Annotated in this window: 65 protein-coding genes and 4 pseudogenes; 15 read left to right on the plus strand and 54 right to left on the minus strand. The window is 72.2% G+C overall.

Going from position 1 to position 54,493, the window contains the following annotated elements; genetic code table 11:
- Nucleotides 1-186, minus strand: a pseudogene (locus ACIOGZ_RS03025) (hypothetical protein); the annotation flags it as partial.
- 31 nt (nucleotides 187-217) lie between these two features.
- On the opposite strand from ACIOGZ_RS03025, the gene ACIOGZ_RS03030 reads away from it, so the two are divergent.
- The 4 genes from ACIOGZ_RS03030 to ACIOGZ_RS03045 are packed head-to-tail and all read left to right on the plus strand — an operon-like array spanning nucleotide 218 to nucleotide 3,086.
- Nucleotides 218-454, plus strand: a complete 237-nt coding sequence (locus ACIOGZ_RS03030) for a hypothetical protein (RefSeq protein WP_400984596.1) — start codon at nucleotides 218-220, stop codon at nucleotides 452-454.
- Complete coding sequence (locus ACIOGZ_RS03035) at nucleotides 451-675, plus strand: hypothetical protein (protein WP_400473492.1); 225 nt, start codon at nucleotides 451-453, stop codon at nucleotides 673-675. Before ACIOGZ_RS03030 ends, ACIOGZ_RS03035 begins: the two co-directional genes overlap by 4 nt.
- A 34-nt stretch (nucleotides 676-709) precedes the next feature.
- On the plus strand, nucleotides 710-1,363 hold the full coding sequence (locus tag ACIOGZ_RS03040; protein ID WP_400473493.1) for a plasmid mobilization protein: 654 nt from the start codon (nucleotides 710-712) through the stop codon (nucleotides 1,361-1,363).
- Nucleotides 1,344-3,086: a relaxase/mobilization nuclease domain-containing protein gene (locus ACIOGZ_RS03045; RefSeq protein ID WP_400473494.1), complete on the plus strand. Its 1,743-nt coding sequence runs from the start codon at nucleotides 1,344-1,346 to the stop codon at nucleotides 3,084-3,086. The genes ACIOGZ_RS03040 and ACIOGZ_RS03045 overlap by 20 nt, the downstream gene beginning before the upstream one ends.
- 100 nt (nucleotides 3,087-3,186) lie before the next feature.
- Here the strand turns inward: ACIOGZ_RS03045 and ACIOGZ_RS03050 are convergent, their stop codons facing one another.
- A complete protein-coding gene (locus ACIOGZ_RS03050; protein WP_400984600.1) occupies nucleotides 3,187-3,480 on the minus strand; it encodes a hypothetical protein in 294 nt (97 codons plus the stop codon).
- 172 nt (nucleotides 3,481-3,652) lie between these two features.
- Complete coding sequence (locus ACIOGZ_RS03055; RefSeq protein ID WP_400473496.1) at nucleotides 3,653-4,123, minus strand: hypothetical protein; 471 nt, start codon at nucleotides 4,121-4,123, stop codon at nucleotides 3,653-3,655.
- Nucleotides 4,124-4,407: 284 nt separating this feature from the next.
- Between ACIOGZ_RS03055 and ACIOGZ_RS03060 the strand changes: the two genes are divergently transcribed.
- From ACIOGZ_RS03060 to ACIOGZ_RS03085, 6 genes are all read left to right on the plus strand, one after another.
- Nucleotides 4,408-5,211 carry a hypothetical protein gene (locus ACIOGZ_RS03060; RefSeq protein ID WP_400473497.1) on the plus strand — a complete coding sequence of 268 codons (804 nt, stop codon included), beginning with the start codon at nucleotides 4,408-4,410 and terminating at the stop codon, nucleotides 5,209-5,211.
- A gap of 112 nt (nucleotides 5,212-5,323) precedes the next feature.
- On the plus strand, nucleotides 5,324-6,619 hold the full coding sequence (locus ACIOGZ_RS03065; protein WP_400473498.1) for an MFS transporter: 1,296 nt from the start codon (nucleotides 5,324-5,326) through the stop codon (nucleotides 6,617-6,619).
- A 45-nt stretch (nucleotides 6,620-6,664) separates the two neighbouring features.
- On the plus strand, nucleotides 6,665-7,933 hold the full coding sequence (locus ACIOGZ_RS03070) for an acetyl-CoA carboxylase biotin carboxylase subunit family protein (RefSeq protein WP_400984605.1): 1,269 nt from the start codon (nucleotides 6,665-6,667) through the stop codon (nucleotides 7,931-7,933).
- A 127-nt stretch (nucleotides 7,934-8,060) separates the two neighbouring features.
- Nucleotides 8,061-9,044: a hypothetical protein gene (locus ACIOGZ_RS03075; protein ID WP_400473500.1), complete on the plus strand. Its 984-nt coding sequence runs from the start codon at nucleotides 8,061-8,063 to the stop codon at nucleotides 9,042-9,044.
- Nucleotides 9,045-9,154: 110 nt separating this feature from the next.
- A complete protein-coding gene (locus ACIOGZ_RS03080) occupies nucleotides 9,155-9,553 on the plus strand; it encodes a hypothetical protein (protein WP_400473501.1) in 399 nt (132 codons plus the stop codon).
- A gap of 209 nt (nucleotides 9,554-9,762) precedes the next feature.
- The gene (locus tag ACIOGZ_RS03085; protein WP_400984609.1) at nucleotides 9,763-9,951 is read left to right on the plus strand and encodes a hypothetical protein; all 189 of its coding nucleotides are present in this window, start codon (nucleotides 9,763-9,765) and stop codon (nucleotides 9,949-9,951) included.
- Between the two features lie 46 nt (nucleotides 9,952-9,997).
- Here the strand turns inward: ACIOGZ_RS03085 and ACIOGZ_RS03090 are convergent, their stop codons facing one another.
- Nucleotides 9,998-10,279, minus strand: coding sequence for an FAD-dependent monooxygenase (locus tag ACIOGZ_RS03090; RefSeq protein ID WP_400473503.1), 282 nt, complete (start codon nucleotides 10,277-10,279; stop codon nucleotides 9,998-10,000).
- Nucleotides 10,280-11,376: 1,097 nt separating this feature from the next.
- On the opposite strand from ACIOGZ_RS03090, the gene ACIOGZ_RS03095 reads away from it, so the two are divergent.
- Both ACIOGZ_RS03095 and ACIOGZ_RS03100 read left to right on the plus strand, forming a co-directional pair.
- A complete protein-coding gene (locus tag ACIOGZ_RS03095) occupies nucleotides 11,377-11,616 on the plus strand; it encodes a DUF397 domain-containing protein (protein WP_400473504.1) in 240 nt (79 codons plus the stop codon).
- A 138-nt stretch (nucleotides 11,617-11,754) separates the two neighbouring features.
- A complete protein-coding gene (locus tag ACIOGZ_RS03100; protein ID WP_400473505.1) occupies nucleotides 11,755-12,852 on the plus strand; it encodes a helix-turn-helix transcriptional regulator in 1,098 nt (365 codons plus the stop codon).
- Here the strand turns inward: ACIOGZ_RS03100 and ACIOGZ_RS03105 are convergent.
- From ACIOGZ_RS03105 to ACIOGZ_RS03120, 4 genes are all read right to left on the minus strand, one after another.
- On the minus strand, nucleotides 12,849-13,667 hold the full coding sequence (locus ACIOGZ_RS03105) for an SAM-dependent methyltransferase (protein ID WP_400473506.1): 819 nt from the start codon (nucleotides 13,665-13,667) through the stop codon (nucleotides 12,849-12,851). The two genes, ACIOGZ_RS03100 and ACIOGZ_RS03105, sit on opposite strands and share 4 nt — an antisense overlap.
- Before the next feature lie 197 nt (nucleotides 13,668-13,864).
- Entirely contained in the window at nucleotides 13,865-14,287 is a 423-nt protein-coding gene (locus tag ACIOGZ_RS03110; protein ID WP_400473507.1) for a hypothetical protein, read from the minus strand.
- A gap of 197 nt (nucleotides 14,288-14,484) precedes the next feature.
- The gene (locus ACIOGZ_RS03115; protein WP_400473508.1) at nucleotides 14,485-14,631 is read right to left on the minus strand and encodes a hypothetical protein; all 147 of its coding nucleotides are present in this window, start codon (nucleotides 14,629-14,631) and stop codon (nucleotides 14,485-14,487) included.
- A gap of 381 nt (nucleotides 14,632-15,012) precedes the next feature.
- Entirely contained in the window at nucleotides 15,013-15,336 is a 324-nt protein-coding gene (locus ACIOGZ_RS03120) for a hypothetical protein (protein WP_400473509.1), read from the minus strand.
- A gap of 419 nt (nucleotides 15,337-15,755) precedes the next feature.
- On the opposite strand from ACIOGZ_RS03120, the pseudogene ACIOGZ_RS03125 reads away from it, so the two are divergent.
- Together ACIOGZ_RS03125 and ACIOGZ_RS03130 are read left to right on the plus strand one after the other, a co-directional pair.
- Nucleotides 15,756-15,842, plus strand: a pseudogene (locus ACIOGZ_RS03125) (hypothetical protein); the annotation flags it as partial.
- A gap of 255 nt (nucleotides 15,843-16,097) precedes the next feature.
- Nucleotides 16,098-16,412, plus strand: coding sequence for a hypothetical protein (locus ACIOGZ_RS03130; RefSeq protein ID WP_400473581.1), 315 nt, complete (start codon nucleotides 16,098-16,100; stop codon nucleotides 16,410-16,412).
- Nucleotides 16,413-17,040: 628 nt separating this feature from the next.
- On the opposite strand, the gene ACIOGZ_RS03135 is transcribed toward ACIOGZ_RS03130, so the two are convergent.
- The 9 genes from ACIOGZ_RS03135 to ACIOGZ_RS03175 form a co-directional block, all read right to left on the minus strand.
- The gene (locus ACIOGZ_RS03135; protein ID WP_400473510.1) at nucleotides 17,041-17,409 is read right to left on the minus strand and encodes a hypothetical protein; all 369 of its coding nucleotides are present in this window, start codon (nucleotides 17,407-17,409) and stop codon (nucleotides 17,041-17,043) included.
- Complete coding sequence (locus ACIOGZ_RS03140; protein WP_400473511.1) at nucleotides 17,406-17,822, minus strand: hypothetical protein; 417 nt, start codon at nucleotides 17,820-17,822, stop codon at nucleotides 17,406-17,408. Before ACIOGZ_RS03140 ends, ACIOGZ_RS03135 begins: the two co-directional genes overlap by 4 nt.
- 428 nt (nucleotides 17,823-18,250) lie before the next feature.
- Nucleotides 18,251-18,619 carry a DUF317 domain-containing protein gene (locus ACIOGZ_RS03145; protein ID WP_400473512.1) on the minus strand — a complete coding sequence of 123 codons (369 nt, stop codon included), beginning with the start codon at nucleotides 18,617-18,619 and terminating at the stop codon, nucleotides 18,251-18,253.
- A gap of 232 nt (nucleotides 18,620-18,851) precedes the next feature.
- On the minus strand, nucleotides 18,852-20,651 hold the full coding sequence (locus tag ACIOGZ_RS03150; RefSeq protein ID WP_400473513.1) for a hypothetical protein: 1,800 nt from the start codon (nucleotides 20,649-20,651) through the stop codon (nucleotides 18,852-18,854).
- Entirely contained in the window at nucleotides 20,648-21,739 is a 1,092-nt protein-coding gene (locus tag ACIOGZ_RS03155; RefSeq protein WP_400473575.1) for an AAA family ATPase, read from the minus strand. Before ACIOGZ_RS03155 ends, ACIOGZ_RS03150 begins: the two co-directional genes overlap by 4 nt.
- Before the next feature lie 190 nt (nucleotides 21,740-21,929).
- On the minus strand, nucleotides 21,930-22,151 hold the full coding sequence (locus ACIOGZ_RS03160) for a hypothetical protein (protein WP_400473514.1): 222 nt from the start codon (nucleotides 22,149-22,151) through the stop codon (nucleotides 21,930-21,932).
- A 280-nt stretch (nucleotides 22,152-22,431) separates the two neighbouring features.
- Entirely contained in the window at nucleotides 22,432-23,289 is an 858-nt protein-coding gene (locus tag ACIOGZ_RS03165) for a hypothetical protein (protein WP_400473515.1), read from the minus strand.
- A gap of 21 nt (nucleotides 23,290-23,310) precedes the next feature.
- Complete coding sequence (locus ACIOGZ_RS03170; protein WP_400473516.1) at nucleotides 23,311-24,783, minus strand: hypothetical protein; 1,473 nt, start codon at nucleotides 24,781-24,783, stop codon at nucleotides 23,311-23,313.
- Between the two features lie 199 nt (nucleotides 24,784-24,982).
- A complete protein-coding gene (locus tag ACIOGZ_RS03175; RefSeq protein ID WP_400473517.1) occupies nucleotides 24,983-25,780 on the minus strand; it encodes a hypothetical protein in 798 nt (265 codons plus the stop codon).
- Between the two features lie 80 nt (nucleotides 25,781-25,860).
- On the opposite strand from ACIOGZ_RS03175, the gene ACIOGZ_RS03180 reads away from it, so the two are divergent.
- Entirely contained in the window at nucleotides 25,861-26,031 is a 171-nt protein-coding gene (locus tag ACIOGZ_RS03180; RefSeq protein ID WP_400473518.1) for a hypothetical protein, read from the plus strand.
- 455 nt (nucleotides 26,032-26,486) lie between these two features.
- On the opposite strand, the gene ACIOGZ_RS03185 is transcribed toward ACIOGZ_RS03180, so the two are convergent.
- The 37 genes and pseudogenes from ACIOGZ_RS03185 to ACIOGZ_RS03365 all read right to left on the minus strand — a co-directional run bounded on the left by ACIOGZ_RS03185 (nucleotide 26,487) and on the right by ACIOGZ_RS03365 (nucleotide 54,487).
- Entirely contained in the window at nucleotides 26,487-27,149 is a 663-nt protein-coding gene (locus ACIOGZ_RS03185; RefSeq protein ID WP_400473519.1) for a hypothetical protein, read from the minus strand.
- A gap of 154 nt (nucleotides 27,150-27,303) precedes the next feature.
- Nucleotides 27,304-27,894 (minus strand): hypothetical protein, encoded by a 591-nt coding sequence (locus tag ACIOGZ_RS03190; RefSeq protein WP_400473520.1) that lies wholly within the window; start codon nucleotides 27,892-27,894, stop codon nucleotides 27,304-27,306.
- Nucleotides 27,895-28,106: 212 nt separating this feature from the next.
- Nucleotides 28,107-28,406, minus strand: a complete 300-nt coding sequence (locus ACIOGZ_RS03195) for a hypothetical protein (protein WP_400984618.1) — start codon at nucleotides 28,404-28,406, stop codon at nucleotides 28,107-28,109.
- 109 nt (nucleotides 28,407-28,515) lie between these two features.
- Complete coding sequence (locus ACIOGZ_RS03200) at nucleotides 28,516-29,187, minus strand: hypothetical protein (RefSeq protein WP_400473522.1); 672 nt, start codon at nucleotides 29,185-29,187, stop codon at nucleotides 28,516-28,518.
- Between the two features lie 143 nt (nucleotides 29,188-29,330).
- Nucleotides 29,331-30,062: a hypothetical protein gene (locus tag ACIOGZ_RS03205; protein ID WP_400473523.1), complete on the minus strand. Its 732-nt coding sequence runs from the start codon at nucleotides 30,060-30,062 to the stop codon at nucleotides 29,331-29,333.
- An 8-nt stretch (nucleotides 30,063-30,070) separates the two neighbouring features.
- Entirely contained in the window at nucleotides 30,071-30,631 is a 561-nt protein-coding gene (locus ACIOGZ_RS03210; RefSeq protein ID WP_400473524.1) for a hypothetical protein, read from the minus strand.
- Between the two features lie 107 nt (nucleotides 30,632-30,738).
- Nucleotides 30,739-31,065: pseudogene (locus tag ACIOGZ_RS03215) on the minus strand (DUF4259 domain-containing protein); the annotation flags it as partial.
- A gap of 41 nt (nucleotides 31,066-31,106) precedes the next feature.
- Nucleotides 31,107-31,895: a hypothetical protein gene (locus ACIOGZ_RS03220; protein WP_400473525.1), complete on the minus strand. Its 789-nt coding sequence runs from the start codon at nucleotides 31,893-31,895 to the stop codon at nucleotides 31,107-31,109.
- A 41-nt stretch (nucleotides 31,896-31,936) separates the two neighbouring features.
- Nucleotides 31,937-32,641 carry an HAD family hydrolase gene (locus ACIOGZ_RS03225; RefSeq protein WP_400473526.1) on the minus strand — a complete coding sequence of 235 codons (705 nt, stop codon included), beginning with the start codon at nucleotides 32,639-32,641 and terminating at the stop codon, nucleotides 31,937-31,939.
- A gap of 24 nt (nucleotides 32,642-32,665) precedes the next feature.
- On the minus strand, nucleotides 32,666-33,859 hold the full coding sequence (locus ACIOGZ_RS03230) for an MFS transporter (protein ID WP_400473527.1): 1,194 nt from the start codon (nucleotides 33,857-33,859) through the stop codon (nucleotides 32,666-32,668).
- On the minus strand, nucleotides 33,853-34,320 hold the full coding sequence (locus ACIOGZ_RS03235) for a hypothetical protein (RefSeq protein WP_400984623.1): 468 nt from the start codon (nucleotides 34,318-34,320) through the stop codon (nucleotides 33,853-33,855). The genes ACIOGZ_RS03230 and ACIOGZ_RS03235 overlap by 7 nt, the downstream gene beginning before the upstream one ends.
- Nucleotides 34,321-34,371: 51 nt before the next feature.
- Nucleotides 34,372-35,247, minus strand: a complete 876-nt coding sequence (locus ACIOGZ_RS03240) for a winged helix-turn-helix transcriptional regulator (protein WP_400473529.1) — start codon at nucleotides 35,245-35,247, stop codon at nucleotides 34,372-34,374.
- 45 nt (nucleotides 35,248-35,292) lie between these two features.
- Nucleotides 35,293-35,781: a hypothetical protein gene (locus ACIOGZ_RS03245; RefSeq protein WP_400473530.1), complete on the minus strand. Its 489-nt coding sequence runs from the start codon at nucleotides 35,779-35,781 to the stop codon at nucleotides 35,293-35,295.
- Nucleotides 35,778-36,521, minus strand: coding sequence for a hypothetical protein (locus ACIOGZ_RS03250; RefSeq protein WP_400984625.1), 744 nt, complete (start codon nucleotides 36,519-36,521; stop codon nucleotides 35,778-35,780). The genes ACIOGZ_RS03245 and ACIOGZ_RS03250 overlap by 4 nt, the downstream gene beginning before the upstream one ends.
- Nucleotides 36,522-36,533: 12 nt before the next feature.
- Complete coding sequence (locus ACIOGZ_RS03255; protein WP_400473532.1) at nucleotides 36,534-37,112, minus strand: DUF4913 domain-containing protein; 579 nt, start codon at nucleotides 37,110-37,112, stop codon at nucleotides 36,534-36,536.
- A gap of 96 nt (nucleotides 37,113-37,208) precedes the next feature.
- Nucleotides 37,209-37,373, minus strand: coding sequence for a hypothetical protein (locus ACIOGZ_RS03260; RefSeq protein ID WP_400473533.1), 165 nt, complete (start codon nucleotides 37,371-37,373; stop codon nucleotides 37,209-37,211).
- A gap of 549 nt (nucleotides 37,374-37,922) precedes the next feature.
- Nucleotides 37,923-38,273 (minus strand): annotated as a pseudogene (locus tag ACIOGZ_RS03265) (DNA cytosine methyltransferase); the annotation flags it as partial.
- Nucleotides 38,260-38,451, minus strand: a complete 192-nt coding sequence (locus ACIOGZ_RS03270; protein ID WP_400473534.1) for a hypothetical protein — start codon at nucleotides 38,449-38,451, stop codon at nucleotides 38,260-38,262. The gene ACIOGZ_RS03270 and the pseudogene ACIOGZ_RS03265, both read right to left, overlap by 14 nt.
- A 113-nt stretch (nucleotides 38,452-38,564) precedes the next feature.
- Nucleotides 38,565-39,056 (minus strand): hypothetical protein, encoded by a 492-nt coding sequence (locus ACIOGZ_RS03275; RefSeq protein ID WP_400473535.1) that lies wholly within the window; start codon nucleotides 39,054-39,056, stop codon nucleotides 38,565-38,567.
- A 152-nt stretch (nucleotides 39,057-39,208) separates the two neighbouring features.
- Nucleotides 39,209-39,853 carry a hypothetical protein gene (locus tag ACIOGZ_RS03280; protein WP_400473536.1) on the minus strand — a complete coding sequence of 215 codons (645 nt, stop codon included), beginning with the start codon at nucleotides 39,851-39,853 and terminating at the stop codon, nucleotides 39,209-39,211.
- The gene (locus ACIOGZ_RS03285; protein WP_400473537.1) at nucleotides 39,850-40,443 is read right to left on the minus strand and encodes a hypothetical protein; all 594 of its coding nucleotides are present in this window, start codon (nucleotides 40,441-40,443) and stop codon (nucleotides 39,850-39,852) included. Before ACIOGZ_RS03285 ends, ACIOGZ_RS03280 begins: the two co-directional genes overlap by 4 nt.
- Complete coding sequence (locus tag ACIOGZ_RS03290; RefSeq protein WP_400473538.1) at nucleotides 40,440-41,015, minus strand: hypothetical protein; 576 nt, start codon at nucleotides 41,013-41,015, stop codon at nucleotides 40,440-40,442. Before ACIOGZ_RS03290 ends, ACIOGZ_RS03285 begins: the two co-directional genes overlap by 4 nt.
- A gap of 46 nt (nucleotides 41,016-41,061) precedes the next feature.
- On the minus strand, nucleotides 41,062-42,234 hold the full coding sequence (locus ACIOGZ_RS03295; RefSeq protein ID WP_400473539.1) for a DnaB-like helicase N-terminal domain-containing protein: 1,173 nt from the start codon (nucleotides 42,232-42,234) through the stop codon (nucleotides 41,062-41,064).
- Entirely contained in the window at nucleotides 42,231-42,404 is a 174-nt protein-coding gene (locus ACIOGZ_RS03300; protein WP_400473540.1) for a hypothetical protein, read from the minus strand. Before ACIOGZ_RS03300 ends, ACIOGZ_RS03295 begins: the two co-directional genes overlap by 4 nt.
- 188 nt (nucleotides 42,405-42,592) lie before the next feature.
- Complete coding sequence (locus ACIOGZ_RS03305; RefSeq protein WP_400473576.1) at nucleotides 42,593-43,426, minus strand: hypothetical protein; 834 nt, start codon at nucleotides 43,424-43,426, stop codon at nucleotides 42,593-42,595.
- Nucleotides 43,427-43,488: 62 nt separating this feature from the next.
- Nucleotides 43,489-45,252, minus strand: coding sequence for a type IV secretory system conjugative DNA transfer family protein (locus ACIOGZ_RS03310; RefSeq protein ID WP_400473577.1), 1,764 nt, complete (start codon nucleotides 45,250-45,252; stop codon nucleotides 43,489-43,491).
- Nucleotides 45,253-45,530: 278 nt separating this feature from the next.
- Nucleotides 45,531-46,343 carry a hypothetical protein gene (locus ACIOGZ_RS03315; RefSeq protein WP_400473541.1) on the minus strand — a complete coding sequence of 271 codons (813 nt, stop codon included), beginning with the start codon at nucleotides 46,341-46,343 and terminating at the stop codon, nucleotides 45,531-45,533.
- The gene (locus tag ACIOGZ_RS03320; RefSeq protein ID WP_400473542.1) at nucleotides 46,276-47,139 is read right to left on the minus strand and encodes a DUF317 domain-containing protein; all 864 of its coding nucleotides are present in this window, start codon (nucleotides 47,137-47,139) and stop codon (nucleotides 46,276-46,278) included. The genes ACIOGZ_RS03315 and ACIOGZ_RS03320 overlap by 68 nt, the downstream gene beginning before the upstream one ends.
- 12 nt (nucleotides 47,140-47,151) lie before the next feature.
- Nucleotides 47,152-47,607: a hypothetical protein gene (locus tag ACIOGZ_RS03325; RefSeq protein WP_400473543.1), complete on the minus strand. Its 456-nt coding sequence runs from the start codon at nucleotides 47,605-47,607 to the stop codon at nucleotides 47,152-47,154.
- Nucleotides 47,608-47,624: 17 nt separating this feature from the next.
- Nucleotides 47,625-48,008 carry a hypothetical protein gene (locus ACIOGZ_RS03330; RefSeq protein ID WP_400473544.1) on the minus strand — a complete coding sequence of 128 codons (384 nt, stop codon included), beginning with the start codon at nucleotides 48,006-48,008 and terminating at the stop codon, nucleotides 47,625-47,627.
- Between the two features lie 282 nt (nucleotides 48,009-48,290).
- Nucleotides 48,291-48,581, minus strand: a complete 291-nt coding sequence (locus tag ACIOGZ_RS03335) for a hypothetical protein (RefSeq protein WP_400473545.1) — start codon at nucleotides 48,579-48,581, stop codon at nucleotides 48,291-48,293.
- Between the two features lie 138 nt (nucleotides 48,582-48,719).
- The gene (locus ACIOGZ_RS03340; RefSeq protein ID WP_400473546.1) at nucleotides 48,720-48,977 is read right to left on the minus strand and encodes a hypothetical protein; all 258 of its coding nucleotides are present in this window, start codon (nucleotides 48,975-48,977) and stop codon (nucleotides 48,720-48,722) included.
- Between the two features lie 253 nt (nucleotides 48,978-49,230).
- Nucleotides 49,231-50,565: a hypothetical protein gene (locus tag ACIOGZ_RS03345; protein WP_400473547.1), complete on the minus strand. Its 1,335-nt coding sequence runs from the start codon at nucleotides 50,563-50,565 to the stop codon at nucleotides 49,231-49,233.
- Nucleotides 50,566-50,867: 302 nt separating this feature from the next.
- Nucleotides 50,868-51,614: a hypothetical protein gene (locus ACIOGZ_RS03350; protein ID WP_400984636.1), complete on the minus strand. Its 747-nt coding sequence runs from the start codon at nucleotides 51,612-51,614 to the stop codon at nucleotides 50,868-50,870.
- 26 nt (nucleotides 51,615-51,640) lie between these two features.
- Nucleotides 51,641-52,054 (minus strand): hypothetical protein, encoded by a 414-nt coding sequence (locus ACIOGZ_RS03355; protein WP_400473549.1) that lies wholly within the window; start codon nucleotides 52,052-52,054, stop codon nucleotides 51,641-51,643.
- Nucleotides 52,055-52,103: 49 nt separating this feature from the next.
- Nucleotides 52,104-52,691 carry a hypothetical protein gene (locus ACIOGZ_RS03360; RefSeq protein WP_400473550.1) on the minus strand — a complete coding sequence of 196 codons (588 nt, stop codon included), beginning with the start codon at nucleotides 52,689-52,691 and terminating at the stop codon, nucleotides 52,104-52,106.
- A 311-nt stretch (nucleotides 52,692-53,002) separates the two neighbouring features.
- Entirely contained in the window at nucleotides 53,003-54,487 is a 1,485-nt protein-coding gene (locus ACIOGZ_RS03365) for a VirB4 family type IV secretion system protein (protein ID WP_400984864.1), read from the minus strand.
- Between the last annotated feature and the right edge of the window lie 6 nt (nucleotides 54,488-54,493).

Below are 54,493 nucleotides of genomic sequence, written 5' to 3' on the forward strand. Positions count from 1 at the left end.
TCCGTCCGGTCCGGTGCCCTCGGCGGGTCCGTCCGGTCCGGTGCCCTCGGCGGGTCCGTCCGGTCCGGTGCCCTCGGCGGGTCCGTCCGGTCCGGTGCCCTCGGCGGGTCCGTCCGGTCCGGTGTCCTCGGCGGGTCCGTCCGGTCCGGTGCCCTCGGCGGGTCCGTCCGGTCCGGTGCCGCCCACCGGACGAAAGCGATTTCCGCTGGAGGCACTTGTGCCGGTCGCCAGGCAGGCCGCCGCGAAAGCCGGCCGCGTGAACCGGGACGTCGTCGCGGACGGCCTCCGGGAACAGGGCTACTCGATCAGCAACGAGCGCATGGGGAAGCTGCTGCTGATGATCGACGACGCGAAACCTCCACCGAAACCCGCGACCGACACCGCACACTCTCCGCATCTCGCCGCCCAGCGGCCCACTCCCACGCCCAACTCCTTTCCAAGGAAGCGCTCATGACCAGCACCAAGTCGAAGACCGCCACCCCGGACGCCCTGATGCAGCTCCTCCTGGAGCAGCGGCTCGTCCGCTCCGCTAAGGCCGCCAGCGACGGCAGCTGGCTGGTCCGCCGGACCGTCGGCGGCCCGAAGATCGTCCTGGAAAGCCCGGTCGAGGCCATGGACTACGGGCTCGGCGTGCTCCTCGACGCAAAGCTCGAACTGGAGGGCGCGGTCGCCTGAGTAGGCCAAGTGCCTTGCCCATGACCGCAGTTATGTGGCTGGCGGCTTGGCCCCTACGGCGCAGCAAGCTATCGCCAAAGCCGGGCTTACGCCCGACTTTGGCACTTGCCCTCGCCCCGGTGGGGGCGAGGGAGGACCGAGGACGAGTCGAGCGGGGGCGCTCGACTCGTCCTCGGCCACCGGCACCAGGGGGTGCCGGCAGGAGAATGAGGAGAAGAAGATCGAGACGCCGAGCGCTGCCGCCGAGCCGTCCGCCGCCGAACCGACCAGCGACGCACCCCTTGTACGTCGACCGCGCCGCCGCCACCGTAATCCCCAGAGTCGCACTCGCAAGCTGACTGTGCGTCTCAATGAAGACGAAGAAGCCGAGATCGCCGCCGCTGCCGCCAGCCGCGCTGTGACCGTTGGTCGCTTCATCGCGACCAGTGCCATCAGCGCCGCCCGCGGTCACAGCGCCGCCGCCGATCCGCAAGACCGCCTCGATCGCGCGGTCGACGAACTCGTCATCAGCCGAGCGCAGCTCGCCCGCGTCGGCAACAACCTGAACCAGTTGACGTTTGGGTTCCATGCCGCCGGCTACGTTCAGCCAGCAGAGCTGGCGCTCACCCTCGGTGCCGTCCGCAAGGCCGTGGTGGTCGTTGACGACACCGCCGCGAAACTGGTCAACGGTGGCCCGCTTGGTCCCTGACGTCAGCCGCGGCAACAAGACCTACGGGTTGTTGGCCTACCTCTACGGCCCCGGCCGGCGCGACGAGCACTTCGACCCCCACCTGGTGGCGAGTTGGGATGGCTTCGCGCCGGACCCGGGCCGCGACCCGAACGCCACCCTCAAGCAACTGGAGCAGGTCCTTGACCTGCGGGTCAACCAGCGCGGCCGACGGCGCCTGAAGAACCACGTCTGGCACTGCCCGGTGAGCCTGGACCCGGACGAGCGGCTGCTCTCCGACGAGGAGTGGGGCGAAGTTGCCCGCCGCGTCGTCGCCGCTGCCGGCATCGCCGAACCCGGCGACCCGGACGGCTGCCGCTGGATCGCGGTACGCCACGACCCCCGCCACATCCACATCATGGCCACCATCGTGCGCGGCGACCTGCGCGGTGCCCGCCTCCACAACGACGCCCAGCGTGCGCAGGACGAATGCCGAGAGATCGAGAAGGAGCTCGGCCTGCGCCAGCTCAACCCGGGAGACAAGACGGCAGCCAAGCGGCCCACCAGCGCGGAAGGACACAAGGCGGAGCGCCTCGGCCGCCCGGAACCCATGCGCCTGCAGCTCGGGGACCGGGTCCGCCAGGCCGTCGCCGGCGCTGCCGACGTAGCCGAGTTCCTCGGCCGCCTCGAAGCGGCCGGCCTGCTGGTGCGGCGCAAGGTCGGCCCGTCCGGCGACGTGCTCGGGTACTCCGTTGCCCACCCGGACGACCGCAACGCCCAAGGCGAGCCGATCTTTTTCAGCGGTTCGAAGTTGGCGCCGGACCTCTCCCTTCCGCGCATCCGCAAGCGGCTGGGCGGCGGTGTCCGGGCCGACGTCGCGATCGAGGCCCAGGTGGGCGACCCGGGGGCCGGTACGGCGCGAGCGCCGGGCTCCAAGGCCGCCCGGGCCCGCCGAGAGGCCGCCGCCGCGGTCGGCGACGCCACCCGCAGGATCGAGGAAGGGCCCGACGAAGACGCGGCGGCGCAGCTGGTCGGCGCCATCGAGATCATCGACGTCCTTGCCGTGCGCGCCCCGGCCGACACCAGGGCCCAACTCCTAGCGGCAGCACGGTCCTTCGAGCGGGCATCCCGCTCCCACGTCCGTGCCGAGCGGGCAGACAACCGGGCCGTCCGCACGGCGGCTCGCCAGCTGCTCAGCAGCGGCTATGCCGGGAACCGCGGTGAGGACGGCGGCACGGTCGCCATGCTGCTGTCGGCCCTGATCCTGCTGGCCATTGCCTCCGCCCGGTGGCACTCCGCTCGCTCGCATGCCCAGCAGGCTGCCGCTGCGAGTGCCGCGGCCGAGCAGCTCCGGGCGGCGTACGCCACGGTGGCCGCCCGCCCGATGGCCGCCATGGCCGCACAAGGCCGTTCCCTGCCGTCGCCTGTCCGCGAACGCCAGGACGCGGTCATCCGCGCCAAGCTGCCCGAGGCCCAGGTCGCCAGGCACGGCGGAACCGACTGGGACGCGCTCGCGGCCACCCTCGCCGAAGCGGAGGCGGCCGGCCACGACCCGGCCGCGCTCCTCGAGCAAGCCCGGGACCGCCGCGAGTTGGATACTGCGGAGTCCGTCACCGCCGTCATGGTCTGGCGCGTTCGCCGGATCGCGAAGCTGTCGGCCGCGCCCTCGGCTGAGCCCGGAAAGGCCGGCGCCCGTCCCAAGTCCGCAGGGCCTGCTGCCTCCGCGCCCGTGCCGCAGCGCCGGGGCCGGCCCAGCCGGAGCTGACCTTCCGGGGTCCTCTCGTGCACCCGCACGAGAGGACCCCGCCGCTGGCCGGTCGAGGCCGGAGTCTCGGCGGCTCGTTACCAGTCCTCTTCCAAGCTGCTCAGTCGCCGTAGCTGTCCGGGCTGTCCCCGTCCGGGAAGTTGAGGGTGTCCGGGCCGTCTCCGTCGGGGAACATGAAGGCGGAGAGAAATGGCTCGGCGCAGTAGCACTCGCCGCCACTGCAGTCCCGCGTCCCAGCGCAGCGGCCCAAATTGGGGAGTGGAGGCTGGGGCGGGAGCGGGGCAGGCCGTTGGACCCGGATCACGGCCGGGACCACCTCGCCGTCCACCCAGACTCCGCCCGCCAGCAGCTCGTAGCTGTCGGCTTCGCCCACGCTGTCGTTTTCGATCGTCATGGTCTACCTCCTGAGATCCGCCGACCGGCAGGTCGGCACCAATGCTTGCCGAAGGTGAAAGGGGACAAGGAAGGGGCCGACACCCTCCATTCGCTGTTCCAGGCAACCGAAGGCACGGTCGGCGAGCGCAGTTCCTGGTCGGCGGCGCCAAGACGGAACCGCGGTCGAGTGCTCAGAGCCGTACAAGCAGCACTGCCGAGATGATCAACGCCGTCCGGTGGAGGGCCTGATCGGCCAAGTACAGGCCATTGAGGCCAGCCGAGCGAAGGTCCGCGAACTGCGGTGAACCGAGCCGGCGGAGGATCCAGCGTACGGGCCACCGGCGGTCCAAGATCGCGTGAGTGGCGAACGACCAGGCCAGCGCCGTTGTCGAACCGAGCGCGGTCGCAGGGAGCGGCACGGCGATCCTGATCGCACCGTACAGGCCGACGAGGACCAGGTGGTAGCTCAGGCAGTGCGAGAGGCAGGCCCCCCAGCCACGGCGAGGACTCACGCCGGCGGCGACCTCCTCGTCGCTCGGGGCTGCCTTCCGTGCCGCCTGCCGGTCGGTTTGGCCCAGCACATGGTCGGCCAGCACATGGCCAACGCCGAGCACCACCATGACCGCGCCGAACCCTGCCAGGAGGTTCTGACTGGTGTCCATCGAGTTCTCCTTCTGTGATGGTGCCGAGCGGGATTCGCCCGGCACCGGAAATGCGTGAAGGGGGCCAGCACTTCGGTGCTGGCCCCCTTCACGCGGAGGTGGGAATGAGGGCTTGCCGTGCGGCGGCAAGCGGCCACAGCGGATGTGGCGGCGGGGCATAGCACAAGTTCGGCTCGCTACAGCGAGCCCGCTGGCCGGGACTCTGGTGATCCGCCCGCCGACGGATGCGATCGATGCTTCGTCGGCGGGCGTGCCAGTGCCCGACCGCAGCAGGAGGACCCGCCGTGCACACCGACCAGGTCACCGTCCTGATCACCGAGACCGGCGACGAGGTGAACGCCCACGTCAAGGGGCCGCTCACACCCCGGACGTACGAGACCGGCGACCCCTCGCGGTGCTACCGCGGCATCATCGACCCCCTGGAGAGCTACGGCCTGGAGTGCGTCGTCGACTACGGCGCGAGCGACTACGTGATCGCCGTCCTGCTGGCGGACGGCAGCCACCTCACGATCTCCCCGCCGGAGGACTGCGGCGACTACCGGCCCGGACCGCCCCGCAGCTGGCTCGTCACCCGTGACCACCCAGACAACCCGGACCTGTTCGAAGTCGCCTACGACAGCGAACCGCACGGCCCGCACGCCGCGAACGGCGGCAGCGTGGTGGGACTGCTGGCCGGGGTGTACGGGTTCCTGGACCGCATCGACCCGGGCTGGCGCAGGGCGGAGGCCACGCTGCTGCGAGCGGAGGCGCTGCTCCGGCAGGCCGGCTTCGTCAAGAACTTTTCAACGGAGCACACTTCGTACCGGCTGCCCGCCACCCTCGCCGAGTCGGCGCAGCGCCGGGCCGCCGTGGCCCGTGCTGTGGACGCACTGCGCGCCGAGGGGTACGGCGTCACCCGCACGACTCGCTCTCCCGGCCGTCTGCCCGCCGCCGGGAAACCGGTCGTCCTCGGAGCCCCGACCGCCGCGGTGCGGCACGAGGCCGCCCTCACGAGCACACCGTCCGCCGGGCCCGTCGGCGAACAGCGCGCAGCCCCAGCCGGACCGGCCCCCGCCGCCGCAGCCCCGCCCGGTGTCCACCGCCGCTGACCGTCTCCACCGCTACCGCCCGATCCGCACGGGCGGGCAGCAGCTACACCGACCCGCACAACGCCCAAGCCGGAGAGCCCTCTTGCCACTCTCGATCACGCAGCCCGCGGTCATGGAGCCGTCCCACCGTGTCCCGCGCCGTCCCCGGCAGAGCGACCGGGACTGGCTGCTGCGCTGCTACGTGCTGCGCGGCGCCGACGCCGTGGCGGGATCGGTGATCACCTACGCCGTACCGCTGCTGGTCCTCACCCTCACCCACTCGGTGATGTGGACCGGGCTGGCCTTCCTGCTGGAGTGGATGCCCAGGTTGTCGACCGTCGTGCTCGGCGGGGCGATGGTCGAACGCCACAGCCCGCAGACCGCCGTCCTGGCGACCAGCCTGGCGCGCGGTGTCGCCGCCCTGCTCACCCTGGTGGGGATGAGCCTCGGGCTGGGCGTGGTGGCCGTGCTCGCCTTCGGCGTCGTTGCCGGCATGCTGGCCGAAGGCAGCTTCCTGGCGGTCGAATCCCTCGGCGCCGAGGCGAGCCGACGCGCCGGCACCCAGATCCACCGGGTGCAGTCCAGGTACACCGCCATCGACCGCAGCGCCGCACTGCTCGGTCCGCTGCTCGGCGGCGTCCTCCTTTTCGCCGGGCCGGCCCTCCTGCTGACCACCGTCGCGGTCCTGTCTACCGTCACCATCACCATGGCCCTGGTCATGCACACCCAGCGTGCCCGCCCGCGCCTGGTCACCAGGGTCCACCGCGAACGAGCCCGCGACGCGCTCGCGGGCGGAGTCGACACCCTTGTGCGCACCCCCGCGCTCGCCTGGCTGATCGGCACGCTCGCCGCGGCGAACTTCGTCCTCGGTGTCCTGCAGGTCTCCACCCCGATCACCGTCGCCCAGGACCTGCACCGCAGCACCGCCGCCACCGGCCTGGTGTGGAGCGTCGCGGCCGGCACCTCCCTGCTGGCCGCCCTGGCCGCGAAGCCCGCCATCGACCGCTTCGGCCTGTTCCGCGTGATCCTGACCTCCTGCGTCGTCGCCTGCACCGCCGCCGGCGCCGCCGCCATCGCCCCGACCCTGACCACCTACACCTCTGCGGTGGCCACCGTGATGGCCGCCGAAGGCGCGGCCACCGTCGCCCTGCGCACCGCCCGCGCCCGGCTGATCCCCGCCCGACGCTTCTCCGCGACGCTGGCCACCTGTGTCCTGCTCGTCCTGATCCCGCTGCCGCTGGCCGGCCTGCTGGTCTTCGCCGTTCCGGCGGCCAACGTGAGGGCATTGCTGTTCGCCACCGCCGTGGCGACCACGGTCGCCACGGCCCTCTGCCTGGTCGGCCTCCACGGCCACCGGCACTCCTACGAGCACCCGGGCGCCGAACCCGCCGCGAAGACGGGCGAGGAACTCCTGGCCCAGGCCGGCTGACCAGCCAACCCCAACTCCCTTCCACCACTTGGAGAACAGCACCACATGACGACGACCGCCGCCCTTCCGGACGACGCCCGCGACGACGGGGTGCTCCTGGTCCTCGGCACCGGCGACCAGACGTTCAGCTCGTACTGCCTGGCCTCCGCCTCCAGGCACAGCCCGCTGGTCCTGGTGAGCGACGCCGAGCCGACCTGGCAGCAGCCCCATCTGCGCGACCACGAGGTCGCCGACCTCGGCGACCTCGAAGAGCTGCGGTGGGCGGTCGCCCGCCTCGCCGAGCGCCACGAGATCAAGGGCGTGGTGACCTGGGACGAGCACGCCCTCGTTGCCGCCGCGCACATCGCCACCGACCTCGCGGTGCCCGGCCAGTCCTCGGCGACCGCGACAGCCTGCCGCAACAAGGCCGCCTCCCGGGCGGTCTGGGCGTCCGAAGGCGTGCCGTCCGCCCAGTCGATCCGGGTCACCTCCCTGGTGACCGCCACCACTGCGGCCCGCCGCATCGGCCTGCCCGTGGTCCTCAAGCCGGCCTCCCACACCGGCGGCATCGGCGTCGTCAAGGTCGACCACCTCGACGAGCTGCCGGCCGCGTTCACTTACGCCAGCGCCCGCGCGAAGGGCCAGCGCCAGGAGGGCAGCGGCATCCTCGTCGAGGAGTACCTGGACGGCCCCGAGATCGCGGTGGAGTGCGTGACCTCCCACGGCATCACCACCGCCGTCGCCGTCACCCGTACCGAACTCGGTACCGGACCGCACTTCCAGGCGGTCCGCCACGTCGTCGCCGCCAGCGACCCGCTCCTTGTCGAAGTCGCGCCGATCGCCGAGGCGGCGCTGGATGCCCTCGGCGTCAACTGCGGCATCTCCCACGTCGAGATGCGCCTGACCACCACCGGCCCCAAGCTGATCGAGGTCAACGCCCGCCTGGGCGGAGACTTGGTGGGCCACCTGGTCCGCCTTGCCACCGGCATCGACCTCGCCGCCGCCGCGGTCGACATCGCCCTGGGTCGTGAACCCGACCTCACCCCCACCCGGGCAGCCGCCGCCGGCATCCGCCTGCTCCATCCGGCCACCTCCGGAACCGTCCGCACCGCGCACCCGCGCCCCGAACTCGGCACCCCCGACTGGCTGGAACGCCTCGTGTGGGAACTGCGGCCCGGCCAGCAGACCCTGCTGCCCCCGCAGGGCGATCCCGGCACCGCCCGCCTGGGACACCTGGTGGTCACCGGTACCGACGCCGCCCAGGTGCACGAGCACCTCGCCCACGCCGAGGGTCTGGTCGACATCGCCGTCGACCCCGGGCCGGCCAGCGGCTGACCCCGGCCGCCGGCGGGCCCGGTGCGCTGCTCACACCGGGCCCGCCGAGACCATAAACCGCCCACCCCGGCCCGACAACACCCCGCGCGCCGACGGGCCGGACCGAGAGAACCCAGGACCAGGACCCGTGGACCTCCACTCCTACGCCACCGCCCTCGCCACACACTTGCCCGGCACCTGGGCGGTCGAGCACCACCAAGACCTCGACCCGGACACGGCCGACATCATCGCCCTGCTCGCCATCGGCCCCACGATCGAGTTCGCCGACTTCCGGGTCGCCGCCGTCCTCACCAGCCCAAACCGGCCGATCGGCCTACTCGTCACCGAGAACCCGCACTCCACCGCGCACGCCTTCACGATCCGGTCGATCGCCCCGGCCGGCGCCAGCTCCTACGCGAACCACGCAGGCGGCGAGAAGCTCGAACTCCCTGGGCTGGGGGATCCGGCAGCCGCCGCAGCCGAGATCGAACGCGTCCTGCTGCCCCGCCACGACCAGCTCCTCGCCGACGACCGCCTCGCCGTGTTGGAGGACGCCCTACGGGGAGCCCAACAGGCGGTCGACCACTGGGATGCGATCTCCGACGGCCTGAGCGACGAGCAGGGCTGGCCACTGGACGACCAGCTCTACGGAGACGGCGTCGTGCGGCGTGACGCCGACGCCCTCCGCCATATCGAACACGTTCTCGAACATGCTCTGCCGCACGCCGACGCTCTCCTGCAGGACGGCTGGGCCGCCCAGGCCGCTCTTCCGCCAGGGCCGGCCGCCGACCGGGCCAGCTGGCAGCTGGGCGAGCTGCAGACCGCCTTCGTGAGCGCCGCCGAGATCCTCCACCGATGGAAGGGCATCCTGGCCCGGACCGCCACGGTCGACGGCTACAAGGAGGCGCTCGAAGAACGCAACGCCGAAGCGTGGCACGACGTGCACACCTGGCTCATCCACGGGCCGGCCCTCACTGCGCTACTCCGAAGCACTGCCGAACCTGGGGGCGCGATCCGAAGCGCTGCTGCGCAGGCTCGTTCCCTTCGGCGGGTCGCCGGTGGCCCGCCGGGCCAAGCCGAGCCCGGTCCCGGCCCGACGTCCGTCAAGCAGGCGCCGGAACAGCGACGATGATGAACCGTCCGACATCCCGGATGGTCACACCTGGATAACGGAATCCGGTTTCGGGAATAAAATCGGGCATTTGGTTGTTATACCGGCCACTTCTGATGAAAGGGCTGTACTTGTCGGATCTGCCGAGACGTCGTGACGACCACGAGCCGACGTTCCTCCCGCCGCTCGCCGATGCTGACCTCCACATCCCCGACTTCCCGATGGTTGTTCCGGAGCCCGAGCCCGGAAAGCCCGTCATCCGGGCAGTGCCGCACGCCGACGAGCTGAACCCGCGCGGAACCGTGATCACCTGCGAGCACTGCAAGGCCCGCCGCGACTGGATGCTCCTGAACGTTCGCGAGCAGGTGTTCGTCCGCTGCCGCTGCTCGCATGAGTGGCTGGAGCGGGACCTGACGGTCGACTACTTCGACCAGTACTTCTCCCATCCGGAGAAGGTGTGGGACAACTTCGAGGTCGCCATGACCTCGACCGGCTACGACGGCGCCTTCGCGGGGATCTATCTCAACTAATGAGCGGTATTGCAGTGGATGCAACATAAGCCGCATCTCGCGAAGGGCTCTGACCTGTGGTTTTCCGAGGGGATCAGCGTCGGGCTGATCCCCTCGGGCGGGCTCCACCTTGGGTGCGTAATCAGATGCAACGATGTTGCGTTGGATGCAACATGAGTCGAGCGGTTGATTTTCCGGGTGCCGCCCAGCTGGTGCTGGCTGGTGGCGCCGTGCATCTGGACCCTGAGCCAGCGGTCTTCGAGTCGATGCTGGACGGCTGGGTGCTGCAGCAGAAGGCCCGCTTCCTGGACTGGGAGCAGGCGATCAAGCCCCGGTTGAGGCTTATTCGCCGGTTCGCGGAGTTCACCAACGAGGCGGCGGTCACGGTCCGCATGGTCCCACGGGTGACGCTCCGGTAGGAGCGGTTTTGCCCGGAGCGGGAGAGGTTCGCGCCACGTTGGTCATCTACACCAGCAGCGCCACCGCAAGGTCCGCTACCAGTGCGGTGTTGGCGCCGATGCCCAGGGCGGGGCTCATGGCGTGGACCGCGTCGCCCGTGACCGTGACGTTCGACGGCTCCCAGGCGTCGACGGGCACACAGCTGCGGCACTTGAGGGCCTGCACGGTGGCGGTGTCCCACGGCCGGACGGTCTCGACCAGGGCCGGGTGCCAGGCGGCGACGCGCTCCAGCACGTGCGCCTTGAGCTTCTCGGGCCCGGCGGTGAACAGTTCGCCGTCGGGGAGCATCCCGTCGGCGAGGGAGTTGAAGATGCTCAGAGCGTAGTCGGCGGTGGCCTCGCGGCCGGAAGGAGGCGTCCTGCTCGGCGATCAGCGGCGAGGTCGGGTCGGTGCGCTCCAGCGGGCCCAGGGTCAGCCCGGTGAAGTCTGCGGCGTAGGCCAGCGAGACGGTGTTGAACAACTGCGGGGGCAGCTTGGCCTTCGCAGCGTCGGTGAGATGGATCTTCGCGGCGATGTGCCGGGAACCGAGGTCGGCGGCTTCGACTCGGGGCAGGCACTGGGCGCTACGTCGGCACCACGTCGATCAGCGGCACGTGTTCCTGGTGACGACCGCATAGCGGGCCCCGTGGCGTCCCTGAGCCCGGCGGCAGTAGCTGCCGGGAACGTACGGCCGCCTCGGGCAGCAGCGGTAGGCGGAACCGGTGGCCGGCGCGGCGGTCCTCTGCCGTTCACCCAGCGGGAGAGGCCCGGGGGCGAGCAATCCAGGGGAAGGAGGAGCGCCGCCCGCCCCGGGCGTCCGCACTGGCCCCGTACTGCGCAGTGCCGCGGTTCGCGACAGGCGAAGACGGCCGCCCCAGGGATCCGGCGCCGGCGCGAGTCCCGTGACAGCAGCCCTCCGGAAGAGCGCCACTGGTAGCAAGGGGTCAGGGCCGGCAAGCGGGTGGCGACGCCGAGCACCGTGAAGCACTGCATCACCACGCCGGCGAGGGCGAGAGGCCCGTGCAGAACAGTCGGCGCCTGCTGTGGACCGCTGTGGTCGACCGGGAGGCAGAAGGGCGGTTCGTCACCGCAGGCCGTACCGAACGGTCTCCGCTATGTCGGGCGGGCGCGCACCCGTGGGCCCCGGTGCCGGCGCTGGCCTGGCCAGCCCGGTCCGAACACGTGCCGTCCTTCCGGAAAGTTCGCAGCATGCGGGCGAATTTAAAAAGATAATCGCCATTCAAATCCCCCGTTCGGCCGGTGCGGTGTTCGAAAATAAATGGCTAGCATTCATGGCTCATGGGGTGCTGCAATTGCAGCACCCCAGGCCGCCCGAGGGATGTCCGAGACAATCCCCGATCACACCCGAAGGCTGCCGGTCAAGTACGTCGAATGCGGGAGGTCACATGCAGGACTTCACCAATGGAATGTCGGCCGCGCTGATCGAGGATGTCGCCTGGATCAAGGCCCAGGCCAGCTACGGAGACGGCGGCGAGTGCGTCGAACTCGCCGGACTGCCGACCGGCGACGTGGCCATCCGCAACTCCCGCGACCCGGAGGGTGCCACCCTCATCGCCACGCGCGGTGAGATCCGGGCGTTCCTCGACGGCGCCAAGCGGAACGAGTTCGACCACTTGATCGCCTAAAGGAAAATCCAAGGTCAGATAAGTCAGATTAGCTTCATATTCTGACCGGGGTACTTCCGTGTGACGGCACGCGGGCGCGGCATGTGGGAGTATGTAGGCCATTGGTGTCAGGCCACCCGAATCGCCTACGGAGTCCGCGTGTCGTCCATTTCCGAATCCGCCGAATTGCCCGCCGGTGAGCGCCCTGCCGGCAGCGGCACGCCCCAAGGCGAGGATCCACTCCAGCCCGCAGAAGGCTCTGGCGGCCACAGTCTCGCCGCCGTCCTGTCGCTGAACCCTCGTGCCGACATGACGGCGCCGCCGGTGCAGGACACACCCACGGCGGACCGGGTGGTCTTGGGAGAACGCCTGCGCCGGGCCCGCGACCGGCGGGGCCTGTCCCAGGAGCGGGCGGCCGCGCACGGCAAGATCCTGCTGCCGGAATCCAAGTTGTCGTACTCGACGCTGTCGCGCATCGAGTCCGCCAAGACGCCGGTCTCCAAGGAGATCGTCACCGCCCTTTCCGAGGTCTACGGGCTCGACGCCAGGGAACTGCGGGAGCTGCTGGACCTGGTCGAGCGGGGCCGACGACTCGAATGGTTCGAGACCCCGGAGTGGGAAGGCGCGGTCGCCCCGCACTGCAGTACCTACCTGGGGCTGGAGCCGGTCGCCCGGGAGCTGCGCACCTTCCAGACCACGATCATTCCCGGGCTTCTGCAGACGCCGGGCTACGCTCGCGGCATCGTCGCCGGCCACCACCTGGCCGTCGACGAGGAGCGCGCTAAGCACAGGGTCCGCGCCAGGATGGAGCGGCAGCGGCGCTTCTTCGCTTCGCCGCCCGCGCGGACGGTCCTCGTGATCAATGAGCTCGCGCTGCAGCTGACGATCGGCAGCTCCACCGTCATGGCGGCGCAGGTGCGTCACTTGCTGCACGTGGCGGACATGCCGAACGTGAAGGTGCGCGTCGTGCCGCTCGACCAGACCATCGCGACGCCCGTCAGCGGCCTCACCCACCTGATGTTCCAGCCCGAGGGACCGCCCGAGATGGTCTACATCGAAGGCCTGAGCTCGTCCACCTACCACCCGGCCGACACCGGGGAGCCCAGCGCGCGCAAGAAGGTGCGCAAAGGCAAGAATGCCAGCGCGGACATGGAGTCCTACGTTCAGTTGGGGCTGAAGATCAGCCAGGGCGCGGCCCACCGGCGGCGCAGCATGGACATCCTGGCGCGGGCGTTGAAGCGGTTCGAGGGGCGCTAGTCGGCCGGCCGGGGGTACGGGATGCGGGCGAGGCCCCCGTACTGCTGCCACTGGCTGGAGCGCAGGGCCCGCTGAAGGGCCGAGTCGGGGCGCCAGTCGGCGACGTCAACCAGCCCGGGCTCTTCGAGGGCCAGGCCGTCGAAGTAGGTGTCGACCTCCCAGCGCTCCCGTACCCGGCCCCAGAGTTCGCCGGTCTGCTCGGCCATGATCCTGGTGACGTCGCCGCGGAGCTGCGGGTCGTCGCTGACGACATGGCTGATGGCCACGAAGCTGCCCGGGGGCAGCCGTTCGACGATGCGTCGTACGACGCTGCGTGGCCGGGCGGAGTCCGGCAGGCACTCCAACGAGGCGACGAACAGGACGGCGGTCGGCTCGTCCGGGCGCAGCAGTTCCTTGACAGCCGGGTGCTCGAAGACGCCTTCGGTGTCCGTCATGTCCGCGTTGAGCATGGCGGTTCGGTCGTTCTCGTCCAGAGATTCGCGGCCGTAGGCGATCGCGATGGGGTCGTTGTCGACATAGACGACGCGCGACCTCGGGTCGACGGCCTGGACGATCTGGTGGACGTTGAGCGTCATCGGCTGACCTGAGCCGCAGTCGAGGAACTGGCGGATGCCGTACTCGGCGGCCAGAGCTCGCACCGCGCGGTGCAGGAACGAGCGGTTGGCGAGTGCGAGTGCGTCTGCGTCCGGTACCCGCTCGCGCAGGCACTCGGCGGCGGCGCGGTCGGCGTCGAAATTCAGGCTCCCGCCCGCCAGTACGTCGTAGATGCGTGCCGAGCTGGGCACGGTGACGTCGATCTCACGTTTGGACCCCACAACGCCCCTCGCTCCTGGCAACCATCGCAGGCCGCACGGCTGTTGAGCGCCCATTGTAAAGATCGCATGACTGAAAGCGCCACGGGTCTGATGGTGCGTCACCCAAAGGGGGTGGCGCGCAGCGTGGCGCTGGACAGTTCTGTGCGCCGTCACCCGCCCGCGCACAACGTGTGGCGGGCGGGTGACGGCGATGTCGCTCAGGTCCTGGGCGGCCTCCCTTCCATGTGGGAGGGCGCCCCGGCGGCGATCAGCCGGTCGGCGCTGCGAAGCCCCGCCCTCACCGCGCCGGGGTCCGTGCCCATCAGGCGGGCCGCGTCGGAGGCCGACAGGCCCAGCCCGTGGTGGAGGAGGGCGGCATCGGCCAGGGGGTCCGGCAGGTGGCGGTGCAGCACGTCGACCGGCCCCTGCCGCGGCGCGGTGGCGTCGGGGCGTGGGCGGTGTGCGGTCACTGCGGCGCGCAGCACGCACCAGGCGTCGCCGACGGGCGAGGGACCGGCCAGCAGCGCCGCCCAGCGTGCGTGGGTGTGGGCCAGTGCCTCCTCGACGGCGGCCGCGCCGCTCGCGCCGTCCCTCAGCCGGGCCGTGGCGTAGTCGAGGTAGCGGTCGTACACGAGGGCCACGAACGCCAGGAATCCGGCGTCGGGTCCGGTTCGGCGGGCGCGGCGGGCTGGGCCCGGGGCGGTGCCGGGCCCAGGGAGTGATGCCTCTGGCATATTCAGGTCCTGGGATGGCCGTTGAAATCCGGCGTGCGAGCCGGGCGTGGGGGGTGCGCGGGGTGCGGGGAACGGCCGCTGGCCGATCCCCGCACCAGCGGACGTCAACGCAGCGTCAGCCGCCACCAGGTGACCGCGTTGTCGCGCGAGAGCGTGCCGAGGGCGAGCACGGCGACGTACCGCTCGGCGCCGTCCAGCACGAGAAGGGCCCCCAGCAGGGCCAGCGCGTTGAGGAGTGCGGCCACGGGCACGCGCGCCCCGAACACCTCGATGACCCGCCCACAGGGGTGCTGCGGTCCCACGGGCGGCGGGGTGGGACTGATAACGTTCACCGCCGTGGAGGGCGCCTTCGGGCGCACTCCCGGGCGACGGTCGGGCTTGGGCATACTCAACCTACGTGTGATCGACGTCCAGCCCCGGTCGGCGGGTTACGGCCGCCGGCCAGGGCAGCCCCGCGAGGAATCGGGGAGCCAACACGAAACGCTACTCCCCGTACTGGCCAGTAAACCCATTGTGGCGGGCGCTGCAAAGGCCACCCCGGGAACGTTTCCCCCGACTCCGGACAACCGGGACAACTCCCCCCGCCCGCAGCGGACATGGGCCATCCGGCGGCACCTTCCCGCCACCGTCGGTCAGCGGCCCGCCTCCTCACGCACCAGCGCCACCAACCGTGAGCGAAGGCAGCGCCGAAGAAGATCACAGCCGTCGACCACGGGCATCTCGCGCGTGCAGAACAACGCCGACCGCCCGACGAGGAGAACCTCCTGTGCGCGCGCCATCTCGGCGACAAGGTCGACATCGCCGTCCTGGGCGACAGCCCAGTCACCGCTCTGCACCGCGACGGAGCCGTCCTCCAACGGCGTGACGACCGGCTCGCCCACCTCGTCGAGGCCCAGCCGCAGAGCGTCCTCTACCAGGAGAGGCTCCGGTCCGGCCACGGTTCCGGCGATCGGCACCGCGAACTCCTGCGCGATCCGCGGAACTTCCAGGACACCCAGGTCAACCGCCCCGGCGGGTACTGGATCGCCTCAGCCGACCCGGAGGCCGGCCAGCACGTCTTCACCACCGCGTGGTCGGCCGACGACCTGACCGACCTGCTACTGGCCACCGACAGCGTCAGCGCGGCCGTCGGCTCCTACGGCCTCCTCACCCGGCCTCAAATTGCCGTGCTGTCCCGGGCACACGGACCGGACACCGTCATCGACACGATCCGCGACTTCGAGGAAGCGGAGACTGACGAACGCTGCACCGTTACCTCGCCGGAGTGTCCCTCTGCTGCCCGTCGCCGCCCGCAGGTTCGGGTCGGAGACGGGCAGCAGAGGGGCCCAGGCGATGGGCGCCCGGCCGAGGCTAGGACATCTTCCTTACGGTGTAGGTGGGACGTGGGCGACGGCATCTCGCCGGGCCGCGAGGGGTGGCGGTGGACGCGCAGGGCAACCTCTACATTGCCGACACGGACAACAGCCGGGTGCGCAGGGTGTCGGCGAGTACCGGGAGCATCACCACCATCGCCGGTACGGGAACACACGGGTACGGGGGCGACGACGGACCCGCAACGCAGGCACAACTCAAGTATTCGGCGGGGCTAGCGGTGGACGCGCAGGGCAACCTCCTATTGACCGATGGGTACCTCGTGTGGAAGGTGACACTTCATGCTCCCGCGCCGACGCCGGTTCCGGTTCCCAGCGCGCCGAAGGCGCGTGCGAACCTCTCGGGAGTGGGGTCCTGCAACCACCAGAAGGCGGCGGCGGGCTCCTCTTTCAAGAAGCGGCTCAAGGTGACCGCCACCGACGCCGCCGACGGCTCCCCCCTCGCGGGCGTGCCCGTCCTGTTCAGCGTCTCCGGCAGCACCGGCTCGCACTTCCCCGGCAACGCCACCAGCGTGGAAGCGGTCACCGACGGCCAGGGCGTCGCCACCGCCCCCGCACTCACCGCGGGCCCCACCCCGGGCCCGGTGACCATCAGCATCGAAGCCCCCCACAACGCCGGCAGCAACCCGGCCCACTACCAAGCCGAAGTCACCCACGCCTGAACCAGGCCGAATGGGCGCCACACCCCGCCACCCAGACGGATGTGGGGCAGTTCGGGCCAACCGAGCCGGCGGTCGGGCTGATCCCTTTCGCAATGCGCGCCAGGGGAGCGAAGCGTGGGGAATACGACACGTCAGGAATAAGCACCCTCCGCCGGTATGAGTCGCCGCACGAGCCGCGGCAACCGCGCTGGCCCAGGCCAGGCGAGTCCCGGACCGGACGGGATACCTGGTGCGACCGAGCCTCGCGGGGCCGTGCCAGCAGTGCACAACTTCGGTGCTGTACTTGCTGGATGTGAAATGACGGGAGGGCCCCGATGACGTCGATGCTGGGACGCGAAGTGCCCGGGTACCGGCGTAAGTGCCGGTATGCCGGGCGCGGGTGCACCTGCTTCTACTACACCGGAGAGTTCGGTCGGCAGGCCGCACGACTGCGCCGGCGCCGGGCGCGCCGGGTGGAAGCTCGCACGTGGCCGGACAACGACGGCGCATAGCCGACTTCAACACCGATTTGGCCCTGACTGGGTGTTCCGCACCCGGTGTTGAGTTCCGACATCTGCACCACGAACGAGGCGGTGTCGCGAGGATTCGCGGCACCGCCTCGTTCGCATTCCCCGGAGGGCACCGCGGTTCAGCGACCGAGCAGACCGAAAATGCCCGGGGCGCTCTCGCACGCCTGGCCGGAGCCGAGCAGCCGGGTGAGGCTCAGCCGTACGACGGCCTGCCGCAGGCTGAGGTGGGCGGCCAGCTCCTCGCAGGTCGCAGCTCCCTCCTCCAGCTGGCCCAGTACCGCGCGGTCGGCGTTGTCGTCGAGCAGCCGGGACACCAGGTACAGCGCGAAGACGGACAGCGCGCATTCGGTGAGCGTGATCGCGATCACCGCCGGGCTGTGCCATACGGCGCCCGCCACGGCCTCGGCGCCCGTGAGGACGGTGAGGGAGATCAAGCAGATCGCCGCACGGCGCAGTCCGCGGCGGGAGATCCTCGAGGTGATGGTCACAAAGCCTCCTGGGGCAGCGGAGCGTAGCGTGAGCGGTCGAAGAAGCGGCAGTCGGTGCGCGGCGGGCGGAGCAGGCATACCCGGCATGGGAGTTCGGGTGCCGCCGGGAGGACGTGGTGGTGGCAGAAGGCGCGGCCTGCGCGCGGGTCGCGCACCGGGTGCGCGACGACGAGTTCGGTGAGCAGTTCTGGGGCGGTCCAGCCGCAGCGTCCTTCGCGCGGGTGGAGGCGTGCGGAGCGGTGGCCGGCGTCGATGCCGCCGACGGCCACCAGGTAGAGGTCGCTGGGGGCGAGGTAGGCCAGGACGTGGTAGCGGGTGCGCTCGCCAGCGCTATTCCTTGGGCCGTAGGCGGTGCCGAAGGCGCGGGCGATGCCGACCCGGCTGCCGTGCAGATCGAGGGTTTCAGGGTCCAACGGGCCTCCGTGGTCGCGTTCTCCGACGCGGGAACGGCGTCGGTGGCTGGCCGCCGGGCCGAGTCGCGGCGGCGTGTGAGCACGGGCAGATCAGTCCTGCGGGCTGCGCGGGCAAGGCACGCGGTCGAGACGGCAGGGCTCGGCCGGGACCGGGGCGTGCGACATCAGCGTCCACGCCGCAGTTAACTGACCAACCATCAGCACCGTGCCCCCGAGCGGGGTGTGGTGCCTCCAGGCGGCGTCGTAGACGAGATCGAAGGCGGAGGCGGCGACCAGGATCCTGACGAAGGCGAGGGAATCGAGACGGAAGGTGATGGGGAGTCCTTTCGAAGGAACAACGGGGGCGCTGGCCGGGCCAGGCGGCGTCAACCGGCGGCCGGAGTAAGGCATCAGGCCGCGATGGCGTACCGGCGGCGGCAGGAACCCTCTCAGGCGGCGGAGGCGGTGGCGGCCAACGGGAGAGGCGTAGACCGGTTGACCATCGCGGTCAGCAGGTCGAGCACGAGCTCGGCGGGGGTGTGCCGGTCGAAGCGCGCTCGCCACCCGGGCTGCCGGGCGGTACCGTCCACGGCGATGGTCCAGGTGTCCGCGTTCGGGGTGTCCGGCTGGTAGCCCAGGTAGACCCGGGTGCACGGCGACGCGGCGTGCAGCCCGCCCTCGGCGTCAATGACCCAGGCCCAACCGTGCTCGTAGAGGAACGCGCTGACAGCGTTGGCGTTTCCCTCGCCAATGGGCCACTGCCGGTGGGGAATGTCGTCACCAGGACGGGGACCTCGGACGACGGGGGCGGAGATCACGACAGGCAGGGGAATCCTCCTCGAAGCGGGGGGCTGCGGCGGTCGTCCATGTTGACTTGGACTGCCCCGATTCGCATAGCCCGTAAGGGGGTTCGCTGTCTGCTCCAGGCGAACACGACGAAGGTCCAGCCTGTGAAGGCTGGACCTGAGAGCAGAGCTGTCCCGTCTCGATGAATCCGGCGGACAGGGGCTTCTGCGTCTGATCGACGTGGTCGTGTGGCGGCATCTCAGCTCAGCGTGTTTTGCGGATGGCATCGGTGGCGGCCTTGGCGATGGCCGCGGGGGCGCTGGAGGGCCGAGGCAGGTGAAGCAGGGTGGTCCCCGGCAGGTGGAGGGATTCCTTGTTGAGGGTGAGCTGGAGTACGGCGCAGCCGGCGGCGCTGAGGCGCTTGATGCGGGTGACGGCCTGAGCGGTTTCGTTGTCACGGTATTGGGCGTCGGTGACGATCACGAGGAGGCGGCCGGCGCCGGGGCGGCTGAGGTCGAGACCGTGGTCGAGTGCGTCGATGGCGTCGCCCAGGTTGTGGCTGGCGCCGCGGGCATCGAAAGTCGTCACGCGGTCTGGCGCCCGGTGGGTGGGTCGGGTCAGTGCGGTCAGATGCATGTCGTAGGCGATGGTGGCGGTGCGGGAGTCGGGGTCGGTCAGGGCCGCTGCGCGGGCCACGATCCAGGTAGCGGACGCGACGGGCCCGCAGGCGGCACGCATGGAGCCGGAGACATCGACGGCGATGCCCACGCGCAGCGGTGGGGTGGGCGAGTTGCGGCGGCGCGTGTGGGTGAAAGGCTGCGCAGTGGGTATCGAGCCGGCGGCGCGCTGGGCGTCGCGGGCGAGGGCCCGGCCCATGTTGAGGCGGCCGGGCGGGGTGGGGCTGGTCGTCCGCTCCTCGGTCCGTTCGCGGTAGGCGGCGGCGCGCAGGGCGCGGCTCAGGCGCGCGGCGGCGCTCTGCTCGGCGGCGGTCGGCTTGCGGGTACCGGTGACGGGGTTGCCGGAGGGCGCCGGTGTGCCGTCGGGATTGACGGTGGTGCCGCGGGGGTTGAAGACCGACTTGGCGGTGGCGGCGGCCTTGCGTCGCTGGCCGGCCTGCTGGGCGCGGTTCTGGGTCTGTGCCCTGGACCGTGAGGCCAGGGCGTTGTCCGCGGCGGCTTGTGCCGCGAGGTCGGCGGCGTCGTTGGCGGCCATGTTGTCCGCGACGACCGTCACGGCGGCGGACAGTAGATCGGTGAGGTCCTCCGGCACGGGCTGGGCGGGGGCAGCGGTGTCCAGGGCGTCGCACCAGTCCTGGGCGTGCGCGAGCATGGTGGTGGCGTCGTGGTCGGCGCACCGGTGGGCTGCGGTCCAGATGCCGGTGAGGGTGGCCAACAGGTCGGCACCCAGGACCCGTTCGCACAGATCGGCGACGGCCTTGGTCTCGCCGGCGTCCAGGATGCCGGCGTCCCGGCGGCCGAGTATCAGGGCTGCCACGCCGGCGGCCTGCTCGGCGCCCTGGAAGTCGGGGTTGGCGATGTCGGGCATGACCAGGGTCCGGGCACTGGTACGCAAGTACCTGCGGTCGGTGGGCCGCCTGGTCAGGTGTGCGCCTTCGGCACGGCTCTCCTCCAGCAGGAACGCGGCCTTGACGACGCGGGCTTCCGCGTCGGCGGGCGGCTCCCATACGGAGTGGGCCGCATGGGCGGCCTCGTGGACGAACACTCCCCAGGCGGCGGGATAGTGCTCTTCGTCGCCCACGATCCGCGGACGGACCTCGTGGGGTTGAAGGGGGGCGAACAGCGTGGCGTCGAACTCGATCTCCGCCAGGTGGGGGAAGTAGGCGGCGGGTGCCCCGGAGCGGGTGCCGGGGCGGCAGGTGACGAGCAGGTCCTGGCGGCCGGACAGGGCGACCAGCCGATCGCCGAGTTCGGCTCCCACGCGCAGCCACGTGGCCGGGGAAGAAGGTGGCTGTGCGGGTGGGGCGCCGTCGTCGTCCCAGCGCGCGAGGTCGGCGTCGTCCTCGGGCGTGGTGACGGAGGACTGGATGTGGTGGTGGGCGCTCATCGCGAGCGGCCCCGTTGGGCGGAGCTGGTGCTGCCTGGCGGCTGCTGGGCGGCCGAAGCGGAGAGCTGCCGGCCCAGGGTGAGCGGCGCGACCTGCTGGACGCCGGCAATCTTGCTGACGGCAGCGGCGACGGCGTCGCGGTCCTCCAGAGGAGCGATCCCGACGAGGTTCCCGAGCGCGGCCTTGGTGCCGAGGACCGCCTCGGTCCGCTGGTAGCTGAGCAGCTCCCGCAACTGGGGCGCCCAGCCCAGTTCGCCGAGCTCGACCTGGCGGGCGAGGTGTCGGGCGACCCGGACCACCCGGGCATCGATCTTCAGAGCCAAGGCCAAGTCGTAGTCCGTGCCGACCTGGATCTGCACGCTGAACCGGCTCGCCAGCGCCTCCGTCAGAACGGCGCCGTGCACGCCCGGATTATGGCCCGCGACCACGAAAAAGCCCTGCTTGGCCTGGACGGTCTCTCCCTTGTGCGCCTTGACCTGGATCTGGCGGCGTCCGTCCATCGCCGGATACATCGACGCCAAGACCTTGGGCGAGATCAGGGTCGCGTCGTCGATCAGCAAGGCGCGACCCTCGGTCATCGCGGTGACCAGCGGACCGTACTGCCAGACGTAGCCCCCACTGTCGTCCAGCGTGTAATCGCCGATCAGGTCGCCGACCGTGGTGTCGCCGTCTCCCGCGACGGTGATCAGGTCCGGGAAGGCGGCCTCCACCAGGGAGGTCTTGCCGGTGCCAGGGGGACCGTAGAGCAGCACCGGCACGTCGGCGTCGCGCAAGCGGTTCAGCGCCTCGACGTCGGGCAGGTCGGCCAGCTCTCGGGGGTGGTAGAGCTGGCCGCCCGCGCGGCGGATCGGGCCGCTCTGCTTGGGCGTAGTCGCTGCGGGAGCGGTCGTGCGGGCCATGGCCGCCTGGGCGCGGGGAGAGTGGGTTCCCGGTGGACTGATCACCGCGGCCTGGGCGGCTGCGGCGGTCTTCCCGTTCGCGCGGAACGTCAGCGTTCCGGCGCCGAGCTGGTCGGCCTCGCCGCGCTTCGCCAGAGTCAGGGCGGCGTTGCGGACGGCACCGTGGGAGTGGCCCAGCTGCTTGGCCATGTCTTGGGCGGTGAGCTTGTCCATCGGCCGGTCGACCAGCAACCTGGCGACCTTGGCCCGTAGTTCGCCGCCCTTGGTGCGTGGCGGCGTGGCGGGTTGTGCGGGTGTGGTCAAAGCGAGGATCCTCCAACGGGTTGGCGTGCGGGCGGAGTTGGTGCGGGCGTGCCCGGCAGGGGCGTACCGCCGGCGCTCACCGGCTGGCCGAGTGCTCGGTCCAGGCGCACGGGGTGGCTGGCGGTGAGCAGCTCGCTGGCTGCCGAGCCGGCCCGTGCGTCCGGTCCGTGCTGGCTTCCGTCGCCGGGCAGGAGCAGCCAGGCGTCTCCTCGAAGCCGACCCGGAGCAGGACCCGCCGGGCGGCGGCGTTGTAGCGGGTGGTGGTGATCTCGCCGGTGGTGGTGTGCCGGATCGGCACGAACGGCTGGGCTGTGCGCTCTGCTGGCGCCGCCGCCTCGTGGACGGGCGAGGGCCCCTGGACGATGAGGGTGCGGGCCGCCGACAGTGTCGCAGCGCTGGCCTTGACGTTGGCGACGGAGTCGAGAGGATGCGAGGTCAGGATTTCTCCGTGATGGTCGGTTCGGGGATTGGGGGGCTTGGGCGGCCGGTGCCAGCCGTTCTCCGGGGTGCGGGACTCGGTGGTGCGGGGCCTGGGGTCTCACCGCTGTGGGGGCTTGGGGGACGGGGGACGTCTACGTTCAGTGAGCCCGGCGTTGCCGAGGAACGGAAGGCGTCGTTGCCGCCGGGCGCGAGGTTGTCCGGGGGCGCCCGGCCGAGGTGCGCGTGCGTGCCGCGTCCGCGCGGCGGCGCTCCGAGGGGGTGGTGAACAGCTCGTCGCTCTCGTAGCGGAAGGCGGCGGCTGCGTCCTCCAGCAGTTCGGCCTGGATCCGCTGGGGCGCGCGGGCGGCGTCGGCCAGGGTCTCGGGGACGCGGTCGTCCAGCAGCCCGGCCTCCCGGGGCAGCCCGTACACGGAAGCGACGGCGTGGCGGGCGGTCGCCTCGATCGTGGCGGACCAGGCCGCCGGCAGGTGCGGGCCCCCGGGGACGATGCCGCAGACCGCCGACCCGAGGCCGGTGAGGGCCTGGGGCAAGGTGGTCTGGTTGTCGACGGCGTCCATGAGCGCGATTTCCAGAGCCGTGTACGACGCGGCCCCCAGACGGGAGAAGAGGTGCCCGTTGTGCAGCCAGGAGACCGCCTGCGGTTGCGGACCGGGTGCCGGGGCGGGAAGCGCCGGTAGGTCGATCACCGCCTCGGCGGGCCCGGCGGTGGTGCTGATGGCCCGCCAGAAGCTGGACAGCCGGCGCACCCCGCCGAGGCCGTCCAGGTTGGCCAGGGCGGTCAGCACGGCGGGGTCTAGCGGGTTCTGTGGACGCGGGTACACCTGCTGGGCGAGGCGGAAGGCGGCGTCAGCGAGAGCGAGGCAGCCCCTGGACGGCTCGAGCGTCCGGCTCGCGGCGACCAGCAGGTCGGTGACCGGGGCGCTGCCCAGTCCGTCGTACGTGGCGTTCAGCAGGCGGCGGCTGTCCAGGAGCGCGGGGTGCGGAGGGTCGGTCATGCTCTCCTCTCGAGGATCGGGTCAGCGCCGCTGGCCGGCGGTGGTGGTACTCGGGCTGGAGGACCCGGCGGCGACGGCCTGGCCGGGTTCGGCTGGGCGGGGCGGCTGGGTGCCGTGGGCGAGCGCTGCGGTGCGCCGCTCGGTGCGGGCGGTGAGGACCTCGGCGCTCACCGGGGTGACGATGGCGACCTTCCGGTCGGTCGCGTCGAGGTTCAGGCCGGCGGCGCTGCGCAGCAGCGGTTCCGGGGAGGCGAGGTCGCGGCAGAGCGCGGCTGCGAGGCGGGATGGGGTGCCTGAGCTGACCTCCGCCATCCAGTGCCCGAGGACCCGGTGACACGTGATCCGAGCGGCGGGCTTGCCACGCAGCTCGTGGAGGGCGTGGGGGACGTCGCAGTGCGCGTTTACCCATCCGTCGGGAGAGTGGAAGGTGACCGCCCCCCTGGGCTCGACGGCGCTGCGCCAGCCGGCCTCGGCCAGTGGCAGGAAGCCGAGGGCCAGGACTCCGGCCTGGAACGGTTGGCGGGCGTCGGGTCCTGCCTCCTCCAGCATGGCGGTGGCCTCGTCGACGACGCCGGCGATCAGCTCCGGCGGGGCAAGGTCGCCGCTGGTGATGCTCCAGGCGACGCTCGCACCGCGGTGTTGGGCTCCCCAGATCCGCCAGGCGGCGGACCGCCGTTCGTCGCTCCACATCTTCGCGCCGGAATCGCTGGGCCAGGCGAGGCCCAACCGGCCGCACGGGCTGGCCATTGTGCTCACACCGAGGATCCAGCCTCGGGAGACGAGTTGCGCCTGGAGCTGCTCGGCGCCGCCGCGGCCGGGACCGGCGAAGTGGCGGGGAGTCACGGCGACCAGTTCCGGCGCGGACACGGGCTGGGTGTCGGCGTCGGAGATGGCGGGCGTGGGGGTGGAGGGCAGGTGGATCTCCATGGTGGTCGGGGTCGCCAGCGGTGGGCGCCACCGGGCGAGCGTGGCGAGACGGGCCGGTTCGAGCGCGACCCGATGGGTGTGGTGGGCGGGGATCTCGTTGCGGCGACGCAGCGCGGAGTTCCTGGCCACGGCGGTCGCCGTCGACCTCAGGAGCACCTCGGGGGCCCACGGCGACATTGTGATCGCCCAGCAGAGCTCGGAACTCGTGTTGTTCATCGAGAAGGTGAGCGAGCGCTCCGGCTGCACTGGGTCGTGGAGAACGCGGGTGCTGCCGGCAGGCGAGGTCATCGTGGTACGCATGGGGCTGTGGGAGACCGTCCACCCGGCGCCGGACAGGATCCGGGCCGCGCCGTCCGCCGCCCTGCGACTGGTCAGGACGCTGTCCGGATCGGTGGCGAGTCGCTCCGCGGCCTCCAGGACTAGACCGTAGGTGAGTTCGTACGGTGTGAGGGGGCTGAAGCACGCCCACCACAGCTCCTGGCCGTCCCCGCCCTCACGGGCGGTCAGCAGCCAGTTGTCGTCGCGTGGGCTGTTGCCGATCAGGAAGTCGGCGCGCTCCAGCGTCATCCGCCCACACGCGCTGACCAGGAGCGGCTCCTCGCCACTGTCGGCATGGGGCTCCCAGCTGTACTCGGCGACGAGGTGGTCGCCGAGATCGAACGGCGCCGTGCCGGCGCCAGCCAGCTCCAGAGGACGGACCGCGACCAGCAGCTGGTCGGAGTCGGTGTCGGAGGGCAGAGGGTTCTCCTGGAAGAGGGCGATTGGATCAGACCGGGCGTCGCTGTGGCGCCCGCGGCGATGAGGTGGGTGGCCAGGCGTCGGCTCCCGGACGGGGAGACCGGTTCGGGGCGAAGACCAGAGCCGACGTGCTGCGGGTGCGGGCGGCACCCGATCGTGCGGAGCTCGGCGACTGCGCGCTGAGCGATTCCACGGCCAGCAAGTGGCGGTGGCGGAAAGGGAGATGAGCCTCCCGGCGGAGAGCCGGGCGCAGCAGCGCGCTCGCGGCGGAGGTGAGCAGGCGCTCGGGCGAGTGCGGGCTGAAGCGCACGGTCCAGGAGCCGAGCTCGGCGGCGCCGGTGAGCATCACTTCCGAGTCGGGCGCCTGGACCGGGAAAGCGAGGGCGGCGCGACGGTCGGGGGCGGCGATCAGCTCGTAGCCGTCGCGCTGGTGCCCGGACCAGCCCGCTGCCAGCAGTACGGTACGGGCGTCGTTGCCGAGGAGCCGGCCGGTGCCCGCGAACAGCTCCGGTGTTCGGCGAACTCCGGTGGCGGCGTCGTCGAGCAGCGCCTGGGCGATCTCGGCCGGCACCTGGTCGTCGAAGACGATCGACCAGTCGCTGCCGAGCTTGGGGCCGGCCAGCGACCACGGCGCGGGGCCTGCGCGATGGGAGAGGGTGAGCCCGTCCGTGTCGCTGACCAGGACGACACGGGGTGAGGCGTCGTAGGGGCGGAACCAGCCATGGTGGGCGGCGAGGTGGTACGGCAGGTCTGCGTCACCGGGGCCGGCGAGGTGGACTGGGCGGACGAGGAGGAGCGAGTCGGTCGCGGTGGAAGCAGAAGGCACAAATCTCGTTCAGTCAGGAGGTGTTCGGTCACGGGGGCCAGGACACGGCCGTGGCCTGGGAGCGGGGCGGTGGAGCGTAGGTGCCCGGGAGAGTAGACGACGGCCGTGCCCGGGCCCGCCAGCAGGCTTGTACGGGCGGTGGCCGCGCGAGCCCGCTGCTGGCCGGGGTCGTCGTCCGGTGGACCGGTCTGCGGGAAGCGTTCTTCGGCCAGCAGCAGGGCGTGGTCGAGGCGGGGCAGAAGGCGGCGTAGGACGGTCTGGGCGGCGCGGTCCGGTGACCCGACCACGGCCACGCCGAACGGGGTCAGGTCCTCCATATCACCGGCCTCGAAGGCGGGCGGTACCAGCGGCGCGACCAGATAGTGGCCGCGGCGCATCGGTCGCGGGATCACCACCAGTTCCAGGCCGTGCTGGCCGTGCAGCAGGCCGAGGTGGTCGTAGACGTGTTCCAGCACGGCCCACTGGGCGATCCCCAGGTCCCACAGCCGTTCGTAGAGGCCGGACTTCGAACGCCCGGCGGCAAAGTCGGCGAGCGAGGACCGCCAGTCTCCGGGAAGCCGGCGACCCACCTCGCTGGTGAACGTCGCCAGGACCTGGTTGGTGTCGCTGTCGGGCAGGTGGGAGGTAGGCAAAAGGGAGAACTCCGAAGTGGTGAAGATGGCAACGGCGCGCCGTACGGGAATCCGGAGGTGGCGGTGCCGGCGGTTCAGCGGGTGGGACGGCGTCCGGCCGGGGGCGCGAGGGATGCGGCGGAGGAACTCGCATTGGGGCCAGTGGTGTTGATGGTGCTGTGCCGGGCCGCGCGGGTGCGGGCGGGCGCTGGAAGCGGCGCGGAGGTGTCCTGGGCCCAGGCGTAGGCGGCGTCCAGGCTCGCGAACTGGCCGTGGCGGACCGTGTAGGCGGCGTCGTTGTCGGGCCGCCGCCACACGAACACCTCCGCCGGAGCGGGGTCTGCGGACGACCGGGTGTCGGTGGCGATCACCCAGGTCTCGAAAGGTTCCTCGTGCTGGGTGTACGTCTCGTGGACCTCGAGGTGGTCACCGAAGGTGCGCAGGTAGTCCTCGATCCGCTTGGTCTCGGGATCGTTCGGCTCGGGCCAGTTGGAGGAGGGCTCCAAGACCCTGCTCGGGTCGGCGCCGCGGCCGACGAGCCAGCTCTGCGCCAGCGGGATCAGCGCCTCGGTGGTCATATCGGCGCGGATGGTTCCGGCTGCCTGGTCGCGCTCGAAGTGGACGCCGACGATCTGCGGTGCACCAGGGGAGTTGGCTGCATAGGCGTCGAGCAGGAGGTAGAAGTGGTGCCGCTCGTCGGGCTCGGACTGCCTCGCGATGATCCACAGCGAACTCTCCGGATCGAAGAGGCTGTTCAAGGCACGTGAGGACTCGGCGTCGGCCGACTCCAGGTCGTAGAGCTCGAGGTCGGAGTAGATGTCGTGGAAGGAGGCGATGTAGTACAGCAGTGCTCCAGAGGCTGGACGTTGGCGGACCGCGACGGGTCGGTGAAGGGCGCAGCCGCTCCCGACGTCAGAGGGCGGTGACGTCGGCGGAGAGGGCCTGGCGCAGCCGGGGCAAGGTCAACGCGGAGTCCAGGCGGCCGGCGGCGAAGAAGACCGGCTTGCCTCCGGTACCGGTGTCGCCGGGGCGGGCGAGGCTGTAGCCGACGGCGCTGCCTGCGGCGTCGGTGCGCCAGCGCACGAGCACGCCGCGGGCGGCCAGCGCTTCGGCGTAGCCGTCCACGGTGGTGGCCTCCTGCAGGGCCTGGCGCATCTGCCGTTGGAGCCAGACGCGGGAGGGCTCGGCCCAGCCGTGCTGCTCGGCCTTGATGATCTCGGCGGTGGTCGGGTAGCTGGTGGTGAGACCTTCGTCCTGGCCGACCGGCCGCAGACCCCAATCGGCTTCGATCGCCAGGCATTCGGCCTGGGCGCGCACCGCGGCGCGGTGCATCCCGGGCCGGGAGCCGTCCGGCAGCACGGTGACGCCGGCGAGGTGGATGTGGTGCTCGGAGTCGGTGGCGTGGGCTATGCGCCGGGCCACCGTCGCCCACTGCCAGTCGGACAGCCAGGGGTCCTCCGGGGCGGTGCGCAACGAGCAGTGCCACACCCTGCTGGGCGGCATCGCGCCGAGTTCGGCGGCGCGCAGGCGAGCGTGCTGGTCGAGCCGGGCCGCGAGGTGGCTCAGGTCGGCAGTGTGGTCGCGGCCGGGGTCGGGGGCGCCGTGAAGGTCCCAGGCGGCGACGAGGTGCGGGTCGTGGTGCTCCTCGCGGCGGCCGGGGCCGTAGAGGTAGGCGAGCAGCGGGCGGATGCTGTTGCCCGTCGAGACGTCGGGGATCAGGACGCCTCCAGGACGGCGTCGAGGGCGAGGTACGTGTGCGCGGCGACGGCGGGCAGCACTGCGAGAGCGGCCTGCCGGGCCGGGCCGTCGTCGGCCTCCCGGGCTGCTGCGACCGCCGTGTTCAGCACGCCGGCCACGCGGTCGAGAGCCTCGACGAGGGGGCGCCGCGGATCGCTGGACTGTGCGGCGGCCAGGGCGGCGTTGCCGACGAACCCGGCCACGGTGAGGCGCTCGGCGCAGGCGCGTTCGTGGATCACGGCGGCTGCGGCGGGCGTGAACCGCACCGTGGTCTGCACGCTGCGGCGGTCCGCGGTCCGCGGACGGCGCCGTTGGTCCGGGCCGGGCTGGCTCGGGGGGCTGTCGTTCGGGGGGATGGGGATACGGGTCCTTCCAGGGAGGTTGGCGTCAGCGGCTCTTCGGTCGTGGGGTACGGCCGTCGGCGGCGTTCGGCACGGGCGTGGGGGTGGAGGATCGCGGGGGCGAGAGCGTGACCGCGGCCGTTCCTGCGGCCAGCGCCCCGGCGGCGCGGGTGCTGGGAGGGGCGACCAGCAGCGGTGGCAGGGGGTTGTCGTCCTCGCCCACCCGCTGGGTCCACTCCCACGCCGCCGCGGTCGTGGGGAAGCCGCCTTCGCGCAGGCTGTACGAGCCGCCCGGCAGGTCGAGGTCCTCGTAGAGCACCCGTACGGGCTGCTGGCCGGGCTCGGGCGCGGTGTCCTTGACGATGATCCACGTCTTGTAGAAGTCGTACTCGTCGTAGGTGTATTGATTGACGACCTGGAAGCGCTCGCCGGAGCGGGCCAGGAACGCCTCCAGGTCCCGGGTGGCCCGGTCGGTGTCCAGCGGGTCCTCGATCTCGGGGACCAGGTGGGCCGGGTCCGCGCCGCGGGAGGCCAGCCAGTTCTGGGCGAGCGCGACGATGGAGTGGCGGGCATAGTCGAATCGGTAGGTCGCGGCGGCGAGATCGCGCTGGATGTGGACGCCCACGTGGTGCGGGGAACCGGGTATGTCCCAGGTCATGGTGCGGTCGTACGCGAGGTAGTAGCTGTCCGTGACGAGATGACTGTGGGGCGTCGTCACGTGCTGGGCGGCGAGCAGCTGGAGGTCGTGCGGGGAGATCGGGAACCTGTCGTGCAGCGCCTCGTTGCGGGCGTCGACCGGTTTGAGGCCGTCGACACCGTAGTCGAGGACTGTGAGCGGGGTGGGAATGTTGGTCCTTCCGGTCAGCGGCGTGGTCCCGGGCGGTCCGCGGCGGGCCCCGAGGCCGGCGGCGGGGGCTGGGGCTGGGAGAGGTTGCTGCCGGCGGGGAGGGTGCGGGCGGCGGCGGCCTGGGAACGCGTGGCGGTGTCCAGGTGCTGGCCGTACCAGGAAGCGAGGTTGTCGTGGACGCCCACGAGCAGGCTGCCGGCCGGGGTGGTCCGCAGGGCTCCGTCCGGTAGTCGGTCGACGAGCTGTTGCTGCACGAGGACGTCCAGCTGGTCGGGTAGTTGGGCACGGGCCGCCGCGGTCATCGGGCGGGCGAGGTCCTCCCGTGTGGCCGCCCCGTCGCGCAGCCGGTCGAGGACGGTGGCCGTGAGCGGGTGCGCGCCCAAGCGAAGGACCTCCTCGACCGCGACAACGGTGTGCTGCTCGGTGGCAAGAGCTCGGCGGTACCTCACCGCCCAGCTGTACGCGGTGAGGAAGACGGACCACAGCTCCTTCGCGGCCGGCGTGGCCTCTGGGCCGGCCGCAGTCGTGCGAAGCAGACCGCCCTGCTCCAAGCGGTCGCGGTGCCAGGCGACTTCGCCGGGGTCCATGCCGTTGGCCGGATCGCCGAGCGTGTTCCGCAGGTACTTCTGGTCTTCGGCGTCGCGCTCGGTGAGCCGGACGGACAGCAGGGTGCGGACGGCCCCGGTCGGCGCGAGCAGGTCGAGGGCTTGGGTGACGCGCGCGTCACGGCTGGCGGTTGGGGGCACGAGGGTCCTTACGGGTGGAGCGGACGGTGAGGGGCCAGCAGGACGCCCGCGGCCGGTACGGCAGTTGGCGTGCCGGTGAGCCTGGTCGTGCTGCGTGCGCGGGCCGCCGTCTCGCGAGAGGGCGCGGCGGGGGCCTCGGCGGCGGCGCGTTCGTAGCGGGCGACCAGGTTCTGGAGCTCCTGGCGGGCGAGGTCGAAGCGGGCGCCCAGGGTCTCCAGCTCGACGCCGGTGAACCGCAGGACGCCGTTGCCCTGGACGCTGCTGTGGTTGCCCTGGACGATCGGCGCGAGGGCCTCGGCGGCGCGGGAGGCCACCGCGCGCAGTTCGCGGTCGAGGGTGTCCACCTCGCCGGCCTGGCGTTCGACCAGCTCGGCGAGCGCGTGTGCCGCGGTCGCCTCGGAGGGCCGGTCGCGCAGGTCCCAGACCTCGTCGACACCGAGCCGCCCTTGGACGAACTGCTGGCCGGCGAACACTCGGCGCTGGCGGCGGGGGGCTTCGGTCGTGCTGGCCTCGGGTTGCGTCGGGGCCTGTTGAGGAATCGGAGCCACCACGCTTGGGGTGGTCGCCATCGGGCCTGCGGACGTGTAGTTGATGACGGGTGGTGGTTCGTCCTGGATGGCGAGGCGCCCTTCGCACGGTTGAACCAGTGACCGACCTCCGCGTCGGCGTGCACGAGGATGCGGTCGAGGGCGGCCACCGCCTTGGGCCTGAGCTCGGGCGGCAGGGTCGGGACCGACTCCCGCGGGCCGCTGGCCAGGTCGATCCCGGTGCCGGCAGGGAGCTGGGAGGCGATCACGGCCGCGGCGGCGATGACCTCCCGCGAAAGGGCCACGTCGAGTTCACCCTGCGGCGCGCAGGCGGCGGTGTCGAAGAGGCGGTGGAGGAACGGGGGCACTTCTTCGGGGAAGAGGCTGTCGAAACGCTCGGCGATTCCGATCGCGTCGTCGTTGTGGAACGGGCCGGTGTCCCAGCTTCCGATGAGAGGACCTTCCTGGTAGCGGATCGGGGATCACGGCCGCTGCCCGGACAGCGGCCCGGAGCCGGTCAGCCGCGAGAGCGGCTGCGGGGCGGGGACACCGCGACACCGGTGCCGGCGAGCTCGGGTGTTGCCTCGCCCACGTTGCCGGTCGGCCGGGTCCGGGCGGCGGCAGCGCGCCCGCCCGCCGCCAGCAGCGCCTCGTACTGGGTCTGCCCGGTGGGGGTGAGGTCGAGCTTGTGGCCCTCGTGCTGACCCTCCGCCGGGTAGCTCCCCACGAGCTTCTTGTCGATCAGTTCGTTGACCGTGGCGACGCTGACGGTGCCAGGGGCGAGGACGCGAAGCCTGCTGCTGGCAAGGCCCCGGTAGATGGTGACGCTGCCATCGCCGATGGCCTGCAGGGCCGTCTTCTGGCGGGCGGTCAATGCGCCCTGCGAGGGTTGGTTTGACCTGGTTCGACTGGTCGTTTCTGTGGCGCGCGTGGGCGTTGGCTCCGGAGTTGGGACGAAGGCGGGGAGCGTCTTGTAGACGTCGATGAGCGCGGTGAGGGACTGGTGCAGTTCGGTGCGGCGGGTGACGAGGAGGTCGATGTCGAGGCCGCTGGTGCGCAGGATGCCGTTGGTGACCGGGAGGTTGGCGTCGTGGCCGGCGGCGACGCGCTGGAGGTCGCTACTTAGGGAGGTGGCGAGTTCGACGATGCGGTTCTGCACGTGGTCGAGCGTGCTCGCGGTGGTGGCGATCTGGTCGGCGACGGCCCCGTGAGGGGTGTCGGAGCCATGGCCGGGCACGTCGCGGACGCGCTCGACCTGCAACTCGGTCCACACCAGGCGGGTGCCCAGGTCGGTGTTCCCGGGCACCTGCGGCTTCCAGTTCGCGATGGGACGTCCGCTGAGCGTGCTCACGCGGCAGCCAGCTGCTGCTCGGTGATGAGCGCGATGCCCAGGGCGACGGCTTCCTGGAGCGTGTCCACCAGGGGGACGCCGGCGGTGGCGAGGCGGGCGGCGCCGTGCAGTCCACCGGTGTGCAGGACGGGGACGGCTCCGACCGCCCGGGCGGCGACCGCGTCGTCGACGCTGTCGCCGATCACCAGGGTGCGGGCCGGGTCGACCCACGGGCCCAGAGCCTGAAGGTGAGCGGCCATCGCCGGGGCCTTGCTCGGCACGGACGGTCCGGGGCGGCCGTCGACCCGCTCCAGCAGCCCGGTGATGCCAGCCTGGCCGACCTCGGTGACGAGCCGCTCGTGCGGCGCGAGCGACAGCAGGCTCTGGCGAACTCCCCGGGCTCGCAGTCCCATCATCAGCTGCCGGGCGCCGGGCTGGAGCCGCACCGGTCGGCGGTTGAGTTCGGCGAGGAACGCGGTGTCGGCGGCGTGCCACTCCTCGTCGTCGAGCGCGCGGCCGAGAACGTCGGTGTAGAAGTCGCGGATCGGCATCCGGTGGAGCGCCTGGTAGGTCTCGACGGTGATCGGCTCGGTCCGGCCGAGGGCGGGCAGGGTCGCGTTGAGGGCCGCGACGTGATCGGCGAGGTCGGCCCGCAGGGTGCCGTTCCAGTCCCAGACGATGGTGATCGGCGCCGACGTGGAGGAAGCGGTGCGGTGGTGCAAGAAGTCCAGCTCCAGAGGAAGAGGTCAGGTAAGGGAGAGACGCCGTCGGCCGGCGCCGAGCGTGGCGGCGGCCAGGGCGGCGCCGAGCAGCGGAACGGCCGCCGTGGCGCTGTGGCCGAAGGCCGAGAGCTGTCCGGCCATGGCGGCGCCCGCCGCTTGGCCGAGGCCGATCACCGAGATCAGCCACGCGGCGGCCTCGGTGGCCGTTCCGCTCGGCGCGAGGGTGTCGCAGGTGAGGAAGGCGCAGGCCAGCCACGGGGCGAGGAACAGTCCGGGCAGGATGCTCGTCGCGACCGCGAGCCACGGCGGCTCGGGCACGAGGAGAGCGGCGAACGCGCAGGCGTACCCGACGCCAACCGCGAGCAGCGCCTTGCCGGTTGGCCACGGCTGCCGGAGCCTGGCCCACGCGGTGCCGCCGATCAGGCTGCCGAGCGACAGCGCGGCCGGCAGCAGGCCGGCGAGCCACCCCTCGTGGTGCCGGTCGGCGACGCCGAGGGCCAGCACGGGGAACGAGCCGAGCGTCACCCCGAAGAACAGCGCCGCGGACAGCAGGACGAGTAGACCCCGCGAGCGCAGCGGCCCGAGCCAGTGCACCGGCCTCGCCGCGGTCCGAACCCGGGCCGGGCGGCGCACGGCGACGGCAGTGGTTCCCGCGACGGTGGTCACCGCGCAGGCGGCCAACGCCCCATGGGCGGAGGGGAGCTGGCACATCGCGGTGGCGAGCAGGGGGCCTGCGACGAACACCAGCTCCTGGGAGGCGGAGTCGAGCGCGAACACCCGGTGGTGGTCGGACGGGTCGACCAGGCGCGTCCACATCGCCCGAAGTCCGGCCTCCAGAGGCGGGGTTGCCAGACCCGCGACGGCGGCCAGCACGGCGGTGGCGAGCGGCTGGGCGGCGAAGTCCACGACAGTCAGCGCGGTGAACGCGGCTCCGGAGACCGCGGCTGCGGCGGGCGCCACGACGGCCAGGCTGGTGCGGTCGACGGCTCGCCCGAGCAGCGGCTGGCCCACCGCGCCGGCCAGCGCGAACAGAGCGGCCAGGATGGCGCCGAGCGCGGTGGAGGCGTGGTCGGCACGGGCAGCGAGGAGAAGGCCGAGGGGGGCCATCGAGGACGGCAGCCGCCCGACGAGGGTGCCCGCGAGCAGCGGGGCGACGTTCGGGGTCCGCAGGATCGACCGGCCGGCAGCCGGTGGCCTGGTGGACGCCGAGGTCAGCAAGGGCAGGGCCCGCCGGCCAGGAGCGAGCGCAGCTCGACCGTGCGCTGCACCGCGACGCTGACCAGGGCGGCGGCGCGCATGCGGGCGGCCCGCGCCAGGTTGAAGCGGGTGTCCGCGTCGCAGTCCGGCTTCGCCATCTCCTCCCGCGCGGTGGCCAGCGCCCCCAGCGCGGATGTGAGGTGCTGGGCGGAGGCGCCGACGGCCTCGATGCAGTGGCGCGCCGTGCAGAGCGGCAGATCGTCGGCCGCGGTCACCTGCGGCAAGAACATCGCCAGCGTGACGTGGGAGCACTCGATCGCCAGCTCATGGGCGAAAAGCATGGTGTCGAGATCGCTGGCCCTGAGCGGCAGTTCGAGCGTGGTGGCGGTGTCCGCCAGCAGGGCGACGTCCTCGTCGAGGAGGTCGACCAGCTGCTCGCGCAGCTTCGGGGCGGCACCGGACGGCATGGGCACGGAGGGCAAGATGATGAACCTCGGAGTAGGCGGGGAGGACTGATCGGCGTCGGACCCGGGTCAGCGCGAGCGTGCCGCGGCGGTGACGAGGAGGGACGCGGGCTGGGGCCCGGGAGCGTGGGAGAAGGTGAGCTCCAGGGTGACGCCGCGCAGTACGGCGGCCGACGCGCGGACGGCCAGCGGCCGTTCCGGGGCCTGGGGCGCGGAGTAGGAGGCGGTGCGGGCCGGGCTCGCCACCACGACAGCGCTGGTGCTGGCGGCGGCCAGCGCGGTGTCGGCCCGCACCGGGGCCGCTGCGGACACCTGGTGCTCGGCGGTCCAGTCCGACAGTTCGCCGTACACCCGGCCGAGAGCGTTGCCGGCTTCGCCGAGGTCCCACCGGTAGGAGCGGCGCGTACCGCTGCGGACGACCAGGCCGCGCTCCTCCAGGGTGAGGAGGCGCTGGTAGGCGGCGGCCTTGTCCCGGGCACTGAGGGAGGCGACCATCTGCGGGTAGGCCAGTCCGTCGTTCTGGCCCAGCGCGGTGAGCAGCGGGAGCGCGTGCGAGCCGGCCAGCAGCCCCAGCGTCTCCTCGATCATCTCCGGGGCCTGCGCGGCCGGTGCGCCGGGCTTGGGGTAGCGCCGGGCCCAGGCGAGGGCGGTGGTGTAGAGCGGCGTCAGGGCCTGGCCGGCCGGGGAGAGGGCGAGGTCGTAGCGGCCGGACCCGGCGGGGGTGCGGGTGATGACCCCGGCGCCGGCTAGGGAGCGGGACGCCGAGTAGAGGCTGCTCACCGGCACGATCGGGTCGGCCGCCAGGAGATCTCCGGCGGTCATCGGTCCCCGCCGCAGCGCGTGAACGACCCGCGTGGCCCACCGGGTGGAGAGGACCTCGGCGGTGTGGTGCACGTCGTTGTCGAGGTTCTGCGGAGTGGCGGTCGTGGTGACGGTCGAGGACATGCGGAGATCTCCGATCGGGCTTTCGGCTGGGTGGGTCGGGCGGGTTCAGCGCTGGCGTGCGGCGGGAGAGAGGGCGACGGCGGGCGCGGCCGTGCTCGTGGTGGCGGCGGCCTGGGCCGGGGAGGGGCGGGAGGAGGAGGCGAGGGCGGCCTGGAAGCGGGCCGGCAATCCGCGCCCCGCCTCCTGGACGGCGGCCTGCCGCAGGCGGCGGGCCGCGGTCTCGTAGACCGCGACCCCCCGGCGCTCACCTACGGCGACCAGGTGGATGCCCAGCAGATGGCGGGGGTTGTGCGGTGCCCGGCGCTCGGTGTAGACGAGCCGGTAGGCCATCGCGTCGTCCAGGTAGATCTTCCTGGCGCCCCGCAGGTCGCGCTCGCCCTGCTCTTCCAGGAGGGGGCCGCGTACCTCGGCCTTCACCAGCCGGTCGAGGTAGCTCAGCGCCAGCGTCCGCACGTGGCCCGGCACCGTCAGCAGATCGGCCAGCGCCTCCGGGTGGGCGCTGAAGCCGGGCAGTGGCCGGGCGGGTGCGATCACCGCACGGCCCTGCGCGAGACCACCGACGCCCCGGTGAGGACCGCCGCAGGTTCCTGGGCGTTGGCGCGCTGGCCGGCGCCGGTGGTGCGGGCGCGGGCGGCGCTGGCCTGGGGGCTGACGACGACGCTCACCTCGTCACCGACGACGGGTGGAAGCGGGGTGCGCCGGCTCTCCAGCCACTGCTGGACCTCCTGAGGGCTGCTGAAGCTGCCCTCGCGCAGGGTGTACCCGCGCTGGTGGTGGGCGGACTCCAGCTGAAGGAGGAAGGGGCGTTCGGCGCTGACGGCGGCGTTGTCGCGCAGCAGTGCCCAGGTCTCGCCGTACTCGATGCCGTGCTCGACGAGCTGGTAGCGGGAGCCGGACTCCACGATCCGGGCGGCGGCTGCCGCGCTGCGGGCATCGGCCGGGGCACCGGCACCGCGGGCATGCTGGAGGAACTGTTGCGGGTCGGCGCCGTGCTGGACGAGCCAGGCCGCGCCGGCGGCGAAGGTGGGTGCGGGCTCGGCGGCGAGGGTGAAGGTCTTGTCGTCCTCGTTGTGGTGAAGGTGTGCCGCGACGGCGGGCATCCCCCACTCGTTGTAGCCCTCGAACAGGAAGAAGTTGTCGCTGCCGCCGAGAGCGTCGGGCACGGTGCTCTCGCTGAGCAGCTCGTACGAGCCCTCGGCGGCCAGGAGGTGGACCTGGGCTTCGGCGGAGTCAGCGTCCGCGGGGCGGCGGCCGGGCAGGTTGAAGTCGGGCAAGGTCGGGTCCGATCAGGCAGCAAGGGGGAGAGCGGGCGGGGTGGGGTCGGTCAGGGCGGGGTGCGGCAGCAGGCGGTGGCTGATGTGGTCGCCGCTGGAGGTGCAGGCCGCGAACGGACCGTCCGCGCTGCGAAGCTTCGTCAGCGCGGGCTCGAGGTGGTCGCGCTGCCACGAACTGGGGCCGGCGGCCCCCGACTCGGGGTCGATCGCGGCCTGCCAGGCCAGCCACAGGGCGTGTAGCCTCGCCACCGCCTCGGGGTGCTCCTTCCAGCGGGGGCACCAAGGCTTGCCGGCCGTGGTCTCGGGCCCGTAGATCTTGGTGAAGATCTCGTCTACCCATGGGGTCATCAGCTCCAATTCCTTGAGGTACTGCGGGTCGTCGAAGGCGAGGATGAACAGCGGCTCGCCGCCGGCCGGGGCGTCCGGATCGTCGACGTCCTCCGGGGGGAGGGCGGTGGTCATGCTGGCCAGCTGCTCGGCCTGGAGGTCGAAGCCCGCCGCGAGCTCGGCGAGCCGCGCCGTCAGGACGTCGATCTGGGCGTTGGTGTAGCCGGCCGGTGCGGAGTCCGGGTCGGGCTCGGGAGTGGTCAAAAGGGCGGGTGCCTCTCGTCGGCGGGTGATGACACGAGGATCTGCGCTCGACGGCTCGCTCCAGCGAGCCGGACTTGGTGTATAAGCACGCCAGGCTCACCGCCGCCCGCAGCAGCGGGCAGCGGCGAGCAGGGCCGGGGCGTCGAGCAACTCCAAGGCTGCGCATGCCTGTTGGGGGACGACCCCGTTGCCCAGGGCGGTCAACTGGGCGGAGCGGGACAGGCCCGGAACGCCGGTGACGTGGCCGGAATCGAGGCCCATGATCCACTCGACGAACCGCGGGTCGAGTCGGCCGCGCTCGTTGGTCGGCTCCGGCGCGGGGCGGGTGGCGCGCTCCCAGCGGGCGATGGCCGGCCCGTACGGGCCCCACCGGTTCAGCCCGTGGCGCTCGGCTCCCAGATCGGCAGGATCACGTGGGACAGCGGCGGGAGGGAGGTCGGCTCGGTGCGGCGGCCCGGCTTCTGCGGGGCCGGGTGCAGCTGCGCTGTCGCGGAGGGGAGCGTGAGATCCCCCTTCGAGCCACGGCTGTTGGGTCCGCCGTGCGTGCCGTCGCTCGCCTTCGGAGTCGGGAGAAGGTGTTCCACCTCGTCGCTCAGATTCGGGCCGTGCCCGCCCTCGCGCCTGCGGTCCGGGTGCTGGCTGCCCCCGATCGCACCCAAATTGGAGGTCGGGGTCTTGAGCAGCGTGACCGTGTGCCCGAGGTCCTCGCGTTTCGGGTCCGGTCCCTTCGCATCGCGCGCCTTCGGCGTCGGCAGGCCAGGCGGTGAGGAAAAGTCGCTCCCGCCGGTGGGGCGCACCGACGTCGGCGGCGCGTAGCACCGTCCATCGCGCATCCATCCCGAGGTCGGCCAGGGTTCCGAGAACCGCGCCGAGTGCCCGCAGAGCAGGCTCACCTCCGCCGTCTCCCAGATCGCACCAGCCGCATTCCAGGTCGCCATCGGCTGGCGTCCCAGCGGGCGCGGAGAGGATTCCGCGGACGTTTTCAATGATCACCATTTCCGGCTTGAGGACGTCGATCGCGCGGGCGATGGTGTGCCACAGTCCGGAGCGGGTGCCCTCGACGAGCCCGGCGCGCTTGCCGGCCACGCTCAGGTCCTGACAGGGGAAGCCCGCCGTCAGGACGTCGATCGGCTCGACCCTGCTCCAGTCAACTGTGCTGATATCGCCGTGATTTGGCGTCTCTGGGCCAGTGGTGGGCGAGGATCGCGGCGGCGTTGGGGTTCATCTCGGCGTGCCACACGACGTGGCCGCCGAGGGCGGCCTGGACGCCCATGTCCAGCCCTCCGTAGCCGGAGCACATGCTGCCGATCCGAGGGGGCTGGTGGACGTGCCGGGTCATCGGCGTGTCCCGGAGATGGCGCGGGCAGCGGAGGCCGGAGAGGAGGTTGCCGGAGAGGAGACGTCGACGGACAGGGACAGGGCGGGGCTCCTGACGGGGCGGAGGTGGGAGGGTCAGCGCCGGGGCTTGGCGGCGGTGCGGGGAAGGGCGGCGACCGGCGGCGGTTCCGCGGCGGGGCGGCGACGGAGCGCCGCGCGGAGTCGGCCGGTGAAGGAACGGGCAGCGTTCGCGCGGGAGGCTGTCTGCGAGTGCTGGGACTCGCCGGAGGTGGGGAGTTGCTCGGCCGTCGCGCGCAGTTCCCGTGCCGAGACAGCCAGTTGGGCGGACGCTTCGTGATAGAGGTCGGCCGGCCGGTGGCTGTTGGGATCGGGGATGGCCCAGACGTTCGCACTCATCGCGACGTTGAAGAGCGCCACCAGGTGCCGCTCGGCCGTCGCGACCCGGTTGGTCGCACCGGCCAGGGCGATGGCGGTGCGGCGCGCCGCGGTGGTCGCCGTCGGGTCCAGCGCGATGCTCGGTGCGTACTCGGTGGCGGCGTTGACCGTGGCGATCTGGACCTCCTGCAGCGCCACCAGGTGGCCGCGGACATCCAGGACGTCCGGCACCTCGCTGAAGGACGGGGCGAACGGGCCCGGCAGAGCGGCGGCTACCGCTTCGATCCGCTGGGCGGCCAGCAGCAGGCGCTGCTGGTGGTCGTCGATGGTGACGGTGGGCGCGGTGGCCTCCGATCGTCGGGCCGGACGGGCCGGCGTGGTGGTCAGGTGCGGCGCAGCGGAACGACCGTTGCGGGCGGGGAACTCGGTGCCGTGGGCGAAGGGGCCTCGGCGGGCGGGGAGACCAGGACGAGGGCGGGCGAGCGGCGAAGAGCGGCGTCCACACGGCGCTCGCTCTCCCCGGCGGCGGGCGGCCGGCCTGCGGGCGGCGCCGCCGTGGGCCTGCGGGCAGCGAGGCTGGTGACCTGGGAGGGGACGGCGGCGACTGTGGCGGCGTCGGCCAGCGCCTGCGCCGTCTCGCGCACCGTGCGCCGGACCGTGGCGAGCGCGTGCCGGACGCTGGTCTGCGCCTCGGGGCCCGGTGCCGGGTCGGCGAGCAGGGACGCCGCCCGGGCCAGGCCGGCCTGTGCGAGGGCGAGGGCTGAGGTGGTGGCGGTGAAGACGCCGAGGCCGGCGTCGGGGCGCGCGCTCGTCGACCGGAAGAACACCTCGTCGAGCGGGGCCGCGACCAGCTCGTGCAGGCGCACCATCGGCCAAGCCAGGTCCCGCACTTCGGGCAGCGGCTCGTGCGGCGCCGGTACGGGGATCGCCTGCTCGAAAGCGCTCAGCTGCTCGGAGAGCGAGAGCAGGGCATCCAGGTCGGCCTGGCCGAGCCCGGCCACTGTGGGAGGCAGGGGGTTGCCGGTCAACCGCGCCTCCTGGGCGGAGAGGAGACGACGGGTGAACCGATCACCGGCGCCGCCGCAGCAGGGCTCGGCCGGCTCTGGCCGGGCGGGAGCCGCCCGGCGAAGGCGAGCACCGCCTCGGCTCCCTGCGCCGCGCACCGGTCGGCGCTGTCCAGCGCGGCGGCGGCGTGCTCGGCACGGCGAAGGCGCAGCGCCTCGGCGGGGCTGCCCGGCCGCGCCGGCGGAGACTGCGCGTACTTGATCGAGAGGTCGAGGGCCGCGCCCAGGTGCCGGTGGACGGTGGCCGCGTGGCTCATCGCGACCTCGTACGCCCCGGCCAGTGGGGCCGCGGACGGGTTGTCGGCCGGCTGGCGCCCGTAGTGCTCGGCGTTGTCGCCGCAGTGCCGGATGAACGCCTGCGCTTGGCGGGCCTGGTCCAGCAGGGCGCTGCGGTCGGGGACGCCGGGAGCCGGACCGGACGGGGTGACGGTGGCGTTGTGTCCCAGGGCGCGCAGCATTCCCGCGACCGTCTCCAGGTCGCCTCGGTAGTCGGCGGCCGAGTTGGACAGGGCGCCGCCGAAGGTGGCTGGGCCGGCGGTGGCGAGCGGCCTCATCGGCGCCGTCCCGGGAGGGTGGCGAGCTGCTGCCCGACCGGAACTGGGGGCGAGGTGACCGTGCGGGCACTCCGGCCGGCGGTGGTTCGGGCGGTGGCGGCCAGGGCCCGCGGAGCTGGACCGTGCGTGAGAGCGGCGGCGGGGCCGCTGAGCACCCGGGCGTCGCGGCGCAGGTTCTCGGCCGCGCTGTTCAGCGCCAGCCGAGTCCGGGACAGCGCCACGTTCAGCTGCTGGGTAGCGCGGTCGCGGACCTCGTCGGCGCGCGGGCCGCCGAGGCCGTCGACCTCGTAGAGCCGGCCGGCCATCGCGGTGGCCCGGCCGATCGCGCCGAGCGCCTCGCCCAGCTGCGCGCCGGCCGTCGCCAGGGAGCGCACCGTGATCCGGTCGGCGGTCGGGGCGTGCGGGTGGTGCAGTGCGGTGGCGACGTGCAGCAGGTCGTCCTGGCAGTCGCGCAGGGTGCTGGTGTGCTCGGCCAGTTCTTCCAGTCCCGGGAGCCCCTCCTCGCGGTAGGCGCGCGGGAGTTCGGCCTCGAGGTGGTTGATGGTATCGGCCGCCGAGTGGAGTCGGTCCACGGACTGGGCACGGGGGGTGGTGGGGGGCAGTGTGGTTCTCCGGTGGTCAGCGTCGGGATCGTACGGTGGTCTCGCCCGTGCGGTCGGCAGGCCGGGCGGCTGGGGAGGGCGGCGGAGTGGGGCTTCGGCTCAGAGCTGCTCCCTTGCGCCGGGCGGCGCCGAGGACCACCGGTCCGGTGCGCTCGGTGGGGGGCGCCGTCGCGGAGCGGAGCCGTTCCTGCACGCGGTCGGCGGGGGCGAGGGCCCGCACGGCCGAACCGAGCAGCGGCCCGGCGGCGATGGAGGCGTCCAGCGCCATCACCCGCACGATGCCGGCCGAGGTGGCCGCCGCCCGCAGCAGCGCGGCCCGAAGGACGCGCTCCGCCCAGTAGCCGGGATCGCCCGGAAAGCCCTCCGCGCACAGGTCGCGGACCTCGGCCACCGTGATCACCCCGGCGGCCAGGGCGCCGCGCCGCTGCACCTCCCACAGCACCGTCAACTCGTCTACCGGTTCGCGCCGGTGCGCGAGCGCGGCCATGGCGCTGAAGATCGCGCGGTGGCCGGTGTCGACGAAGTCCTCGGCCTTGAGCCAGGAGGCGGTCCGCGGGATCTGCTCCGTGGAGCTGATCAGGCTGGACAGCAGCATCTGCTCGTCGTGCCGGGCGGCCTCGGCCGCCTTGGCGGCGGCAGGCCGCGTGGGCGGGGTGGGCAGCGGCCGGGGAGAGCGCTGGTCGATCGCCCCCCAGGCATCGGCCAGCCGCGCGATCACGGTGTGCAGCGCGCCGGTCAGCTCGACGGCGGCCTCGACCGCCTCGGTCTCCGCGGCATGCAGCAGGCGGTGAGCGTGTTCCTCCAGCGCCCGCCGCACCGCCGTCTCCAAGACCATCCGCCCGTAAGAGGCGGCGTGCGCAGGCCTCGGGCAGGCAGCGACCAGCGTGTGGCCGTAGCTCGCGCTGAACCCGGGGACCTCCCGGGTGGCCGTGGTGATCGCCGTGATGGCCCAATCCGCCTTCGCCTCAGCCTCGGCATCGGCGTCCGGGGCGAGGGCGAGGGCCGGGTGGACGGCGGCGTGCTGGGCGAGCAGGATCGCGAAGAAGCTCTCGTGCGCGGGGCGGTAGAAGTGCCGGGGCTCCAGCCACTCCTTCAACAGGGTGAGCTGGGCCGGGTCGAGCAGGCACGCTCCGAGTACTGCCTGCTCGGCCTCCAGCTGCGGGCTCATGTCCCGGTTGACCGGCGTCACTCGGGCACCGCCTCCTCGCGCGGTCGGTCCGGGGCCAGCAGGGCGCGCAGCTGGTCCAGGTCCTCGACGAGCGCCTCGTCGCGAATCCGGACCCGGCCGGCGCCCACCGACAGGTGCCAGCCCCCGTCGGCCCGGGTGACCGGCAGAAAGTCGATGGCGTTCTCAGTCATGTCAACTCCGTTGCGCAGAAGGCGGGATGATGGGATCACAGGGCTCGGCCCGCAGCGCGCGGCGGCGCGTAGTAGCAGGAGAAACCTCGTGGAGTCGACCGGCCGTACTGCTCCTGGCGCTGGCCGCAGCCGAGCGGCGTGCTATCGGTGCAGCCGATCGGCGGCAGGCCAGCTGGGCGGGTGGGACGTCAGGCGGCATCGCCTCGGCAGGAGAAGGGCGAGCAGCCGGCATCCGAGCCGTTCTCCAGCTCCTCCTCGTCCAGTTCCAGCCGCAGCTGCTGGGCACGGGCCTCTGCCCGAGTGAGCTTGTCGATCGGCGCCAGGTCGAGCGGAAGCCGGGAGCGATGCAGATACGCTTGCCCCAGCAACGGCCTTCCATCGGCATTCGCCCTGGCATTTCCAGCCCGGATCGCGGCATCGAACTCCACGACGTCCGCCCACTCCTCTGGCGAGTTGTCACGGATCTCCCGCCACTGGGCATTTCCATGGAATGGGCAACCGAGACAGCTGCTCTTGGGAGTCGACCCCCATCCGTGCTCGGCAAGCAGCTTGAGGCAATCATCCCGTGACATTCCGAGATCCAGCAGAGGAAAGGTGTGGCGCGTGTACTTGACATCGGAATCCTTCGCCCGATGAAACTCGTCCGTGCTGATGCCGATCCACTGCTCGGCGTACAAGCCGCGGGGAACCCTCGCCGGATGCGGGTACCCGAGTATCTGGCGAACCTGACGCTTTATCGGCTTGATCTTATATTCGCCCGTACATTGGCGCCGCGTCATTCCCGGACTGCCATCCTGGTTGAGGATATACAGCGGCATCGACGCAAATCGGTGCGCCGGGTCTAGCGCGTCCTCGCGGATATTTCCGGAGGATACCCGAAGGACCGGTATGTTCGCTGACCGGGCAATCCTGCGCTCGACCTCATCCAGGTGAAGATAGACCTTGGAAGGCTCCCATCCAGTGTCCGAGAAAATGGCGTAATCGAGCTTCGGGAGTTCGCCCAGCGCTGACAGCAAAAGCAATGTCGTGGATTGCACGCCGGCGCCTAGAGAAAGGATTCGAGTGGCCGCTTCGGTGGTGTAGTTCATGCGGTGCCACCGGCCTTGGCCATTGCGCGCTCGGTGATCAGGGCGGTCTGGCGGGAGGAGGCCGCCCCCACTTCGGCGGCGCCGGGCTCCTTGTACCAGGGGCGCAGGTTCACCAGTGCGGGACGCAGGCCGGTTGCAAAGAGGAGAGCGGTCCCCTTTTTCAGGGCACGGATCTGGTCGGGCGGGAGAATTCGCTCCTGGCGCATGCTGACTGAGGTGGACCGACCCGATTCCGACGTGGAATGCGAAACCGTCTCCACGTCATGATCGCCGACCAGGCGCGACAGCTTGTCAGCGAAATCGGCGTCGTCAATTCCCGAGCCCACCAGCTTGATGGTCGCCGCGCTCCACATCGCGTCCATGCCCGCCTCGCCCCAGACTTTCTGGCCCTGGCGGTAACTCTGGAGAATGGTGATCGGAATGACGCCACGCGACCCCAGATGGGAATAGAGGTCGGGCAGGTCTCCGATTTTGCAAACATTTGCGGCCTCGTCCAGAATCGCCAGGAGGGGCGGGTCCAAACGGCCTCCGGCGCGTTCGGCCTCGATGACGGCCGTGCGCATTACGGAGTCGGCCGCGGCGGCGATCAGCGCGCTCGCAGAGCCTCCGCCATCCTTCGAGAGAAGGAAAAGCGAGTCCTTGCGGGTGACGAATTCCTCCGGCTTAAACTCCGGCAGGTCGGAATTCGGTGTGACCCACTTCGAGATCTGCGGGTCCAGGAGGCAGGCCGCATACTGACGGGCGGTCTCGTAAATTCCGTCACGAGTTTCTACCGCACCGGACACCGTTCCCTGGAGCTGGTCGGCGATGGCGATCATTCGGTGGTCGCGGAGAATGTCGACCGGGGTGCGGTCGCTCGGCACCGCAAGCCACTTGAGGACATCCGTGATCGGCCGGCGGTCGCAGCCTGCCGCCAGGAACAAGGCGCAGAGCGTGTTCTGTGCGGCGGTGCTCCAGAAATCGCCCTGGGAGGATTCGTCGACAGCAGCGGCGACGAAATGACCTGCCAACCGCCGTGCGCCCGGGAGGTCCTTCGCGTCGGCGAGGATGTCCCACCACATCCCCTGCGGGGTGTGGGCGATCTGCTGCGGGTCCATGGTCCAGACCCGCCCGACCTCGGAGCGCGCTTCCAGGCACGCCGTGTAGGCGTCCCGGGCCGCCTTGTTCGAGGTGAGCAAGACGGGGCCGGGGGCGCGCAGGATTGCGGGGACGGCGATGCTGGTGGTCTTGCCGGAGCGCGGCGCCATGATCGCGACCGCGACGTCCTCCCAATTCGACCGGACTTCAGGGCCGTTGGGAGCGAGGTCGCCGAGCAGGATGCCGGTGTCGTCCGGGCTGATCTCGCGTGGCTTGGCCTTGGAGAGGCTGGGGCGCAGGTCGCGCGCCTTGGCGGTGATCTCCGCCGGCAGCAGCGGGGCGAGGTCGCTGCGGCCGGCGAGGCCGGTGGGCTGGCTGCGGTGCTTGGACCACAGCAGCAGGCCGGTCGCGGTGAGGGCGAGGGAGATCAGCGCCGGGGCGATTCGGGTGCTGATCAGCAGGAGGAGCGAGCTGAGCTGGGGGAAGAGCCGGTCGGGGTGCAGAGCGGCGTCGACCGGCCGGTACGGGGCCCACGGGGCGGCGGTGGTCGCGGTGGTGGCGGCGTTGCCGCCGACCCAGGCGAGGGAGCCGAAGACGGCAACCGCGATGCCCGCGCCGATGAGCGCGTACAGAAGAGCGTCCGAACCAGGGCTAGCAGAGGGTGATTTGGGGGAGGCGGGCAGAAGTGCGGTCCTTGCAGGGGGTGGTGGCCTGCCGGGCAGGAGGCGCGCAGCGGCAGGGGCCCGGAGCGGGCGGGGAGCGGGCGGCGATCACTGCGGGACGGAAGCCCGAGACGTGGGTGATCAGCCCGGTGGCCGGCGGGTGGTCAGCCGGCGGGTACGGCGTGCTCAGCGACGGGCAGCGGGTGCCTTGGTCGGGCGGGTCGTTGGAGCGGTGCCGGGTTCGGTGTCGAGCCGGCAGACGAGTTGGACCGGCTCGGTCGCGTCCGAGCCGGGGCGGGTCACCGTGCCGCTCCGCGGGCGGAGGCGGCGGCCGGCGTCGGCGCGGTGCTCGTGGTGGAGGTGGTCGGGCTGCCGGGCGGCGAAGTGCGGGTGCGCGCGGCGATGGCGCGGGGTGCGGCCGGCTGGTCGGTGGGCTCGTCGGGCTCGTCGGGCTGGGCCAGCTCCGCCTGGGCGATGAGGTAGCCCGCGGTGGTGAGCTGGGCGCTGGCGTCGTGCAGCGCGGTGGCCATGGGCGGTCGGGCGGGCAGGAGGTCCGCCTCGGCGATGGTGTCGAGGCGCTGAGAGGCGGTGTCCAGAAACGCGGTGAGCCGCTCGAGCAGTCCGGTCTCGGGGTCCATCACCGCGACGACGGCGGAGGAGAGGTCCTCGACGGTCTCTGCCCTGTGCACCTGAGCGGTGGCCGCCACCAGCCGGGACTGCATATAGGACAAGTCCCGTCCACGAAAGGCGATTTCTGTATGCCGACGTGGGAGCGGAGGGACGACCCGGGTGGTGTATCCGGCGTCGGTGAGGAGCTGAACGGCGAGGCGGATGCGCTGGTTGACGTCGCCGAAGCCGGCGTCCTCCGCGGTGAAGATTGGACCGAGGCCCTCGTTGTAGAACCCCGCACGGGCGAGGAGCACCCGGCTGGCCATGTCGGGGGCTTCGGCCCAGGCGCTGCCGGTGGTGGAGGAGCCCTCGCGCAGGGGGAAGCGGGCGAAGAGGATCTGGTGGGGCGGTTCGGGCAGGGGGCTTCCTTCCTGGTCAGCGGCGTGGGTGGCCTTGGTTCGGGTGGCGGGGGTCGAGCGTGGCCATCTCGGCCTCGAAAGCACGGAACTGGTTGGAGCTCCTCGACGGCGGCAGGGTGCGGATGGTGGCCGCGGTACGGGTGGCGGTGCTGATCTGGGCGTGCGCGCGGACGACGGGCGCGGGGTCGGCGATGGAGGAGGTGAGCATGTTCAGGTAGCGCACGGGGGTGGCAGCGGACAGGGTCGCCGTCCACTGGTCCTGCCAGGCTGGGCCGAAGGTGCAGTCGATCTGCCAGGGGCCGACGCCTTCGCCGAAGAGGTGGTCCGGCTTGAGGGTGTGGACGAGCGATGCCTTGCCGTCCGGTGAGGTGAGGCGGATGCCGTCGACGACGGTGGCGACGGCGCCTTCGGTGCCGGGCCACGCCACGGAGACGGTGCCGGTGGCCGGGTCCGCGATGCGAAGCTCGGTCAGGTCGGACGGAGTCCAGCCGGCCTTGAGGAGGGGGCGCCACGCGGTGCTCGGGTGACCGGGCCACTCAGCGACGATCTCCTCGGGCGCCAGGTACCGGTCGGCGGCCAGGGCCTGGACGAGCGCCCCGACGATCTCGGCAGGGGTCTCCTTGGTGAAGGTGGCCTGCCACCTCGGCCGCTCGTCGCCGGGCCTGTCGCGGACGCTGATCTTCCACAGGTGGAAGACGGCCATTTGGCAGAGGACTTCGATCCTGCCGCACGGGCTGGTGGCCGCTATGCGGTTCCCGTAGGGGTTGTTCTCGTACGGCCAGCCGTGTACGTGGACGACGGGCTGGAGTACGCGGCCGATTTCCCCGGCGCCCGCCAGGTAGCGCGGGTGGACGAGGAACTCGTCCGGGGTGCTGGGCATGGATCTCCGGGGTCAGCGGTGGGGAGGTTCGACGATGCGGGGGTGCGGCGGAGGTGCCGAAGCCGGGGCGAGGTGCACCGAGGCACCGGTGCCGGCCGCCCGCAGCGCCGGGGACTGGGCGGTGGCGGCCCGGCTGCGGGTGGTCTCGTCCGCGGCCTCGGCGATGGCGTCGGAGGTGGCGGCGGTGCGGAAGGCGGCGGTGGTGATGGCGGTGGCCTGGGTGAGCAGCGGCTCCCACAGCGGTGGGCGGTCACCGTACTCCTGGGCGACCTGACGGCCGATCTCGGTGATCGTGCCCGCGAGTTGGTGGGCGGTTCCGGGCATCAGCGTCAGTCCCTGGAGGACCTCGGCCGCCTCGTGAGCCGTCAGGAAGGGGGCGAGGTCGGTGATCTCGGCGAGGGCCCGGCCGGCGCGGGCGATGGCGTCGTTGGCGACGTCGATGGTCCTGGTGGTGCGGGTCTCGGGCAACGGGCGGGGGCCTCTTTCTACGGGCGCCGGCCGGTGCGGGCCGTGGCGGTGGTGGCGGGCGGGTGGGCGGGGAGGAGGCCGGGGCGCTGGCCGGTGCTGCCGGCCAGCGCCGCGCGGGAGCGTCCGTGGAGGCCGGCGCTGCGGGTCTCGGCGAGGTGGCACACCGCCAGGGCCAGGGATCGGTCGCGGCCGGTGTCCGCCACCGTGCCGTCGGGCCGGGCCAGCGGGGCGACGAGCCGGACCTCGTGCTCGCCGACCCGCAGTAGCGCCCACCGGCAGGCGGCCGGGTCGTCCTCGGGGGCGATCCCGGTGGCGGCCAGGATGCGCCGCGCCGTCAGGCGGAAGTGGTGCTCGGCCGGGGCGGCGGTGTCGGGATCGGTGCGCAGAGTGCACTGCCACACCAACCGGGTGCGCAGGGCCGAGGCCGGGTGATCGGCAGTCGGCAGGTGCGCGGCCAGCTCCGCCCCGAACGCCTCCAGCTCCGGGGCGGGCAGGTCCTCGACCGGGCGCCAGGCGTCGATCAGGCGGGGGCGGGCGCGGTGGAGGGCAGCGGCTGCGGCGATGGCGGCGAGCAGGTCGGCGGTGGAGGCGTACCGCGAGATCGTCGGGTGCAGGTCAGCGTCCGCGAGTGGGAGCAGCCGGTGGGGCAGCGGGCGGTGCGGTGCCGGGGCGGCGGCTGGCTGTCACGGGCCGCCCGGTTCGTCGAAGGCGAGCATGGTCTCCTCGACCGTGAGGGACAGTTCCCACAGCTGGTCGAGCGCCTTCTGGCCCAGCTTGTATGCCGGGCTGCAGTGGCAGGGGGTGACAGCGATGGCTCCCAGCAGGCTCTTGAGCGCTCCGAAGACGCTGGTGTCGTCCACGGAGTTCAGCTCGCGCAGAATGCGCTGGGCTTGCTTCTCGGAGTAGGTCGACTGGAGCTGCTCCGTCAGATTCTGCAGGTGGCCGGCGGCGAGGGTGACGTCGGAGTTGGTCAAATAGTGCTCCAGTTCAGGGAGTTCGGAATGCGCCGGGGCCTGATGTGCTGGCCCGGTCGGGTCGGGTCGGGCCTTGTGCCGGTGCCGACGAGGTCGACTGCGGTGGCCTCGGAGGTCGAGGCCCTCACGGCCTCGCGTTCAGTTCGGGTTCTCGTTCACGCGGTCGGCGCTGGTGGCGGCGGCGGCCAGTTCGGGCAGGTCGGCCGGCGCGCTCTCGCGCTGATCGATCCACCAGGACGCCTTGTCCAGCGTGCGCAGCTGCTGCTCGATGGCCAGCCAGGCCTCCTCGGCGAGCACGCCCTCGACCACTAGGGCCTCGTAGGCGGCGGTCACCAGCTGGTGCCGGCAGCGCTCACCCCAGGCGATGGCACGCTCGGGGCCTTCCAGCGGGGGCATCTCGAAACGGCCTGCCCACTCGGCGGCGGCCTGCGCCTCCTCGGCGCGGCGGGCGGCGATCCACGCCTCACGCTCGGCGGTGTCCTCCTTGCGCTCCGCCAGCCAGCAGTCGCGGCAGGAGCGGGTGGCCAGCCAGCGGGCGTAGCCGGCGCGCTTGTCGGCGGGACGAGCGGACAGGTCGTGGGCGACTTCGTGCCCGCAGTCGTGCTCGACGGACCAGTTCTTCTTGACGGACAGGGTAACGTTCCTTCAATCAGCGGGAGTTGGTGTGCCCGGCGACCCACGCGATCCGCGGATCGACGACCTGGGCGGACGCGGCAGTGGAGGCTGCACCGGTGGCGTGCAGAGCAGCGGTGGAGCGAACCCGGCCGCTGGTGGCGAGGGCGGCGCGGGCGCGGGCGCTGCCCGGTCCACTCGTGCGGGCGGCCGGCGCGGTGGGAGCGGCGGCGACGGCGGCGAGGTCCTTGCCGGCCCCGGCGAGAATGGTGGTGGCCTCGCCGATCACCGCCTCGACGCGGGCCAGGTCGACGCCGCCGGGGTTGGCGCGCACCTGCTCCTCGATGACGCGCAGGCGGGAGGCGATCTCGGCGGTCAGCAGCGCGCGGTTGTGCAGCAGGGCGTCGGCGCCCTGCTCGTCGCGGCTCGGCCCGGCCGGCGGGTGGACGACGGAGCCGAATGGGTCCGTCTGCGGGACCGGTGGGATGGGGCCGAGGTCGGGGGCCTTGAACAGGCGGGTGGCGAACGGGTCCTCGGCGTTCGCGAGGTGGTCCGGTGCGGGGGTGGGCGAGGGCGGGGTGCGGTCCATCGCCTCGATCAACCGGGTGGCGAACGGGTCGGTGCTCTCGTACGGCCCGCCCAGTGGTTCGAACGCGAGGTCGGAGGCGACCCGCAGGCCCTGGCCGCGCAGCGTGGAGATGGCGGTGGCGGTCCGCTTGGTGCCTTCGAACTCGGGCTCGTCCAGGACGTAGAGGCTGGGGTGTTCGCGGGTGCGCGTGAAGCCGGCCTCGGCGAGGGCGAACGCGACCTGCTGGTTGCTGTGCGGGTTGGTGGCGACGATGCCGAGGCGCGGGTGGCGGCCGATATGCACATCGTGCGTGCGCGGGGCGCTGGCCTGGACGACGGCACCGGGGCCGGCGGCGCGGGCGGCCGGGCTGTCGGGGACGGGCCGGGTCGTCTCGTTGTAGTCGAACGCCGGGTCCGCGCTGACCTTGACTCCGCCGCGACGCAGCGCGGCGACGGTCTGCCGTGCGTGCAGGAAGACGTTCTGCTCGGTCGCCGGGTCGAGGGCGTGGCGCCCGTCGTCGAGCTGGCGGAATCCGGCGCGGGCGAGCAGCGTGTGGGCGGTCGGCGAGGCATCGGGGCCGACGTCGGCGACGACGCCGTACTGCGGGTCACGGTTGATGGAGACGTGCTCGGGGGTGATGCGCTGCTCCTCGGGGCAGGGGTGGACGCGGTCAGCGGCGGGCGGCCGGTGCCGGCGAAGGTGGGACCGGCGCCGCGGGGCGGGCCTGATCGGAGGTGGTGGAGGCGCCGTGCGCGGTAGCGGTGCGGGCGGCGGCGACGCGCGTCGCCGGGGGCGAGAGGGCAAGGCTGGCGGTCTCGACGCCGGGGATCGACGGCCTGATGCTGACCGGCACGCCCATCTCCTTTAGCGCGTTGGCCAGCTGGGTGGCGGTCTGGGCCTGCCGTACAGGGTCGGGGTCTGTCAGCGAGTAGCGCTCCGGGGCGTCGTCCAAGCCGAGCCGGAATCCGGCCTCGGCCAGCGCCGCCAGCACAGCCGGATCGCGGCTGGCGGTGGCCGCGGTGATCCCGGCGGCAGCCAGGCGCCGGAAGACGACCCCGGGCGTTGCTGCGGTCGGGTTCTGGTGGGGCACGCAGTTCTCCAGGAGGTCAGCGGTTGGCTGCTCGGCCCGGTGCGGGCCCGGGTGGCAGAGGCGGTGTGGAGGGTGCGGCGGTCATCCGCAGGCGCCGCGAGGGCCGGGCGGCCTCGGCCCGGGCGGACGCAGGCCAGGTGGTGTCCCGCAGCATCGTCGCCCGGAACTCACGGCGGGCCTCCGCCGCGGCGAAGGAGGCGATGTAGTCGGTGGTGTAGAGCTGGCCGCGGCCGGGTTCGTAGCGCAGCCACACGTACGAGTGCTCGTCGTCCTCCGGGGCGGCGGCCAGCCACCAGTGCACGTCCTCGAAGGTGCACATCGCCTCCACGACCAGGGCGCCGGAGACCACCTCCTCGGCGACGCCCTGGTAGAGCGGGCCGAGGCAGTCGGCGGCCAGCGCATCGGACACGAGAGCGTGGGCCTTGGCCGCCGCGGCGTCGGCGTCCGGGAACAGACTGCCGTCCTGGAGCCACCGGTAGTGATCGACCAGGTCGGCATTGCGCTGGGAGGGACGGTGCCAGTTCGCAACCGGAACCCTCGCCTTGACCAACTGGTCGATAGCGCCGGTGGCGTTGCGGATCTGCTCTTCCCGATCGACGCTCAGGCGCTGGTGCCAGCCGCCCAACTCGTCGGCCCAGTACCAGAACCCAGCCTCTTGGAGGACTTCGCGCGCCTTCTGCGGCACCCGTCCGCTCGCTGCGGCGAACTCACCGTGGTCGAAGGTCCAGCCGAAACTCACCGAGCCGGCGGCGTCGATTTCCATCGGTACGGACATCGAAGGAATCCCGGTCAGCGGCGGCGGGCCGCGCCCTGCACGACCACGACGGGAACCGGAGCGGCAGAGGGTGCCGAGGCGGCCTGGTCCACCTGCCGCTTCGCCTCTTCCTCGCGTTCCTGGAGCAGCCGCACGAGGTCGGCCTCCAGCACGTCGCGCTCCTCGGCCGCCACCTCCAGCCGCTCCAGCTGCGCGTCCAGCGCGTCGAGGACGCCGTCGTCGACGATGCGCTTGGCGGCGGCGATGTTGATCAGCCGGACCCGCTGGAAGGACACCGCGGTCTCGGCCGCGACCAGCGCGCGGTGCGTCTCGATCACGCGGCAGGTCGACGCGTCGGCCCGCGCCTCGTTGGCGACCAGAGAGGTGATGCTCTGGCCGAGGGCAGCCTCCAGGCGGGCGTCCTGGCGGGTGAGGGTCATGGTCGACATGGGTCTCCAAGAAGTAGGCAGAGCAGTTGAGTTGGCAGTTCTGGCGAGGTCAGAACGGAGGTGGGCCGATGCCCGAGGCCGGGGAAGGGGAGGAGGCGACAACGCGCGGCGGGGCGGGCGGGAGCGGGCCAGGGCGGCCGAGCAACACCGGGGACGTACGGCGGGCCGCGGCACGCCGGACGCCGGGCTCGGGCGGGTCGACCGCGTACCCCAAGGAGGACCACGCCTCGCGGGCGGATACCAGGCTGGGGTGACGATCGGCTCCGTAGTGCCTGCTGCCCGTCTCGGTGTAGAACACCGCCGCCTCCCCAGCGCCCGGGTACTCGACGAGAAGCTCAAGCTCACCCTCCACGCCCCGATGTTGGGCGTGGAGCACCAGGTGGCCGTTGTCGATGTCGTCGCTGACCAGGTGCACCCAGACGGTGCGACCCAGAGTCCGCGGCGCCGCGGTGACTGCCGACCGAAAGTGCGGTGGCACTTCCTCGACCCGTCGGCGCTGCTCGTCCGCGCTGTACACCCGGGTGAAGCCGTAGCCGGCGACCGTGACCAGCCTCTCGACCTCCAGGATCTGCCGCCGCGCGGTGCTCCGGTCGGTGTCCTGGCGGACGCGGTGCAGCAGCAGGGCGTCGTCGCGCACGAGGCCGGCCTGCTCGAGCCAGTACGCGCTGTGCCGGTCGGGCGGGTCGGCGACGACGGTGTCCCGGTCGGGCAGGTGGGCGATGGTGACGTGCGTGATGACGGCTCCTGAACGGTCAACTGCGGTGGGGGAGGGGTGAGAAGAGGCGGATGGGGCGGCCGTCCGTCACCGGTCGGCGGCAGCGGACTTCGGCCTGTTGCCGGAGTTCCGGCCCCGGAGAGCCTGACTCGTGCGACGATGGCCTCGTGGCCGCCCCCGTTCGGGCCTGAGCCGTCACCCGAGCGCGGTGTCCGCGGTCACCCTGGTGGCGATCAGGCCGCCGTCCGGCTCTCGTGCATCCGCGCGTCGGTGTCGAAGAGGCTCAACTCGGCCCGGTGGAGCAGGTGCTGAACAACGAAGCTCCGCCCGGCCACCCGCCACAGCCCTCGCCCCTTGCCCAGCTGGGCGATGGCGGCGGTCTCCACGCCGCTGAGGCCGAGAAGGCTGGCGGTGGCGGCCAGCTGGTCAGCTTCCTGGCGGTAGATCACGCGCGTCGCACAGTCGGTCAGCAGGCCCTCGGCCAGGGCGCGGGTGCGCGAGCCTGCGTCGCCGGCGCTGAGCAGGTCGGACAGACGGTGGATGATCAGCATGTTGGCGATGCCCAACCCTCGGCTCAACTTCCACTGCGCCTGCATGCGCTGGAGGAGGGCCTCGTGCCGCATGACGCGCCACGCCTCGTCGTAGATCACCCACCTGCGACCGCCAGCGGGATCGCTGAGCGCGGCCTCCATCCATGCCGACGCACATGTCATCGCCAGCACCAGTGCCGTGTCGTCGCCGGTCGACCCGAGGCTGGACAGGTCGATTGTCAGCATCGGGCTGCGTGGATCGAAGACCGCGGTCGACGGAGCGTCGAACATCCCGGCGAGGTCACCGTTGATCAACCGGCGTAGCGCGTGGGCGAGGTCCTGGGCGGCGGCGCCGACCCGGCGGGTGGGGTCGCCGAGCGCCGCGTCCAGGACGGCCGGCTGCCCGAGTACGGCGGCGACGTCGCCCAGCAGCGGAACCTGGCCGGTCAGTTCGGTGCGGGTGACGACCGCGTCCAGGGCGACGTCGAGTGCGGTGTACTCCATCGGCGCGAGATCGCGCTTGAGCACGGTGCGCGCCAGCGAGCCGAGCAGCAGGAGCCTTCGCTTGCGGACCTCGCCCGCCCAGTCGGCCGGATCCACTCCCGCTGGCGGGGGCGGGGTATCCAGGGGGTTCAGCTTGCCCGGAAGTCCCGGACCCAGCGCGATGGTGGTGCCGCCGATCGCCTCCGAGACGGACGTCCACTCACCCTTCGGATCGCACGGCACATAGACGCGGTAGCCAAATGCCGTGCTGCGCAAGGCAATTGACTTGGCCAGAGCCGACTTCCCCTGGCCGATGACGCCGGCGATCAGCGTGTTCGGGTTGGTGAAATTTTCGACTTTTCCGTACAGGGAGAAAGGATCGAAGACGAACGAGGCTTCGGCGTGGACGTCGCGGCCGATAAGGACGCCGGAGGAGCCGAGACCGCCCTCGGCGAGGAACGGGTACGCGGCGCTGGCGGTCGCGGTGGTCATGCGGTGCGCGGGCAGCTTGAGCTTGCCGCCGCGCAGGGAGGCCGGGCCGGGGCGGCCGGATGCGGGGTAGGTGGGGAGGAGTTCGGCGTTCTCCTCGCGGCGGTTCCTCGGGCGCTGGGGCTGGCCGGCCTTGCGGGCGGTGCGGCGGGCGGCGGAGAGGTCGCGTTTGGCCTGGCGGCGGGCGGCGCGGTCTGAGCGGGTCGGGGTGAACAGGGGGGT

It is taken from the genome of Kitasatospora sp. NPDC088160 (assembly GCF_044741445.1).
Lineage (GTDB): Bacteria > Actinomycetota > Actinomycetes > Streptomycetales > Streptomycetaceae > Kitasatospora.

Excerpts from the sequence above, each read along its gene's own strand:
- ACIOGZ_RS03355 (WP_400473549.1), bottom strand. The coding sequence starts at position 52,054 with ATGTCGACCATGACCCTCACCCGCCAGGACGCCCGCCTGGAGGCTGCC.
- ACIOGZ_RS03210 (WP_400473524.1), bottom strand. The coding sequence starts at position 30,631 with ATGGCGACCACCCCAAGCGTGGTGGCTCCGATTCCTCAACAGGCCCCG.
- ACIOGZ_RS03350 (WP_400984636.1), bottom strand. The coding sequence starts at position 51,614 with ATGGAAATCGACGCCGCCGGCTCGGTGAGTTTCGGCTGGACCTTCGAC.
- ACIOGZ_RS03090 (WP_400473503.1), bottom strand. The coding sequence starts at position 10,279 with ATGCTCCCCGACGGCGAACTGTTCACCGCCGGGCCCGAGAAGCTCAAG.
- ACIOGZ_RS03320 (WP_400473542.1), bottom strand. The coding sequence starts at position 47,139 with ATGCCCAGCACCCCGGACGAGTTCCTCGTCCACCCGCGCTACCTGGCG.
- ACIOGZ_RS03095 (WP_400473504.1), top strand. The coding sequence starts at position 11,377 with ATGCAGGACTTCACCAATGGAATGTCGGCCGCGCTGATCGAGGATGTC.
- ACIOGZ_RS03055 (WP_400473496.1), bottom strand. The coding sequence starts at position 4,123 with ATGGACACCAGTCAGAACCTCCTGGCAGGGTTCGGCGCGGTCATGGTG.
- ACIOGZ_RS03150 (WP_400473513.1), bottom strand. The coding sequence starts at position 20,651 with ATGAGCGCCCACCACCACATCCAGTCCTCCGTCACCACGCCCGAGGAC.
- ACIOGZ_RS03035 (WP_400473492.1), top strand. The coding sequence starts at position 451 with ATGACCAGCACCAAGTCGAAGACCGCCACCCCGGACGCCCTGATGCAG.
- ACIOGZ_RS03270 (WP_400473534.1), bottom strand. The coding sequence starts at position 38,451 with ATGACCCGGCACGTCCACCAGCCCCCTCGGATCGGCAGCATGTGCTCC.
- ACIOGZ_RS03155 (WP_400473575.1), bottom strand. The coding sequence starts at position 21,739 with ATGGCCAAGCAGCTGGGCCACTCCCACGGTGCCGTCCGCAACGCCGCC.
- ACIOGZ_RS03240 (WP_400473529.1), bottom strand. The coding sequence starts at position 35,247 with ATGTCCTCGACCGTCACCACGACCGCCACTCCGCAGAACCTCGACAAC.
- ACIOGZ_RS03300 (WP_400473540.1), bottom strand. The coding sequence starts at position 42,404 with ATGACTGAGAACGCCATCGACTTTCTGCCGGTCACCCGGGCCGACGGG.
- ACIOGZ_RS03190 (WP_400473520.1), bottom strand. The coding sequence starts at position 27,894 with ATGCCGCCCAGCAGGGTGTGGCACTGCTCGTTGCGCACCGCCCCGGAG.
- ACIOGZ_RS03070 (WP_400984605.1), top strand. The coding sequence starts at position 6,665 with ATGACGACGACCGCCGCCCTTCCGGACGACGCCCGCGACGACGGGGTG.
- ACIOGZ_RS03285 (WP_400473537.1), bottom strand. The coding sequence starts at position 40,443 with ATGAGGCCGCTCGCCACCGCCGGCCCAGCCACCTTCGGCGGCGCCCTG.
- ACIOGZ_RS03170 (WP_400473516.1), bottom strand. The coding sequence starts at position 24,783 with ATGACGCTGGAGCGCGCCGACTTCCTGATCGGCAACAGCCCACGCGAC.
- ACIOGZ_RS03065 (WP_400473498.1), top strand. The coding sequence starts at position 5,324 with ATGGAGCCGTCCCACCGTGTCCCGCGCCGTCCCCGGCAGAGCGACCGG.
- ACIOGZ_RS03165 (WP_400473515.1), bottom strand. The coding sequence starts at position 23,289 with ATGACCGACCCTCCGCACCCCGCGCTCCTGGACAGCCGCCGCCTGCTG.
- ACIOGZ_RS03050 (WP_400984600.1), bottom strand. The coding sequence starts at position 3,480 with ATGACGATCGAAAACGACAGCGTGGGCGAAGCCGACAGCTACGAGCTG.
- ACIOGZ_RS03340 (WP_400473546.1), bottom strand. The coding sequence starts at position 48,977 with ATGCCCCCGCTGGAAGGCCCCGAGCGTGCCATCGCCTGGGGTGAGCGC.
- ACIOGZ_RS03260 (WP_400473533.1), bottom strand. The coding sequence starts at position 37,373 with ATGGGCCTCGATTCCGGCCACGTCACCGGCGTTCCGGGCCTGTCCCGC.